The sequence below is a fragment of the Paenibacillus naphthalenovorans genome (assembly GCF_900099895.1).
Taxonomy (GTDB): domain Bacteria; phylum Bacillota; class Bacilli; order Paenibacillales; family NBRC-103111; genus Paenibacillus_G; species Paenibacillus_G naphthalenovorans.
The window spans coordinates 57,672-115,342 of record NZ_FNDY01000002.1; the positions used below are offsets into that span (position 1 = coordinate 57,672).

Annotated in this window: 50 protein-coding genes and 1 other RNA gene (1 of these 51 only partly in view); 2 read left to right on the plus strand and 49 right to left on the minus strand. The window is 52.9% G+C overall.

From position 1 onward, the window contains the following. From typA to BLT35_RS02880, 15 genes are all read right to left on the minus strand, one after another. Positions 1 to 392: the beginning of a translational GTPase TypA gene (gene typA, locus BLT35_RS02810; protein WP_062407613.1), read on the minus strand. 1,450 nt of this gene lie to the left of the window's left edge; only the first 392 of its 1,842 coding nucleotides appear in the window; the start codon lies at positions 390 to 392; the stop codon falls past the left edge of the window. 192 nt (positions 393 to 584) lie between these two features. Further along, complete coding sequence (locus BLT35_RS02815; protein ID WP_074726965.1) at positions 585 to 1,310, minus strand: amino acid ABC transporter ATP-binding protein; 726 nt, start codon at positions 1,308 to 1,310, stop codon at positions 585 to 587. A gap of 10 nt (positions 1,311 to 1,320) precedes the next feature. After that, positions 1,321 to 1,968 (minus strand): amino acid ABC transporter permease, encoded by a 648-nt coding sequence (locus tag BLT35_RS02820; RefSeq protein WP_074726966.1) that lies wholly within the window; start codon positions 1,966 to 1,968, stop codon positions 1,321 to 1,323. Positions 1,969 to 1,985: 17 nt separating this feature from the next. Next, positions 1,986 to 2,636 carry an amino acid ABC transporter permease gene (locus BLT35_RS02825; RefSeq protein WP_074726967.1) on the minus strand — a complete coding sequence of 217 codons (651 nt, stop codon included), beginning with the start codon at positions 2,634 to 2,636 and terminating at the stop codon, positions 1,986 to 1,988. Between the two features lie 59 nt (positions 2,637 to 2,695). Beyond that, the gene (locus tag BLT35_RS02830; protein ID WP_062407605.1) at positions 2,696 to 3,589 is read right to left on the minus strand and encodes a transporter substrate-binding domain-containing protein; all 894 of its coding nucleotides are present in this window, start codon (positions 3,587 to 3,589) and stop codon (positions 2,696 to 2,698) included. A gap of 225 nt (positions 3,590 to 3,814) precedes the next feature. Then, the gene (locus BLT35_RS02835; protein ID WP_074726968.1) at positions 3,815 to 4,324 is read right to left on the minus strand and encodes an electron transfer flavoprotein subunit alpha/FixB family protein; all 510 of its coding nucleotides are present in this window, start codon (positions 4,322 to 4,324) and stop codon (positions 3,815 to 3,817) included. Next, positions 4,321 to 5,535, minus strand: a complete 1,215-nt coding sequence (locus BLT35_RS02840; protein ID WP_062407601.1) for an NAD(P)/FAD-dependent oxidoreductase — start codon at positions 5,533 to 5,535, stop codon at positions 4,321 to 4,323. Before BLT35_RS02840 ends, BLT35_RS02835 begins: the two co-directional genes overlap by 4 nt. An 18-nt stretch (positions 5,536 to 5,553) precedes the next feature. After that, on the minus strand, positions 5,554 to 6,768 hold the full coding sequence (locus tag BLT35_RS02845) for a threonine synthase (protein ID WP_062407599.1): 1,215 nt from the start codon (positions 6,766 to 6,768) through the stop codon (positions 5,554 to 5,556). Positions 6,769 to 7,046: 278 nt separating this feature from the next. Further along, complete coding sequence (locus tag BLT35_RS02850) at positions 7,047 to 7,709, minus strand: TerC family protein (RefSeq protein ID WP_062407597.1); 663 nt, start codon at positions 7,707 to 7,709, stop codon at positions 7,047 to 7,049. Between the two features lie 21 nt (positions 7,710 to 7,730). Further along, positions 7,731 to 8,945, minus strand: coding sequence for a tRNA uracil 4-sulfurtransferase ThiI (gene thiI, locus BLT35_RS02855; protein ID WP_175471915.1), 1,215 nt, complete (start codon positions 8,943 to 8,945; stop codon positions 7,731 to 7,733). 3 nt (positions 8,946 to 8,948) lie between these two features. Next, a complete protein-coding gene (locus BLT35_RS02860; RefSeq protein ID WP_074727051.1) occupies positions 8,949 to 10,118 on the minus strand; it encodes a cysteine desulfurase family protein in 1,170 nt (389 codons plus the stop codon). A gap of 95 nt (positions 10,119 to 10,213) precedes the next feature. Next, a complete protein-coding gene (locus BLT35_RS02865) occupies positions 10,214 to 10,906 on the minus strand; it encodes a lytic transglycosylase domain-containing protein (protein ID WP_074726970.1) in 693 nt (230 codons plus the stop codon). 114 nt (positions 10,907 to 11,020) lie between these two features. Beyond that, positions 11,021 to 11,443, minus strand: a complete 423-nt coding sequence (locus BLT35_RS02870; RefSeq protein WP_074726971.1) for a hypothetical protein — start codon at positions 11,441 to 11,443, stop codon at positions 11,021 to 11,023. Between the two features lie 220 nt (positions 11,444 to 11,663). Continuing rightward, positions 11,664 to 12,803: a glycoside hydrolase family 15 protein gene (locus BLT35_RS02875; protein ID WP_074726972.1), complete on the minus strand. Its 1,140-nt coding sequence runs from the start codon at positions 12,801 to 12,803 to the stop codon at positions 11,664 to 11,666. Positions 12,804 to 12,879: 76 nt separating this feature from the next. Next, positions 12,880 to 13,380, minus strand: coding sequence for a YpuI family protein (locus BLT35_RS02880; protein ID WP_074726973.1), 501 nt, complete (start codon positions 13,378 to 13,380; stop codon positions 12,880 to 12,882). A gap of 217 nt (positions 13,381 to 13,597) precedes the next feature. Here BLT35_RS02880 and BLT35_RS02885 point away from each other — a divergent pair, with 217 nt between their 5' ends. Further along, positions 13,598 to 15,463: a S8 family peptidase gene (locus BLT35_RS02885; RefSeq protein ID WP_062407585.1), complete on the plus strand. Its 1,866-nt coding sequence runs from the start codon at positions 13,598 to 13,600 to the stop codon at positions 15,461 to 15,463. Positions 15,464 to 15,540: 77 nt separating this feature from the next. Here the strand turns inward: BLT35_RS02885 and rnpB are convergent. The 25 genes from rnpB to BLT35_RS03010 all read right to left on the minus strand — a co-directional run bounded on the left by rnpB (position 15,541) and on the right by BLT35_RS03010 (position 36,757). Next, positions 15,541 to 15,951: RNase P RNA component class A (gene rnpB / locus BLT35_RS02890), an RNA gene on the minus strand. A gap of 73 nt (positions 15,952 to 16,024) precedes the next feature. Next, positions 16,025 to 17,140: a Nif3-like dinuclear metal center hexameric protein gene (locus BLT35_RS02895; protein ID WP_062407583.1), complete on the minus strand. Its 1,116-nt coding sequence runs from the start codon at positions 17,138 to 17,140 to the stop codon at positions 16,025 to 16,027. Then, a complete protein-coding gene (locus BLT35_RS02900; RefSeq protein WP_062407581.1) occupies positions 17,116 to 17,880 on the minus strand; it encodes a tRNA (adenine(22)-N(1))-methyltransferase in 765 nt (254 codons plus the stop codon). The genes BLT35_RS02895 and BLT35_RS02900 overlap by 25 nt, the downstream gene beginning before the upstream one ends. After that, on the minus strand, positions 17,881 to 18,723 hold the full coding sequence (locus tag BLT35_RS02905; protein WP_062407578.1) for a hypothetical protein: 843 nt from the start codon (positions 18,721 to 18,723) through the stop codon (positions 17,881 to 17,883). It abuts the gene before it with no gap. A 114-nt stretch (positions 18,724 to 18,837) separates the two neighbouring features. Further along, on the minus strand, positions 18,838 to 19,956 hold the full coding sequence (rpoD, locus tag BLT35_RS02910) for an RNA polymerase sigma factor RpoD (protein WP_062410858.1): 1,119 nt from the start codon (positions 19,954 to 19,956) through the stop codon (positions 18,838 to 18,840). 51 nt (positions 19,957 to 20,007) lie between these two features. Beyond that, entirely contained in the window at positions 20,008 to 21,843 is a 1,836-nt protein-coding gene (dnaG, locus tag BLT35_RS02915; RefSeq protein WP_062407576.1) for a DNA primase, read from the minus strand. Between the two features lie 41 nt (positions 21,844 to 21,884). Further along, entirely contained in the window at positions 21,885 to 22,346 is a 462-nt protein-coding gene (locus BLT35_RS02920) for a YaiI/YqxD family protein (protein WP_062407575.1), read from the minus strand. Positions 22,347 to 22,450: 104 nt separating this feature from the next. Beyond that, on the minus strand, positions 22,451 to 23,263 hold the full coding sequence (locus BLT35_RS02925; protein WP_062407573.1) for a pyruvate, water dikinase regulatory protein: 813 nt from the start codon (positions 23,261 to 23,263) through the stop codon (positions 22,451 to 22,453). Between the two features lie 247 nt (positions 23,264 to 23,510). Continuing rightward, positions 23,511 to 24,257 (minus strand): DNA repair protein RecO, encoded by a 747-nt coding sequence (recO, locus tag BLT35_RS02930; RefSeq protein ID WP_062407571.1) that lies wholly within the window; start codon positions 24,255 to 24,257, stop codon positions 23,511 to 23,513. Between the two features lie 53 nt (positions 24,258 to 24,310). Beyond that, on the minus strand, positions 24,311 to 24,457 hold the full coding sequence (locus BLT35_RS02935) for a YqzL family protein (protein WP_074726974.1): 147 nt from the start codon (positions 24,455 to 24,457) through the stop codon (positions 24,311 to 24,313). Positions 24,458 to 24,601: 144 nt separating this feature from the next. Next, a complete protein-coding gene (gene era, locus BLT35_RS02940) occupies positions 24,602 to 25,519 on the minus strand; it encodes a GTPase Era (RefSeq protein WP_062407569.1) in 918 nt (305 codons plus the stop codon). Beyond that, positions 25,519 to 25,935, minus strand: coding sequence for a cytidine deaminase (locus BLT35_RS02945; RefSeq protein ID WP_062407567.1), 417 nt, complete (start codon positions 25,933 to 25,935; stop codon positions 25,519 to 25,521). Before BLT35_RS02945 ends, era begins: the two co-directional genes overlap by 1 nt. 33 nt (positions 25,936 to 25,968) lie before the next feature. Then, entirely contained in the window at positions 25,969 to 26,670 is a 702-nt protein-coding gene (locus BLT35_RS02950; protein ID WP_074726975.1) for a diacylglycerol kinase family protein, read from the minus strand. Next, positions 26,667 to 27,197, minus strand: a complete 531-nt coding sequence (gene ybeY, locus BLT35_RS02955; protein WP_074726976.1) for an rRNA maturation RNase YbeY — start codon at positions 27,195 to 27,197, stop codon at positions 26,667 to 26,669. The genes BLT35_RS02950 and ybeY overlap by 4 nt, the downstream gene beginning before the upstream one ends. Continuing rightward, positions 27,194 to 29,458 carry an HD family phosphohydrolase gene (locus tag BLT35_RS02960; RefSeq protein ID WP_062407561.1) on the minus strand — a complete coding sequence of 755 codons (2,265 nt, stop codon included), beginning with the start codon at positions 29,456 to 29,458 and terminating at the stop codon, positions 27,194 to 27,196. Before BLT35_RS02960 ends, ybeY begins: the two co-directional genes overlap by 4 nt. A gap of 20 nt (positions 29,459 to 29,478) precedes the next feature. Then, the gene (locus tag BLT35_RS02965; protein ID WP_074726977.1) at positions 29,479 to 30,441 is read right to left on the minus strand and encodes a PhoH family protein; all 963 of its coding nucleotides are present in this window, start codon (positions 30,439 to 30,441) and stop codon (positions 29,479 to 29,481) included. Between the two features lie 65 nt (positions 30,442 to 30,506). Next, positions 30,507 to 31,688, minus strand: coding sequence for a sporulation protein YqfD (gene yqfD / locus BLT35_RS02970; protein WP_074726978.1), 1,182 nt, complete (start codon positions 31,686 to 31,688; stop codon positions 30,507 to 30,509). 21 nt (positions 31,689 to 31,709) lie between these two features. Further along, positions 31,710 to 31,988: a sporulation protein YqfC gene (gene yqfC / locus BLT35_RS02975; RefSeq protein WP_054819392.1), complete on the minus strand. Its 279-nt coding sequence runs from the start codon at positions 31,986 to 31,988 to the stop codon at positions 31,710 to 31,712. A 186-nt stretch (positions 31,989 to 32,174) separates the two neighbouring features. After that, positions 32,175 to 32,630, minus strand: a complete 456-nt coding sequence (locus BLT35_RS02980; protein WP_062407556.1) for a hypothetical protein — start codon at positions 32,628 to 32,630, stop codon at positions 32,175 to 32,177. A gap of 32 nt (positions 32,631 to 32,662) precedes the next feature. Further along, positions 32,663 to 33,655, minus strand: coding sequence for a flotillin-like protein FloA (gene floA, locus BLT35_RS02985; protein WP_062407554.1), 993 nt, complete (start codon positions 33,653 to 33,655; stop codon positions 32,663 to 32,665). A gap of 29 nt (positions 33,656 to 33,684) precedes the next feature. Continuing rightward, positions 33,685 to 35,073 carry an NfeD family protein gene (locus BLT35_RS02990; RefSeq protein ID WP_254777501.1) on the minus strand — a complete coding sequence of 463 codons (1,389 nt, stop codon included), beginning with the start codon at positions 35,071 to 35,073 and terminating at the stop codon, positions 33,685 to 33,687. Positions 35,074 to 35,199: 126 nt separating this feature from the next. After that, positions 35,200 to 35,643, minus strand: a complete 444-nt coding sequence (locus tag BLT35_RS02995; RefSeq protein WP_054820180.1) for a GatB/YqeY domain-containing protein — start codon at positions 35,641 to 35,643, stop codon at positions 35,200 to 35,202. A gap of 12 nt (positions 35,644 to 35,655) precedes the next feature. Then, on the minus strand, positions 35,656 to 35,829 hold the full coding sequence (rpsU, locus tag BLT35_RS03000; RefSeq protein WP_010491812.1) for a 30S ribosomal protein S21: 174 nt from the start codon (positions 35,827 to 35,829) through the stop codon (positions 35,656 to 35,658). Between the two features lie 129 nt (positions 35,830 to 35,958). Beyond that, positions 35,959 to 36,303 carry a histidine triad nucleotide-binding protein gene (locus BLT35_RS03005; RefSeq protein ID WP_062407552.1) on the minus strand — a complete coding sequence of 115 codons (345 nt, stop codon included), beginning with the start codon at positions 36,301 to 36,303 and terminating at the stop codon, positions 35,959 to 35,961. 118 nt (positions 36,304 to 36,421) lie between these two features. Next, positions 36,422 to 36,757, minus strand: a complete 336-nt coding sequence (locus BLT35_RS03010) for an MCP four helix bundle domain-containing protein (RefSeq protein WP_175471916.1) — start codon at positions 36,755 to 36,757, stop codon at positions 36,422 to 36,424. A 253-nt stretch (positions 36,758 to 37,010) separates the two neighbouring features. Between BLT35_RS03010 and BLT35_RS03015 the strand changes: the two genes are divergently transcribed. Continuing rightward, the gene (locus tag BLT35_RS03015) at positions 37,011 to 38,933 is read left to right on the plus strand and encodes an FAD-dependent oxidoreductase (protein ID WP_062407549.1); all 1,923 of its coding nucleotides are present in this window, start codon (positions 37,011 to 37,013) and stop codon (positions 38,931 to 38,933) included. Positions 38,934 to 39,056: 123 nt separating this feature from the next. On the opposite strand, the gene BLT35_RS03020 is transcribed toward BLT35_RS03015, so the two are convergent. The 9 genes from BLT35_RS03020 to BLT35_RS03060 all read right to left on the minus strand — a co-directional run bounded on the left by BLT35_RS03020 (position 39,057) and on the right by BLT35_RS03060 (position 57,596). Further along, positions 39,057 to 41,240, minus strand: coding sequence for a stalk domain-containing protein (locus tag BLT35_RS03020; protein WP_083351160.1), 2,184 nt, complete (start codon positions 41,238 to 41,240; stop codon positions 39,057 to 39,059). Positions 41,241 to 41,344: 104 nt separating this feature from the next. Further along, positions 41,345 to 44,800, minus strand: a complete 3,456-nt coding sequence (locus BLT35_RS03025) for an AAA family ATPase (RefSeq protein ID WP_074726979.1) — start codon at positions 44,798 to 44,800, stop codon at positions 41,345 to 41,347. Between the two features lie 79 nt (positions 44,801 to 44,879). After that, positions 44,880 to 46,052, minus strand: coding sequence for an exonuclease SbcCD subunit D (locus BLT35_RS03030; RefSeq protein WP_062407543.1), 1,173 nt, complete (start codon positions 46,050 to 46,052; stop codon positions 44,880 to 44,882). A gap of 12 nt (positions 46,053 to 46,064) precedes the next feature. Continuing rightward, entirely contained in the window at positions 46,065 to 50,033 is a 3,969-nt protein-coding gene (gene addA / locus BLT35_RS03035) for a helicase-exonuclease AddAB subunit AddA (protein WP_074726980.1), read from the minus strand. Continuing rightward, the gene (gene addB, locus BLT35_RS03040) at positions 50,030 to 53,740 is read right to left on the minus strand and encodes a helicase-exonuclease AddAB subunit AddB (RefSeq protein WP_083351161.1); all 3,711 of its coding nucleotides are present in this window, start codon (positions 53,738 to 53,740) and stop codon (positions 50,030 to 50,032) included. Before addB ends, addA begins: the two co-directional genes overlap by 4 nt. Positions 53,741 to 54,456: 716 nt before the next feature. Then, the gene (locus BLT35_RS03045) at positions 54,457 to 55,029 is read right to left on the minus strand and encodes a nitroreductase family protein (protein ID WP_074727053.1); all 573 of its coding nucleotides are present in this window, start codon (positions 55,027 to 55,029) and stop codon (positions 54,457 to 54,459) included. 63 nt (positions 55,030 to 55,092) lie between these two features. Further along, on the minus strand, positions 55,093 to 56,463 hold the full coding sequence (locus tag BLT35_RS03050; protein WP_054818547.1) for a class I SAM-dependent rRNA methyltransferase: 1,371 nt from the start codon (positions 56,461 to 56,463) through the stop codon (positions 55,093 to 55,095). A gap of 20 nt (positions 56,464 to 56,483) precedes the next feature. Beyond that, positions 56,484 to 57,167, minus strand: coding sequence for a deoxyribose-phosphate aldolase (deoC, locus tag BLT35_RS03055; protein WP_054818546.1), 684 nt, complete (start codon positions 57,165 to 57,167; stop codon positions 56,484 to 56,486). Continuing rightward, positions 57,168 to 57,596 carry an NUDIX hydrolase gene (locus tag BLT35_RS03060; RefSeq protein WP_062407539.1) on the minus strand — a complete coding sequence of 143 codons (429 nt, stop codon included), beginning with the start codon at positions 57,594 to 57,596 and terminating at the stop codon, positions 57,168 to 57,170. Between the last annotated feature and the right edge of the window lie 75 nt (positions 57,597 to 57,671).

A 57,671-nucleotide genomic window follows, 5' to 3' on the forward strand; every position in this document is an offset into this window, starting at 1 on the left:
TTGTTCACGACGACAATCGGGGTCAAATGCTGCTCGAGCGCTTTGCGCAAAACGAATTTCGTTTGCGGCATCGTGCCTTCGAAGGCGTCGACGACAAGCAGAACGCCGTCAACCATTTTCATAATCCGCTCCACCTCACCGCCGAAATCGGCGTGGCCCGGTGTATCGACGATATTAATCAGATAATCCTTATAATGAATAGCCGTATTTTTGGCCAATATGGTGATGCCCCGCTCACGCTCCAAATCATTGGAGTCCATAGCCCGTTCCTGAATGGCTTCGTTCTCACGAAACGTTCCGGATTGTTGAAGCAATTTATCTACGAGCGTCGTTTTGCCATGATCGACGTGAGCAATGATGGCAATATTTCTTATCTTTTCTCTTGAATGCATAAGTCACATAACCCTCTCTTCAGATGTAGCTTGTTTCTGCGGGCATGATAAGCCCCGCTCGGAAGCCCGTTCAAAAAAGAAGCGTCGGACGTAAGCGCCGACGCTACAATTCACACTTCATTATACGGGAAAATACATAAAAACGCAAGAAACTTGCATATGAACCGTATGCCAAAACCGTTGAATCACCGGCTAATGCAGCACCCTGTTCAGAAACTGCTTAACCCGTTCGTCCTTCGGAGCTTCAAAGAAAAGCTCGGGCGGTCCTTCTTCGATAACGGCTCCGCCGCTGAGAAAAACGACCCGATCCGCGGCCGCTTTGGCAAAGCCCATCTCATGTGTGACGATGACCATCGTCATTCCCCCCCGCGCAAGATCAAGCATAACGTCCAGCACCTCCTTGACCAACTCCGGGTCAAGTGCAGAGGTCACTTCGTCGAACAACATCACATCGGGACGCATGGCTAACGACCTTGCAATGGCTATCCGCTGCTGCTGGCCCCCGCTGAGCTGAGCCGGGTAAGCGTTCCGCTTATCGGACAACCCGACGCGCTCCAGCAGCGAAAGGGCGATTTCAACCGCTTCTTTTTTCGTTTTTTTCTGCACCCTGACCGGTGAAAGGATTAAATTATCAAGCACCGTTAAATGAGGGTACAAGTTGTAACTTTGAAAAACCATCCCTACCTTTTGCCGAATCCGCTGCCAGTTGACACGCTTCCCGGTAATGTCGATGCCGTCGATCCATATTTTCCCTTCGCTTACGCTCTCAAGCCCGTTGATGCAGCGCAGCAGCGTGCTTTTCCCGCAGCCGCTCGGACCAATCAGCACAATAACTTCTCCTTTGGCGATCGTCAAATCGATGCCGTTAAGAACCTGATTGTTATCGAATGTCTTATGTATATTTTCAAGTTTAATCATGTCGAAGCGGTCACCTGCTCAATTTTTTTTCCAGATAGAAAGAGGCGATAGAAAACGGGTAACAAAGGATGAAAAATACAGCGATGATAAACAGATAAATTTCCAGGGAAGCCATCGTACGCTCGATCACAATTTGTCCTGCGGTGATTAAATCCCTGACGCCGATCAATGCGGCCAAAGTAGTGGACTTGGCAAGCCGGTTGTATATGCCGATCAGAGGCGGCAGCATTCTGCGGAATGCTTGCGGCAGCAAGATCCAGACAAGAATCTGGAGGTAGGTTAACGCATGCGCCTTTCCCGCCTCCGTCTGTCCTTTCGGAATCGATTGCAGCGCGCCTCTGACCACCTCCGCAATCTCAGACATGCACCACAGCGTCAAGCCGGATACGGCGGCAATTTTACTTGGGATATCGATATGAAGAACATAAGGCGCAGCGAAAAAAACGAAAAATAAAGTGATCGGGACAGGCAGTCCGCGAAATACTTCAATTATACCGAAAACCGGAAGCCGTACCGCCGCTATCTTCGAATTGCGCAGCACGCCCAAAGGTATGCCAAGCGCCGTCCCCAGCACCAATGTATAAACGAATATTTCAACGGTGACCCATACTCCTTTGGAAAGCAACGGCCAATTATCGATAATCACATGCCAATCCAATTCACGGTGCCTCCCGTTTATAACTCATACTTCAATTTATTCTCAAGCCGTCTCAGCGCAAAAGACAGTGACCATACAATCAGCAAATAAAGGACCGCTACCGCGGTAAACATTTCAAAAGGATGAAAATAAATGGCGATTATGTCTTGGGCTACAAAGGTCGCCTCCGAAATTCCTATGGCGGCCAGCAAAGAGGTCGACCTTACCAGGTATAAAAAATAACCGTTCAGCGCGGGCAGGCATATCCTGAGCGCCTGTGGAAAAATGACATGCCTCATGCGCTGGAATCTGGTTAAAGCAAGCGAGGTCGCGGCCTCGAACTGCGTTTTGGGCACCGCCTCAAGCCCGGAACGATACACTTCGATGAAATAGCCTCCGCCGAAAAACGTCATGGCAATGATTCCGCACGTATAAGCGCTGAACTTGTAACCAAGCGACGGAAACACAAAAAAAACAAAATAAATTTGGACGAGCTCCGGAACGTTCCTTGCTATTTCCACATAAGCGGCGGTCACCCAACGAAGCAACTTGATGCGCGATGTACGGGCCAACGCCCCCAGCACCCCGACAACATTGACAAGAACGAGCAGAATCAAAGAGACAGACACCGTGGTTTGCAGCCCACGAAGCAGGCTCGGGAGATGTTCCCAGACGAATTTAAAGTCCATTTTACCTGATCCCCCATGACATCATTGCAGCATACGCTTAAGAGCGGTATCCGATGCTTTTATTTTTTCGGCCTTCTCAGGAAGTCGCTCGGGTTAAACTCCTTGGGCATCTTGGGAGCGATCCACTGCTCACTTAGTTCGTAGAAGTAGTCTTGATCCTCCCACTTTTTCAAATTGGCATTGATCCAATCCACCAGTTCGCTCTCGCCCTTCCTGACCGCGATTGCCCATGGCAGCTCGGCGAACGGCTTGCCGACCACCTTGAATTCCGGGTTGCTGCCGGCAAGCGGATACAGGAGCGTATTATCCTGCGCAAAAGCGTCCGCTCTTCCATCCTTGAGCGCCTGCACCGATTCCGACGTTTTTTGCAGCTTGACCAATTCCGCATCCGGCACTTGCTTGGCAATGCCGAGATCCCCGGTGCTTCCCGGAACAACGATCACTTTTTTTCCTTTCAGGTCGGCGACATCCTGAATGGTACTGTCCGCTTTAACAAGGAGCTGCACGCCGCTTTTAAAATACGGCTCGGAGAAATCCACTTCCTTGGCCCGTTCTTCGGTAATGCTCATCGTGGCAAGGATCAAATCGATTTTGCCGCTTTGCAGATAAGAAATTCGGTTCGTGCCGGTAACGGAAACAAATTCGATCTTGTTGGCATCCCCCAACAAATCTTGAGCCAGTGCTTTGGCCATTTCGATCTCGAATCCCACATTATTGCCTTTTTCATCAATATAACCGAACGGATTATAGTCCGTTTTTACCCCTACAACAAGCTTCCCTTTGTTCTTTATGCGCTGCAGAGGACCATCGCCCTTCGCCTCTTTCAAAGCGTCCTGATCATTGCCGGGCGCTGAAGCTGTTTGTGGGCCATCGGTTTTGGCGCAGCCCGCCGCAAGTACAAACAAGAGAATGACCGACAGCCATACCGCATACATGCTTTTTGATTTAACCATACTTCCAGCCTCCTGATTATCCGATCTATTATTGCTGCCAGCCTGCATTTCCGGATTCTTGTTTTCGCTGCCGGAAAAGAAAAAAGAGACAGCATGATCCGTTAGATGAAACTCGATCTAACGGATCACAATGTCTCCGGCTTTCCGGTCAACATAACCCAATATTCCTATGTATATAGTTGCTTTAGTAGCATACTATTCCTCTTTTTGATCTGTCAACTACTTTTATGCCTGTTGATTCAGCAGATGGATGATCAAGGGTATGATTTTTTCCACATCCCCCAATATACCGTAATCCGCAAGCTGAAAAATGGGGGCATCCGGATCGCTGTTGACCGCAACAAGCAGTTCCGCCTGTACTCCGGCTAGGTGTTGAACCGCACCGGAAACACCGCAAGCGACATATACCTTGGGAAATACTTTTCTGCCTGTCTGTCCGATTTTGTACTCGTACTCGATCCAGCCAGCTTCCACGGCCGCCCGAGTGGCTCCCGCCATTCCGCCAAGCGCTTCCGCCAGCTCAAGCACATGCCGAAAGTTCCCCGACGAACCTATCCCTCTTCCGCCTGTGACAATGATGTCCGAGCGGTCGGCGCTCCCCCGGCCCGCATGCCGCAGGCGTGAGATCAGGCCGGATTCCCGAAGTCCGCGCTCGAGGCCGCCGTTCTCCTCATCAATGAACCGCGCGCGCGTGTCTCCAACCTTGTCCCCCTGAAACAAATCAGAACCTATCATTGCTCCACCTCCGAAGCATGAGGCTGATCATGCTTTAAGCGGCTCAACGCGCTTGTCGTCACCGAGTCGATAAGATCGTTCTCCTCGAACCGGCTGAGCCGGAACATGCGTGCTCGCGGATCGGGGACGGAATGGGCTACCAGGGAGGTTACAATCTGGCCTATGGCAGGAGCCAATTTAAATCCGTGACCGCTTAATCCGCATGCCGAGTAAAAGCCTTTCACCTGATCGCTTTTATCCAGAATCGGAAAACCGTCGGGGGTTACGGCATATATCCCCGACCAGCTGCCCACAACCTCGCCGTTCTGCAATAGGGATAAGGAGTCGGAGCATCTCGACCACAGTTCCGCCGCTTTGCCGCCGTCATCGCCGTCGCGGAACAGCTCCGGGTCCACCTTCTCCCGCACATCGTCCGGATGGTTCGACCCCAGAATCGCAAGGCGCTTTCCATCGGGACGAATATAAACGGAACGGACAGGGTCGGAGAAAATGGGGAAAGGCTTGTCCATTGGCGAAGGCAATGCAATCCCCACTTTATAATGCCGGCTGGTTTCAATGGGCAGATGCATTCCGGCCAAATGGCCGATGGCAGCCGCCCATGGCCCTCCGCAGTTGATAATGGTTCTGGTTTCGATCGTATCACGGTCGGTACGGACCCCGCTGACTCCATCCGCATCCCTTGCAATAGCCAGAACCCTCGCTCCCTGCATGATCGCGGCTCCATGCTCCTTTGCATAACGGATAAAGCCGAGACAAGAAGCATGGGCATCGGCATAACCCGCATCCTCCTCATAGAGCCCCAAGGTAATGTCCGTCCTCAGCAAAGAAGGAAGGTATTCCATGATTTCCTCTTTTGCCAGCATTCTGCTGCGGATGCCAAGCTCCTGCTGGAGCCGGAATCCCAGTCCCAATGTTTCCGCGTTTGCCTCATTGCCTGCCAATAGAAAGCCCGTCTTCGTATAATCGCTGGGCGAACCGGTGATCTCCTCGAACCGGGAGTAATAATTCAGGCCGATCCGGGCCATATCAACCAGCACCTTGTTCGTATAAAACTGTCTTAACACGCCGCTGGATCTGCCCGTGGAGCCGGCGCCGAGATGAGTTCGTTCGACAATAACGATACGCCTGAAGCCTTCCAGAACAAGGTGAAACGCTATGCTTGCGCCGACGATTCCCCCGCCGATAATGACGACATCAGCTCTGATGCTCATGCTTGACCACTTTCCTTCTTATTCGAGGTTTATGCGCTCTCCCGGCTGCAGGATGGGAACATCGATCCGCACGGTTTCCGGATATTTAATGCCACTGCCCGTATTTAAGGCTATAACGGTATCCTCTTCCCTGATCCAACCGTTCTCCCTTAATCTTCTTGCCGCTGCAAAGGCGGCCGCTCCTTCGGGACAGACGAATGCGCCTTCATAGCGCGCAATTCTGCCCTGCTCTTCTAACAAGTCCGCATCTTCCACCGCTATCGCGCATCCTTCGCTTTCATAAATCGCTTCCAGCACCAAAAAGTCTCCGAGCGCCTTGGGGACATTGATTCCAAAAGCAGCCGTTGCGGAATCGGGCCAAAATTCGGATTCACGCTTTCTTTCATTCCATGCCTTGACAATCGGCGCGCAGCCCGCTGCCTGTACGGCGACCAGCCTGGGCAATCGTTCCTCGATCCAGCCGATTTGCGCAAGCTCCCGAAAAGCTTTGAAGATGCCGATGAGTCCGACGCCTCCGCCCGTCGGATAAAGGATGACGTCAGGCACCTTCCAGCCGAGCTGCTCTGCAATTTCCAATCCCATCGTTTTCTTGCCTTCGATGCGGTAAGGCTCCTTTAATGTAGAGGCATCGTAAAAGCCGTACTCCTTAACGGCTTGGCCAATGATTTTACCGGCATCGCTGATCAGACCGTTCACCAGACAAAGATGAGCACCCGAAATCGCACATTCATTGCGGGTGATCTCAGGAGCGCCGACAGGCATCACAATCGAAGCTTTTATACCCGCTCTGGCCGCGTAAAGCGCCCAAGCGGCTCCGGCGTTGCCGTTGGTCGGCATGGCCAGCTCCTTTATTCCGAGCTCTTTCGCCTTGGACACGCCCACAGCAGCCCCCCGGGCCTTAAAGGAGCCTGTCGGAATAATCCCCTCGTCTTTCATAAGCAAATTCGGAATGCCCATCTCCGAACCTATCCTCGGCATCGAAAGAAGCGGCGTCATCCCTTCTCCCAAAGTGACGACATGGCTTTTCTCCCTAACCGGCAGAAGCTCATGATATCGCCACAAATCAGGGATTCTTCCTTGCAGGTGCCCGGGTGTCACTTCTTTTTTCAATGCATGCAAATCGTAATCCGCAAGCAAAGGGGACCCGCACACACACAACTGCCTGATCTGGTCAGCATTATATTGTTCCTTGCATTTCGGGCAGTGCAGTCCGATCAAATAACTGAATGTCATACCCGTACACTCCCTTAGGCCGCATTTTCATGGGAATACTGAAAAAGTAAACAAAAAAACTCTAATTATCCCGTCCGCGTACGAGCTAATTAGAGCCTTCGGTTAACCGATTGGCTGTATTCAAATGAAATCCAGAGCATCATTTCAATATCATATCATGTGAATGCTGTGCTTTACAATTATTAACAACTTAACATTCAAGCATTTTGTTGTCAAGAACAAATTTTCCTACCTGGATGGACGTTTGAAACGGCTTAGCTAAATGTCAATCTCGCCGATTAAGATGATCTCGGAGATATAACGAACCTTTTCAAAAGTCCGGATCCAATGACGATCAGCGTTGTAATGACAGGGAGAACATAATGGGGGATACTGCCTAACAGCCAGTCGGATACCTTATGGTCCGCCATAAACATTTCGCCTGCCGTATAACCAAGGATTCCGGCTCCGGCAAAAACGAGCACAGGATATCTTTTCAGCAGCTTGACCACAAGCGTACTGCCCCAGATAATCACGGGAACACTCATGGCGATTCCCAGAATAACAATGCCGATTTCGCCTTTCGCCTTGGCTGCGATGGCCAGGACGTTATCAAGACTCATAACGAAATCGGCTAAAATGATCGTCCAGATCGCTTTGCCGAGCGTAGAAGCCTCTTTTACGTTAGAGTGTTCCTCCTCATCCATCATCAGCTTGACGGCAATCCACAGCAGCAGCAGCGAGCCTGCGGTTTGGATGTATGGAATCTGAAGAACGTACACCGCCGCAAGGGTCAGAATGATCCGTATCCCTATCGCTCCGAAAGTCCCCCACCATATGGCTTTTTTGCGTTCTTCCAGCGGAAGCTTCTGGCTGGCCAGCGCAATGACTACTGCGTTATCCCCGCTGAGCACGATGTTAATCAGCATAATTTGCAAAAACAGCAATATCCATTCCATCATGACACTATGCCTCCCGTTTTTTCAAAAAAACGAAGCAAACTTGTCTCTTTGATTAACAACGTCCTCTTCATCTACCAACAGGGATCGGGTATTTCGAACGGCTTCTTCCAGCTCGTCCTCAAGCCAGGTCATCTTGCTTTCAATGCTTTCTACCACCCTGAGATTCGGGTTCGTGCTGGGGCTTGGAGGCAAAAACAGCGTACAGCAATCCTCATGCGGGAGAATGGAGATCGGGAACGTACCGATTCCTTCAGCCACCCGAATGATCTCCCGCTTCTCCATGCATACCAAGGGTCGGATCAGCGGCAGGCTTACCGCCCGTCCGATGGTATTCATACTGGACAGCGTTTGACTGGCGACCTGCCCGAGGCTTTCCCCCGTTACAATCGCTCCGGCTCCTCTTTCCTCCGCCAGCTTCTCTGTAATCCGCAGCATGGCGCGCCGCAGTAAAGCAATCAGCAAATTTTGATTGTAGGCCGCATGGATTTTCGTCTGCACCGATGTGAACGAAACCATGTGGAGCTTGACGGGTCCGGCAAATGCAGCCAGCTTCCTTGCCAATTCGATCACTTTTTGCTGAGACTTTTCATTGGTGTAAGGATAGCTGTGAAAATGTACCGCTTCCACTTGAAGTCCTTGTCTTAAAGCAAGATAGCCGGCGACCGGGCTATCGATCCCCCCGGACAGCATCAGCATGGCCTTTCCGTTGGACCCGACAGGAAAGCCTCCGGCGCCCTCGTCTACACGGCAGTAAAGCAGCGCCTCCCGTTCGCGGATCTCTACTCTCAGCTCCGCCTCCGGCCGGTGCACGTCCACTTTTAAGTCGGGGAACGCTCGTAGAACGTAGCCCCCTACCAAACGGTTCATTTCTTGTGAATCATGAGGGAAGCTCTTGTTTACTCTCCTTACACTTACTTTATATGTTCGGGGCAGCGGTTTTAATGACTGTATTACACCCAAAGCCGTTTCTTGTATGCGTTCCAATTCAAGGGGAGAGGAATAAACCGGGCTGAATGAAGTAAGGCCCAATACTTTGCGTAAATAAGGCATCAATTCCTCATAGTCCGTACCGTTCAACTGAAGGATGATTCTCCCGAATTCCTTCCGGTAAGAGACCGCCTCGAAGGAACGAAGCGTTCGTTTCACTTGTTCGAATATTGTATTTTCAAACCGGTGCCGGTTGCGCCCCTTTAACGTCAGTTCCCCAAGCCGGAGAATCGCTTGCTGTGGTTTCATCAATTATTTTCTCCGTCCTTTCTGTGAAGACACGGCCGGTTTCAGTTCGGCAACCACTTCCTGAAGCGCGGAGCAAAAACGACGCACGTCCTCCTGTGTTTGCTGAAGCGAGTAGCTGAGCCGTATACCGCTTACCGCCGCGGCATCGCTTGCTCCCATAGCCGTCAGCACCCGGCTCGGCTTCTCCGCTGCGGAAGAGCATGCCGAACGGGCCGAGACACAAATGCCTCTTTGTTCTAAAGCATGCACGAGTACTTCCGACTTCATGCCGGGAAACGAAAAATGAACGATGTGCGGAGCCATATCCTCCGGGTTCCGGGAACCGCTCAGCACAAGCTCCGGCAAACGATCAATGCCTTGAACGAGCATTTCCCGCAGGCCGGCCGTATGTTTTGCGAAAGCTTGCTGCTCCTCCACGGCCATACGTACGGCTTTGGCCATGCCTACGATCGCAGGGACATTCTCCGTTCCCGAGCGCAACCCCTTCTCCTGGCCGCCTCCAAGCAGCAGCGGCTCCAGTTCCACTCCCCGACGGCAGTACAAAAAGCCGATCCCTTTCGGTCCGCGGAGCTTGTGTGCCGAACATGTCAGCAAATCGGCTCCGAGCTGCTTGGGAATAACCGGAAGCTTGCCGACGGATTGCACCGCATCGACGTGAAACAGTGTTTTGGGACGATGTTGAAGCATCTGGCCGATTTGCTCAATGGGCTGAATCCGTCCCATTTCATTATTGACATGCATTACACTCACAAGAATCGTATCATCCGTGAGTGCTTGTTCCAGCTCTTCCATGCGAATTTGCCCTGTATCGTCTACCGGCAGGTAGGTGACGCGATACCCATCCTTCTCCAGCTTCCGAAAGGTTTCATAAACCGATGGATGCTCAACCATGGTAGTAATCAAATGATTTCCCCTGTGCCGGTATCTTTCTGCCGCGCCGCGAATGGCCAAATTGTTGCTCTCCGTCCCCCCCGATGTGAAAAGAATTTCACCGGGATCGCACTGCAGCTTAGCGGCAATGGTTTGGCGGGCCCGGGCCACAAGCTGCTCTGCATCGGTTCCCATCGCATACAGCGAGGACGGATTGCCATAGAACGATCTCATCACTTCCGTCATCGTGTCAATTACTTCTTCGTACATCGGCGTTGTCGCCGCGTAATCCATGTAAAGCAAAAAAAGCTCCTCCTTCAGTTCTAAGAAAAGACCAATTTCCGCTCCCCTTTCGGCATAACGATGCGAAAGAAAAACTGAAATTGGTCTTATAGCCGTCACACTATAGCCTCATATTTCTGCTTTAAATCCATCACTTTGCGTACGTATTGCTGCGTTTCGGCCGGCAGCAAATGAAGCTTGGCCGCCAGGTCATCATCATCCTTGATGTCAAGCCGGTTCACCCGCCCCGGACCTGCGTTATAAGCCGCTAGCGCAGTACCGGCATTCCCGTTGTATTTTACTAGAAGGGTGGATAAATAACGTGTGCCGCCTTCTATATTTTGTACCGGATCGAACGGATTCGTTACACCCAGACTTTGCCCCGTTGCATCCATCAGCTGCATTAATCCTTTGGCTCCCGCCCGGGATACCGCATCAGGGTTAAAAGACGATTCCGCATCGATGACGGCCTTGATCAGGCTCGATTCCACACCGTAACGCCGGCTTGCTTCCTGAATATACGGTTCAAATTCGGTTGGCCTGCTGGCAGAAAGGCGATGTTGAAGCCACGGGTTCCCGGATATAAAGCCCGGCATCGACATCAACGCCGGCTTCAACGAAGCCGCAGGCGGTATATCCTGCTGTTCTTTCATCGCAAGAAGTCCGTTCAACAGCTCGGAGAAATCGTCGCTTTCCTCTGCGGCAGAAGAACCGCTTGCAGGGGACAGCAGATTGGATTTGCTCAGCATGTGAAGCCGCAGCAATTCTTTTAACGTTCTGGGATCAATCGATCCGGGATTCAAACTCATATGGGCTTAAACTCCTTGATTTTACAATCTCACCATCTCAATAAGGCTATTGTACACCTTTTTAAGCTTGTCATCCAGTCATATTTTCAGTCATGTTGTCGAAATTTCAACGGCTTAAGTTAACAAAGGCACCAAAACGAAATAACCAGCCAAAGCAATCAATCCGATCGCAACCGACCATGCCCCCAAAGTTCTTTGCCCGAGCATGAATGCGAAAAAACCAATCAGCGCCGCCGTCGAGCCCAGCAGCACCGGGAGCACCATAAGCGACAGCACCGCCAAAATCAGTGCAGTGTAGCCCAACCAGCGATATGAAGCGGACGCCGCCGGATCAGGCTGTTCCACTCTGGATGCGGCAGCTGTCCTGGTCCGTTCCCGACGAAACTGCAGAAGATGAAGAGGCGAGGATTCTGCAGCAAATTCTTCATTCCCCTTCATACCGGACTCTCTGTTCAGCTGCTGCTGCTTTAATCGCTGAAGCGGTATGTCCTGATGGAAGGCTGATCCTGAACGTTTACCTCCGGGCTTGTGTTTCACGCATGATCGCTCCCTTCATATAAAAAGATCATTTCGATTTTTTCGGCTCGAAGGCATGGCAACGGGTATGGCGATACGTTTGTCTGCATCCCGGCGGTTCTCGGAATCCGCGGCAATTCCTTACCCTTATCCATTGCCACGGTTTATCCGCCTCGATTATGACTTAGCTTGCCTCTTTTGATCGGAGATATTCCTGCTGCAGCAACCAGCGATCACCGGCTTATCCAATGGTTGTGGTGTTAAGATACAATATCAGAAACATCGCATGCGACCATAACAGCGGCACGGCCGGCGGTCCCCAGCGCGCAACCCACTCGTCATATTTATGCCTGTCCTCCAGCGTATCCGGCACCTGCTCAGGAAGCCTGCCCTGCTCATCCGCCTTGGAGGCAATCCAGTGAAGCGCCTGTTCCGCTTCACGGCGATCGCCCATGGACAATTTTACCCATCCGTACCATGCCGTAAGCAGCAGCCATTCACCTCCGCCGTAATACTCATCGGCCTTATACCGCCGAATCCCGCTCTGATCTGTTCGCAGATCCGCTTCAATTTTCGCCAGCGTATGCTTCATCACCGGATGTTCCGGCTCAAACAAACCAAAGGGCCGGCAGAGCCACATTAAGCTGGCATCCACTCCGTCATTTCCAATCGTGGTTGCGGAGGATTCAAGAGTTGGGGTAACGAATTTTACAAAATGGCCTTGCTCCGGATGCACCGCATGGTCGAGTAAAAATGTCTCAATCTGACCGCAAACATCCTCAAGGTCGCGCTTGCCCTCCAGTTCAGCGACGCCTTTTAGCCCGCCATAAATACAGGCCAGCGTTGAAGGATGAATGTGGTCCGCATTCTCCTCCCAACAGTCGAAATTCGGAAGCCTCCAAAAGGCTTTTAAATAAGCCGCCGTCACATCGACACTGGAGCGGAAACGGTCCGGAAGCCGCTTATGGCCATTAGCCTTCAAATGCTCCGTCAGCCCCCATAACCAGGTTCCGTAACCATCCAGCTGAAAATGCCCCCATTCGGACGTGACGTCATCCCTGCCATCCAAATGATATCTTGTATGTAAAAATTCGTTAAGTCCGATCGGCTCGCCGCGGTTGTGCTTCTCCAGCAAATACTGAATATGTCCCTGCTTTCGTTCGACGATGCGGCTGACCCATTCGTAAAATTGCCCCGCGCTTGCATGCTCCCCTGCACAATCCATCGCATAGGCGATGAATGTTCCGTCACGAAGCCAGCTGTAATTGTAATGGGCGAACAACGGGCAGGCGACGTACCCTCCGCTCGGGTGCTGGTTCAACCGAATCAACCGGATACTCTCTTCGGCAAGCTGCTTCAATGGAATGATCCGAGACACCATTCAGTCCTCCTTAAACAAAAAGAGATGCCTTTGGGAAAGCATCTCTTCTTTATCATTATATTCCAAGCGGACTTTATTATACTTTCTCGCCCTGCATCCGCTTTTGCGTGATATAGTCAGTTTCGTAGTAAGCCAGTTCATCGCGGAGCGTTTCGAAAATTTTCGAAAGCTCAATCGTCAAATCCCTTACTTCGCGGGTCGGCTTTTTGCGGAAACGGATGGCATCCTGTCCGGTATAAGCATATCTGCCGTCCTCGGAGTAGCATTCATTTTTGGGATAAAAGAAATTGTTTACGCAGCTATGATACACTTCATACAAAACCTTTTCGGCATACTCCACGTTGAAATTGGGACGGCGGAGAGCCACGCCAAGCTTCTCGTAAGACACTTCGGAAAAAACAAGCAGATGTCTAATATCAGATAAATACCCTTTGTAAAATTCTTCCATTGCTTCATCTTTGTCTGTATTTAGCTGCTGCAGAGAGCGTTCATTCAAAAATGTTTCCATTTTTGCAATTGCTTCGCTCAGCTTCGCTCTTGTTGTTTCACAAAGATTTTTAACGTTAAACACTGCCATAGCTTAAATAGACCTCCTCAACTTAAAAAACAACATTGGGTACTTAAAATGACCTTGATCCCATCCTACCATAAATCCCGCATAAAAGTAACATGAAAAAAGTCTAAAAATATAACTTCGCCCATTTCAGAGATTCGTCCCGTTTGGATAACATTGCTGTAATGGCAAACCGGCGATCAAGGGAAAGCTAACGGCAAACATTTAGGAGGCAGCAACTATGTGGAAATACGTGATGTCCGTTCTGCTTGTGATTGCCGGCGTGGCGCTGCTCTTCCCCCGGGGAGAACAGGCGCCCGCACCTGAAACGGTAACCCCCGCAGCCGAGCTGCAAATGAAACAAATGACGCTAAATCAGGACCTTGCCAGAACTGACGAACTCTGCCGCAGTGAATGCAGCATGGTGCTTCACCGTACTGTGCAGGAACTGAGAACCAAGGAAAGCGGTCAAGCGATGGAAACCTTAAAAAAAGTACAAGCCGAGCATCCTCACATGGAACTGCTCGCTTGGACCAAAACACAGCAGCCGTTAGAGCAAAGTGCGGCAGCCGGCGGTTTGCCGGGCACGGTTCGTCCGACGATCGAGCCCTTCCTTAAAAAAGCCAAGCGGCAAGTCGATTCAGGTCAAGCTTATCAGTCAAAAGCGATCCATGCCGACGGAAGCACCTATTTTGTCATCGGCGTTCCTTCCGAAGACGGCTCAGCCGGTCTTGTGGGTGCAGTTCGCCAACAGATTTTACAGCAAGTGGCCGATCACCAGCTCAAAAACTTGCGGATCGTCGCTTATCCGGGCGAAGGACGCTACAAGATTAAATCAGTGGATGCCAATTCACTCCAGGACGTCCGGGTCGATCATCCTGAAGACAACGAAGGCACCAGCCACTACCATGTCAATCAGGTCGTTGTAAAATTCAAGAAGGAACCGGCGGAAAGCGAGCTTACCCGAATCCGCAAAGATATCGGCGGCAGTCCATTCCGCAAGCTGGGCTCTACTTACGTGTTTGAATCAGGAAATATGGAAGCCAAACAAATGATGGACTATTTCAAGCAATGGAACATCGAATATGCCGAGCCGCATTTTCTTTATTTAACCAACCAAACGGAAATCAATAATCCGGAAACAGAGGCGACGGTGTTCACGCCAAACGATTCGCTTTACCAGCGCTATCAATGGAATTTGCCGCAAATTGAGACCGAAGCCGGCTGGAACATTACCAGAGGCTCTCAGGACGTTGTTGTAGCCGTTGTAGATACCGGTGTCGATATTAATCACCCGGATCTTAGCAAGCAGCTGGTCAGCGGCTATAACGTAGTCAATCCGGAATCCCAGCCCATGGATGATGTCGGCCACGGGACCCATGTAGCCGGAGTCGTCGGAGCGCTGGTCAACAACAACCTGGGGGTCGCCGGAATGAGCTGGTATAACCGGATTATGCCGATCAAGGTGCTGGATAAATCCGGGGCAGGAAGCACCTATGCCGTTGCCCAGGGCATCATATGGGCGACCGATCACGGTGCGAAGGTCATTAACATGAGTCTGGGCAATTATGCCGATTCCCAGTTTCTCCACGATGCCATCAAATATGCATTCGACCGCGACGTCGTACTGATTGCAGCGAGCGGAAACGACAATACGGAGCAGCCCGGCTACCCTGCCGCATACCCGGAAGTGTTCGCGGTTGCCGCAGTGGATGCCCGGAAGTCGAAAGCATCGTTCTCCAATTACGGGGATTATATCGATGCGGCCGCACCAGGCGTCAGCATTGCAAGCACTTATCCGCAAAGCCAATATGCGGCGCTCTCCGGCACTTCCATGGCCAGCCCGCATGTTACCGCCCTGGCTGCATTGATTCGTTCCGTTAACCCCAATCTGAAGAACACCGAGGTTATGCAGCTGATAAGGGACACGGCAACGGACCTCGGGACCTCCGGCAAAGACAAATATTTCGGCCATGGCCTGATCGACGTCGTGGCCGCGCTGCAGGCCGCTAAGCCGACAACCGCCGGCCAGGAAGCGGTGAATGCCCCGAACGAAACGGGCTTGATCGGTTGGCCGGAATGGTTGAGGCGGCTGTTCTATCAATAAACGAAAAAAAACAAAGAACCGCCTCTTGAAGCGGTTCTTTGCACATATCCAGAAAGCCTTCTATTGCATAATGGCTGAAAGAAAGTTTGCCATAAGCCGGGTTCTGTACTTCCAGTGGTCGTAACGGGAGCCACCCTGCCACCGTTGAAGCGACAATCATCTATCTAGGCCAGACATTGCTGCCTGGCTCAAGCGACCAACCCGAACGCGTCTCGGGCAAAGACTGTCCCTGACGGGACATGCGTTCCTCTAGGTCTTGCTCCAAATGGGGTTTACCAGGAGCGATGTCACCATAGCTCCTCGTGGTCTCTTACACCACGGTTCCACCCTTGCCTGTGCTTGCGGGTCGCCCCGCTGCCATCGGCGGTCCATTTCTGTGGCACTAGCCTTCAGCTCGCGCTGACTGGACGTTATCCAGCATTCTGCCCTGCGGAGCCCGGACTTTCCTCTCGTGGCATCAAGCCACCAGCGATTGTCTGTCAAACTTTCTTTTGCAATAGATGCCATGAGATAGTATACAAGGAATCTCACCAAAAAACAACTGCCGTATTTTAGAATGATCTACACAAAACGGAACGGTTCTGTATGAATTCGCGAAGCGACGACCGCTGTCGCCCATTTTCTTTCGGCAAGCTTTCGCTGCAGGTATTCGGCAACGCCCTGCTTCATAATTTTCTCTACGTTATGACCGGGATCAATAAGGGCTATGCCGGCGGCCAAAGCATCGTGAGCCGTATGGTAATCGATATCGCCGGTAATCAGAACATCTGCGCCGGCAAACATCGCGTGCTTGACATAACGGCTTCCCGATCCTCCGAGTACGGCGGCTTTGCGGATAACGCGGTCCGGATCTCCGACCACACGCAGCATAGGAACATCAAAGGCCTGCTTCACCTGCTCGCACAGCTCTGCTAGCGTAACCGGCTTGGGCAGCTTGCCTGCCCGCCCCAGACCGAACGTGCGCGTCTTCAGATCGAGAGCATACAAATCGTAGGCCACTTCCTCGTAAGGATGCGTCTTCAGCATGGCTTGGACGACTTTGCGCTCCACGCTTTGCGGCACGATCGTTTCCACACGCACCTCTTTGACTTCCTCGAGCTTTCCGGTCTTACCAATGAACGGGTCTGTACCCTCGCCCGGTTTAAAGGTGCCCGTTCCCTCGATGTTGAAGCTGCAGTGACTGTATTTGCCTATCCCGCCGGCACCCGCGTCGAACATCGCCTGCCTGACCTTCTCCGCATGATCTGCCGGTACAAACACAACCAGCTTCTTCAGCTTATCCGTATGCACTTCATCCAGAGGCTCCGTAACGGTCATCCCGATCGCTTCCGCCATCATATCGTTAATTCCGCCATCCGCCACATCCAGATTCGTATGCGCAATATAAACGGCGATATCATGCTTGATCAGCTTCTCATACAGCCGCCCCGCAGGGGTATCGGTTTGAATATGCGGCAGAGGACGGTAAATAATCGCGTGATGGGCGATGATCAAGTCAGCTCCTTCCCGAATCGCCTCGTCCGCCACCTCTTCGGTGACATCCAACGCAACAAGCACTTTGCGTATATCCTTTTGCAGCGTACCGATTTGCAAACCGATCCTGTCACCCTCTACGGCATATGATTTCGGAGCCAGCTCCTCCATTAGGCCGATCACGGTTTGTCCTTTGGCGTACACAGCTCAAGCACCTCCTTGATTCGTTGCATTTCCCTTTTGATCTCTGCTTCCTTGCTGCGCGATGCTTCCAATTCGGAATGCGACAGCCGCTCGCAAATACGGTTGAGCTTCTCCAACTCGTTAAGCCACTTGTCGATCCAGACCTGCGATGCCTCCCGGAGCAAGAAAGGCCCCATCTGCAGCATGAGCTTCCGATCCGCGATCAGTCCGCCCGGCAGCGTTCGGGATGCGTACAATTCATTGTTGCCATACGGAGCCAGATCTGTGGGGACGGCTGTTAAAATTTCATAGGTTTTGCCGTCCTCCCGCATGATTTTCTCCCCTGTAAGCACCCATTCATGGTCCAACAGCCACTGCCTGACGTTGGCTTCCCCTACATTGGGCTGCAGCACCAGCCGGCGAACACCGGCAAGCTTGCTTATCCCCGCTTCCAGTATGGAGGCGATAAGGGTGCCGCCCATACCTGCGATCGTAATGACGTCCACTTCCCCCGGCGAGATCACCTGCAGTCCGTCACCGAGCCTTACATCGATGATCCCGTCGAGTCCCGCCGACCGGACCTGTTTCAAGGCCGCTTCGAACGGCCCTGCATTCACTTCTCCGGCCACACCGCGGAGGATGGTTCCCTGCTGCGCCAGAAAGGACGGCAGCAGCGCGTGATCGGACCCGATATCCGCCAGGCGGCTGCCGGCCGGAACCTCCTGCGCAATCATTTCCAGTCGTTTTGACAATCGAATCATCTATACAACCCACTCAGTCCATTTTTTTCTCCAAGCAAACAGCAGCCCGGCCTGCGCCAGCAGCTTGCTTAACAACAGCCATTGCACGGTTTGGGAGCCGTATTTTTCAGCATAAAGCATAGCATATAATTCGGGCATATACCAAACAATTAAACTTAGCAGGAAAAAAACCAGCCCGGCCTGACTGTTCTTCTCATGAATTATCCAAGACATCCAGCAGAAGAGAATGGCCAGCGGCATCCAGCTCAGCTGCAGCGTGATCCACGATAGCGTCTCCAGTTGATAGTGCAGCAGCCAGCCATAGCAGAACACCAAACTGACCCAGCCGCATAGCTGGAACAGCGCCAATCTGGCCAAAAGACCGGTCAGGATCCAAACCACGCTGCACAGCGCAACGTAGGCAACGACCGGCACCGAAGCCTGAACACCATGCAGCCTCAGTAAATAAACACCGATAAACAGCAGGAACAATGAAGCCATTCCAATCCATAATTGGGCAGCCATAGGTTCCTTCTCAAGCTTGGAGGAGCCCCATCCATAACAGCCCGCTAAAAAAATAATGGAAATTCCTATTTGCATTGGTAATTCAAAAGCGTTAAAATTAAGAGCAGTAAAAGATAAAGCAATGATCAGCAGCAAACCCAGCATCCAGATTTTCCAATTGCTGTTTCGAATTTTACTTGGGGTGACACCGAATAAGCCGCCCTGTTCCTTCTTATCTTGATCCTGCTGGTGCATATCATAAATATTCAATAAAAAATCACAGTAATGCTCAGGCAGCAGCTTGCTGCGCCGCCAGTGCTCGATCTCACGAACAATCATCTCTTTCTTTTTATCATCCATAGGCCATGTCTCCCCTAAGCCTGCATTTTTTTCATAATTGATTATCGGCCGCAGAATGACAAAAAATTAGACCTAACCGCGCATCCATGCGCAGAAAGGTCCAGGCATACCCTTTTATTCAAGAAAATCTTTCAACCGTTTGCTTCGACTGGGATGACGAAGTTTGCGCAGCGCTTTAGCTTCAATCTGACGAATCCGTTCCCGGGTAACACCGAATACTTTACCGACTTCCTCCAATGTACGAGTACGGCCATCGTCCAAACCGAAGCGCAAGCGAAGCACATTCTCTTCACGCTCTGTCAGAGTGTCGAGCACATCCTCGAGCTGTTCCTTAAGCAGTTCGTAAGCCGCAGCGTCCGCAGGCGCAAGCGCTTCTTGATCTTCAATAAAGTCACCCAAATGGGAGTCGTCTTCTTCGCCAATCGGGGTTTCAAGGGATACCGGCTCCTGAGCGATTTTCATGATCTCCCGTACTTTATCGGTACTTAAGTCCATTTCCTTGGCGATTTCTTCCGGCGTAGGTTCACGACCAAGCTCCTGCAGAAGCTGACGGGATACCCGGATCAGCTTATTGATCGTTTCAACCATATGTACCGGAATCCGGATAGTTCTGGCCTGATCGGCAATGGCGCGAGTAATCGCCTGACGAATCCACCAGGTTGCGTAGGTGCTGAATTTGTAGCCTTTGGTATGATCGAATTTCTCTACCGCTTTAATCAAGCCCATGTTGCCCTCTTGAATCAGGTCAAGGAACAGCATCCCGCGACCGACATAGCGCTTTGCGATGCTGACCACAAGCCGGAGGTTCGCTTCCGCCAAGCGGCGCTTGGCTTCTTCGTCGCCAAGCTCGATGCGTTTCGCTAAATCAACCTCATCCTCAGCAGAGAGCAGCGGAACCCTGCCGATTTCCTTCAAGTACATCCGAACCGGATCGTTGATCTTGATCCCTGGAGGCAGCGACAAATCGTCATCAAAATGAAATTCGTCGTGATCATGCTCCATCGCACCCATGTCATGGTCGTCATCCGCTTCGTTGCCGACATCAATACCCATCTCTTGAAGCTGCTCGAAAAACTCGTCAATTTGCTCCGGATCCTGGTCAAAAGGAGCAAGTTTTTCCATAATTTCTTTGTACGTGATTGCGGAACGCTTCTTTCCATGTTCAATCAGCTGTTCCTTTACTTGTTCCAACGTCAGTTCTGTCTCTATTTCCGTACGTTGATCGTTCGCCATCATACAACTCCCTCCTCCCTAGAATTTCAACCATTCACCGCTTGGTCGGCTTCAGGATGATTTCAACTGCTTTTCTAGGGAAATAATCTCACTGCCCAGCTGCAGTGCTCTAGGGATATCCCCTGAACGTTCTGCTTGCTTCACTTCTTCTTTCTTTAGCTCCAATGACTGCAATAGAGGGTACTTCTTAATTTCCCGGATGTAATCGTCAATAACGGCATCGTTGATCCCGTTGCGGTTGTCTATTAAGGTCAGGGAACTGGCCAGGCTCTCCAATTTGTCATCCTGCAGCATACCTATGAATGTGCCGGCATTCGGCTCATACCCTTGGGCATAGTAGGAATACAAGTATGCGGCCAACGCCGCATGAGCCTCCACATTAAAACCGTCTCCCAACCGGCGCTCAACATAACCGGCTATATCCCGGTCCAGCATCATGACGGCAAGAAGCTGCCGCTCTGCGAATTGATACGCAGGAACCATAGAAGGGATTTCTTTCCGAGGCTTCCCGTTATTCATAACATTATTCCACGGATTGCCGTTATTATCCCCAGATCTTACGTTTTTTTCCGTTTGCAGACGGATTTCGTTCAAATTCTGCTGCAATGCTTCCAATGAATACCGGAATTCGGACGAAAGCTCTCTGAGATAATGTTCCCTCTCAATGGGTGATGACAGTCCTGCAATCAGTTTGAGCGCCTGCTTGATGTACCGGAGCTTTTCTCCATCTTCCTGCAGCCTGTAATTGTTGCGAAAGTAAAGAAGTTTATATTTGATCGACGGTACGGCGGTTTCGATAACTTCCCGTACGAATCGTTCAGAACCATATTTAGCAATATACTCATCCGGATCGAGAGCATCGGGCAGCATGGCGATCCTGACTTGGCAGCCCGCGTTCTCGAGTAAAGGAATGCTTTTGTAGGCGGCGGTTTGCCCCGCCTGATCTCCGTCATAAACGACCGTCACCCGTTCGGCGAGCCGACGAATCGATTCTGCTTGCTCTGAAGTAAGAGCCGTACCCATCGTAGCTACACCATTTTTTATGCCTGCTTCCCATGCTCGAATCACATCCATATACCCTTCGAACAGCACAATCTCCTGAGTTTTGCGAATTTGGGGTCTGGCCAGGTGAAGATTGTAAAGCGTCCGGCTTTTGTGGAAAAGCATAGATTCAGGACTGTTTAAATATTTGGGCTGCACATTGCCCATGGCTCTCCCGCCAAATGCGATAACCTGTCCCTTCCAATCATAAATCGGAAACATGATGCGGTCGCGAAACTTATCCACATAACCGTTTCCGTCATGTTTGGCCGAAAGCAGTCCGCCTTGCTCCATAAGCGGAAGAAAGTACTGTTTCTTGTCCAAAAGGTTGGTCAACGTATCCCACCTTGCAGGCGCGTATCCAAGCCCGAACGTTTCGATCAGCTTGTCATTCATTCCCCGATCCCGTAAATACGCTTTAGCCGCTTTCCCCTGTTCGGTGTTATGAAGGATATACTGATACAGCTTGGCTGCCATCTCATAGCCTTCCAGCAGCTTGGCGCGCTCCGCCTGCTCCTTTGTTTCTTCCTGTGCGTTTTGCAGACCAAAACCGACATCAAGATTGGCTTCGTTCGCCAGCTTGCGAACCGCCTGACCAAAGGACAGACCTTCCACCTCGGAAATAAAACGAATGGCGTTACCCCCCGCTCCGCAACCGAAGCAGTGATAGATTTGCCTTTCCGGCGTAACGGTGAAGGACGGTGTTTTCTCAGAGTGAAAAGGACAGAGACCCTTGAGGTAATGACCCTGCTTTGTCAAGTGAACGTGCCGGCCGACAATTTCCACAATATCGTGGGCTTTGAGGACCGCGTCGATGACATGCTCGGGAATGCGTCCGTTACTCATCCTAATCACCTTCATTCAAATTAACACGTAATTACTATTCGCTACATTCCGGCATTCTCCTGCATGCGAGATAAAACTTTTGTCAAAGTTTGTAGAAATGCTTGGCGATCTTCGTCCGTAAAAGCTTTTGGACCCTTGGTATGCTTTCCCCCCCGCCGCAGCTTTGCCTGTTCATGCCGACGCTCAAGTAAAAACCCTATAGTCCGGTCACTGTACATTTGTCCGCGGTTGGACATCGCTATCGCTCTTCTGCCCAAACCCAGCATCGCAACTCCGAAATCCTGCGTAATCAATACATCTCCCGCCGAGATGCGGTTGGCGATATATAAATCAACGGATTGATCGGAGCGATCCACCTGAACAATCTCCACGCCTTCCGCCGGCTGAAGCAGGTGGTCAAACGAAGCGACCATCAGCACGCCGACCCCGAATTTAGCAGCGGTCTGTACGATTTCCGCTTTCACCGGGCATGCATCGGCATCCACTACAATTTTATACGTCATTATGCACCCACCGGAATGTAACCAGGAATTATGACTGAAGTACTATCGTTAATATTATATACGATGAATTTGCAAAAAATCCTGCTTGAACCCCAAAATGAGGTTTACTTGGAACGATACATATCTATAATGACACTGGCAATCTCTTCCACAGCTTTGTTTGAAACATCGACAACGGTGCAACCAATACGCTTCATGATCTTATCGGCATAATCAAGCTCCGCGCGAATTCGTTCCGTATTGGCGTAAGTGGCGCTGTCGGGAAGACCCAATGTTTTGAGTCTCTCGGTACGAATCACATTCAACTTATCCGGATCGATGCGCAATCCGACAATTTTGCGGTTCGAGACCCTAAACAGCTGTTCCGGCGGCTGGATTTCCGGCACTAGCGGGACATTGGCCACCTTAAACATTTTGTGGGCCAAGTACATCGATAACGGTGTCTTCGACGTTCTCGAAACGCCCACCAGCACGATATCCGCTTGAAGAATACCGCTAAAATCACGGCCGTCATCATACTTAACGGCAAATTCAATCGCTTCGATCTTTTTAAAATAATCTTCGTCGAGCTTATGAATCATGCCCGGCGTATGACTCGCCTGTCGCTTTAAGGATTGCTCGAGCCTACGGATAATCGGCCCGAGTAGGTCGATATAAGGGATCCCATAACGATCCGCCTGATCGACCAAGTAATCTCTCAACTCCGGAATGACCAGCGTGAACAAAATGATTCCGTTGCGTTCAACCACCGTATGAATCAGCCGATCTACATCCGACGTATCCCGCAGAAACGGAACCCGCCTGATTTCCACCTGCTGCGGATGAAATTGCACTGCCGCCGCGCGGACAACAGCTTCACCCGTCTCTCCTGCCGAGTCCGAAGCGACAAATATTACCGATCTTTCGGTTACCCCCATGAGTCCCCGCCTTTCCGTTCTGTTTCTTTGGATTCATAATAGCGTTTTTTATCTATATATTATTTGCGCTACTATGAACCATTTGCCAAAAAATGTTGTATTAGCTTTCCTCTCACAAAAAAATCCCGCTGTCAAAGCCTGCATATAGGCTCCGTCACGAGAGGTATCAACACGGGTGTATCATATTATAATACCATCGGGTCAAAAAAATGTCAATTCTATGCAAATCTTTTAAAAATCTTAAACACTATATCCCGTATTTATCCATCTGATCCAAAAAGTCGCGCGATTTCAGCCTTATACCCACATGTGTATCGAAGTAATTCCGTATAATCCGCTTCAATAATTGCTTGGTTTGCGGTTTGACATCAATTTGGCCAAGACGCCTAGCATCCAGCTGCATAAACAGCCGAAGCAGCTTGTATACCCCGGATGTCAAACGAATGGCCTCGGGGTCGCGCAGCCGACACCGTTCGCACAGCACTCCGCCCATGCCGATGCTTATCGCGACAGGTTCTGACTTTTCCCTGCACACTACACAGTGTTCAAGCTCCGGGGTATATCCGGCATGCATCAGCATTTTGATTTCATAAAGATGATTAACGATCTGCAAATCCTTGTCTTCCTGAATCGCTTGCAGGCTCGCCTTCAGCTGACCGAATAAAAAAGGCTGCCCTTCCTGATCTCCCATCATTCTGTCCGTGAGCTCCGCAAGGTAGGAAGCGTGGGCGGCCTTGTGCAAATCTTCCCTTATTTTATGAAAGGCTTCAATAATCTCCGCATGATTCAAAGTACCCAACTGGCCGGATTTAAAAAACAAGTAATCTCCGTAGGTAAAAAGCTGGGCGGACGAACCATACCTGCTTTTTACCTTTTTGGCTCCGCGGGCAACAACGCTCATCTTGCCCAGTTCACGCGTAAACAAGGTGATGATTTTGTTACCTTCCCCATAATCCATGCTGCGGATTACAATTCCCTGCACTCTGTACTGCACCGACAGCCTCTCCCCGCGTATTCAAACCGGTAACCGGAAACGGACCGCTCAATTTACTGCATCGTCTCCGGAGCTTCCGCCGCAGACTCCTGCTCCGGCAGTTCCGGCTCCTCTCCGGGCTGAATCTGATATTCCTTATAAAGCAGGTAAGCATCCACATCTCCAGTGATCGAAAAATACTTCCACGAAAAATCTCTCATGGTACATCCTCCCCTTGGCAGCGTGATTACAATACCTGTTGCTGGGATTAGGATGGATCGATTCGGACAGAAGTATGCTGAACAAAAACTGGAATGTATGATTTGCATTAAACGCTGCAGAATTCTTTGAAAATAAGCAAGAGCCTATTCGTGGCGGAAACCGAGATCCCGCAGTACCCGCTCCTGGTTGCGCCAGTCTTTCTTTACCTTTACCCAAAGCTCAAGGAAGGTTTTGGATCCCAGCAGCGCTTCGATGTCAGCGCGGGCTTTTTGGCCCACCTCTTTGAGCAGCGCACCTTTTTTTCCGATAATAATTCCCTTTTGTGAATCCCGTTCGACATAAATCACGGCGGAAATATGCACAACGCCATTTTCTTCCAACTTCATATCTTCTATCGACACAGCGATCGAATGCGGAACCTCCTCCCGCGTCAAGTGTAATATTTTTTCCCGGATCAGCTCCGCGCAAACAAACTGTTCCGGGTGGTCCGTGACTTGATCCGCGGGATAATACTGTGGTCCTTCCGGCAAATACTTGATTACCTGATCGAGCAGCGTGCTCACATTATTTCCATGCATGGCTGAGATCGGTACAATCTCGGCAAAGGGATACAAGTCCTTATATGTGGTAATGACCGGCAGCAGAGCTTCAGGGTGGACTTGATCGATCTTATTCATGACCAGCAGCACCGGCGTCTTTACTTTCTTCAACTGCTCGATAATGTACCGATCCCCTCCGCCGAGACCTTCTGCGACATCGACCAAAAACAAAATGGCATCGACTTCGCTAAGGGCGCTTTCCGCTGCTTTCACCATGTAGTCCCCCAACTTCGACTGCGATTTATGAATACCCGGCGTATCCAAAAAGACGATCTGGGCTTCATCAGTCGTATACACCCCATGAATCTTGTTCCGGGTGGTTTGCGGTTTATCGGACATAATGGCGATTTTCTGGCCGATGACCTGATTCATGAGCGTGGATTTGCCGACATTCGGCCTGCCGATGATGGCGACAAAACCGGATTTAAACTTGGGTTGCTTTTCTTTATCGGAATAAGACATCAGTCAGTGGTTCCTCCGTCCAAATCATATGATGTAAATGCGCCCGGGAGCAGCGCGCCAACCGTCGTTACATTGATATCCCCGCGCAAATTGGCAAGGTACACCGGCATATCCGGACGGCACAGCTCTACGAGCACTTGACGGCATACGCCGCAAGGAGCGATCGGCTGTTCCGTATCGCCGATGACAGCCATCGCCAGGAAAGTGCCGGGGAGCTCCCCGTCCGCAATGGCACGAAACAAAGCCGTACGCTCGGCACAGTTCGTCGGTCCGTAGGCGGCGTTCTCAATGTTGCATCCGAGATGCACCCTCCCTTTGGCGTCCAGCAGCGCACTGCCCACTTTAAACTGCGAATAAGGAGCGTAAGCTTTCTCCCGTGCTTCTTTAGCTTGAGCGATCAATTCGGTTTTATCCATGCGAAGCACTCCTTTACGGGCAGAGATCGCCCATTATATAGAAAACAGGTAAAAAGACAATATTGTAATAAAGCTTCCGAGCAGCGCACCGAGAATCAGCGAACCGAAGCTTCGCTTCCGTTTGTCGTACAGGGCCAGCAAAAGCACGCCGGCGAGTAAAAATCCGAGCAGCACCGCCAGTGTGTCCTGCACTCTGACGGCAATCAAGCTGGCGATGGCAAATGCAACCGATGTCAGGAGGCTCGGTTTGACCCAAACTCCTTTATCCGAGAAGCGGGTCTGCGCTACGATCGCCGTAAGGACAACCAGAGCAAGCAAGATCCACACGCTGGCTGCGGTCAAAGCATGCCCTTCCGCCGCGCGGGCCGTCCGCAATAACCGGTCCAATGGCTCGTAGAACACAATCATGCCTGTAACAGCGGCAAAAGCTGCAGTCACCAATACGGAGGCTGCAGCTACATCTTTTGCGATTTTGGCTAACGGATGAAGCTCCGGCATAGCCAAATCGACCGTTTTTTCCACGGCGGTATTGATCAGCTCCGTCATGAACATGAGCGTCACGGCCAACAGAATGAACAATATGTCTGTTTTGGAAAGCTTAAAAAACAACGCCAGTACTAACGCAGCGAGTCCCGCGAAAAAATGAAATTTCATATTCCGTTGGGTGGCCAGAGCATATTTGATTCCTTCATAAGCGTAACGGAAGCTGCGATGCCATTTGACCGGCTGCTTCACCGCGTTAGACCCGCCTGCTGCAAAATCTGCTCTTGCTTGCCGAACATGACCCGCTCTTCTTCCTCGACCTGATGGTCGTATCCGATCAAATGAAGGAATCCATGCACGAACAGGAAGCCGATCTCCCGATCGATGGAATGACCATAGTCGGCAGCTTGTTCCACAGCCCGGGGCACCGAGATGATGATATCGCCGAGAGGCTCTTCAAAGCCCTCGTCTTCGTCGCCCCTGTTCTTTGCCGGATCGTCCTCAAATGCGTCATCCTCATCTCCGTAGATGATTTCCATTTCCTCGTCGCCCATTTCCTGCATGGAGAATGACAGGACATCGGTCGGTTTATCCAAGCCGCGGTATTGCTTATTCAGCTCCTGTATGGCAGCGTCGTCCGTAAACGTCAGCGCCACTTCGCCGTCCGTCACCTGTTCCAGGGTGCCTGCCAACCGGAGCAGTTCCTCCAGCTTTTCAATCAGGGCATGCGTAATCTCATACTGCTCTTGTTCATTGTTCCATGAAAGCGTAAGGCTCATGGCTTCACCTCATCTGTCTTGTCCGTATTCTTTCTTGCCGAATCCGCCTTTTGAGACGGCATTTCGGTCGGGTATTCGATTCTTGAATGAAAGATGCCCAGCAAAGCTTCGTTCAGCGTCTTGGCAATCTGGTCCAGCTCTTTAATCGTCAAATCGCATTCATTGTATTGTCCATCATCCAGGCGGCTTTTAATAATTTTACGAACCATCGTATCAATCTGCTCCACGGTCGGGTTACGCAAAGACCGGACGGCGGCTTCCACACAATCGGCAATGCCAACAATCGCTGTTTCCTTCGTCTGCGCATTGGGACCGGGATACCGGTACTCGCTTTCCTCCGGCGGCTTTTCACCCTTCTCTTCCGCCTGCTTCTTCGCCTTGTGATAAAAATATTGCAGCAGCGTCGTACCGTGATGCTGTTCCGCAATATCGCGAATCGGCTTAGGGATGTTATATTCCTTCAGCATTTCGACGCCGTCCCGGGCATGCGCTACGATAATTGATTTACTGAGCGCAGGATCGATTTTGTCGTGCGGATTTTCAATGTTCGTCTGATTCTCGATAAAGTAACTCGGACGCTTGGTCTTGCCGATATCGTGATAATAGGCTCCCACCCGGCAGAGCAAACCATCCGCTCCGATCGCCTCCGCCGCAGCTTCGGACAGATTGCCGACCATAACACTGTGGTGATAGGTTCCCGGCGTCTCGGTAAGCAGCTTCCGCAGCAGCGGGTGATTCGGGTTCGACAGCTCCACGAGCTTCAACGGCGACAGAATGCCGAACGCCATTTCAAAGAACGGAAGCAGGCCGATGACGAGAACCGCCGTTAACAAGCCCCCGCCAACCACAAAAGAAGCAGCAAAAAGCGCGTCTTTTTGCGTGATATCATCATCCAGCATCAGCAGCGACGCAACAAGCACAAGACCGAATAACGAGACCATGAAGCCCGCCCTCAGGATTGAGGAACGCCGGCTGGCTCTTTGGATGGAGAAAATCGCGGCAAAGGAGCAGGTCAGCGTCAGCAAGCCATATTTGAAATCGAACGGAAACAGCTGATCCGAGTTAAAGACGACGCTGGCGATGACACTGAACAGGACCGACGAGATAAAGGCTAGCTGAGCGTTAAGCAAAATTGTGATCAATATGGCTCCCATCGCGGTCGGCGCCAAATAACCGATAAAAGGGAAGTCCAGGCTTTGCGCCATAGAGAACACTTTCATAAATCCCAGCGTCAGAATGATAATCAAGATCAGCATCAGCAGCTGAACGTTGTTATGCTTTACCGGAAGGGTGCTTTGGCGGACATACATGAAAAGGACGAGGCAGCATAAAATAACAAATAATAGAAGCCCTATATTCGGCCATGAGCTGGTATCATCCTTAAGCAATTCAAGCTCGGCAAGACGGTTGTATACTTCCTCCGTAATTTTTTCACCCTTGGATACCAGTACCTCATTTTTGTTTATATATATTTCCTTTACGTTATCGCGCGCGTGGGCCCTGGCCTCTTCTGTCCCCTTCTGGTCGTAAAATTTATTGGGCGTCAGTGCAGCCCGGACAAGCTCCTGCACCAGTTCGCGCGTCAGGCTCTTCGTTAAGGTCGAAGCGTTCACCAGCTCAGGAACCTTTACGCGGGCCGCCTGCGCATCCAAAATCTGATCGTTCATCAGCTTGCTTACGATCTCTTTGGCTACAGGCTCCATCGCAGTCAGATCCTCTGCGGACAACCTTGGAATTTTATAAAACGCTTCCTCCGGTATCCGATACTGCTGCTCACGGAAGCTCTTGTTCATCTCCGTAAACAACTGGTCGCTGTATTGACCGCTGTTCATATAGTTCATTAATTGGCGATCAAGATGGTCCTGGATCAAGGTTGGAATGACCGTCTTATAAATGCTGACCTTATCCGTCTGGGACACATCCGTATCACTGTTGATCTGCTGCAGCTTTTCAAAAATCGCTCCTACGACAAGTTCGTTTCTGAGCGGCACAATGGTGTAGACCGGCTGCACGCGCTGTGCGGCTTCTTCTCTTGCTTGTTCGGTGGCTGCGTTGTTCTTGATTGCTCTGGTTGCGAGAATATCTTTCTCCGCAATGGAATTTAATGTAATATCATAGGTTTGAGGCACGACTTGATGGAACATCGTTAAATAAAACACAAGCGCAAGCAAGACAAACAGAAGAAAGCGCACTACGGCGCTGTGTCTCCAACCGGTAAGCCGATATTGAAGTTTGCCTGGAATGGAAACGAGGTTTTTCATGACGAAAGGTCAGCCCTTTCTCAGCCTTCTTTATCCTCATTATAGGCTACGATGATTTTTTGCACCAATGAGTGTCTCACTACGTCCTGTTCATCAAATGAGATAAAGCCGATTTCTTCGATCGACCGCAGAATACGCTGCGCTTCCACAAGCCCGGATGATTTACCCCGAGGCAAATCGATCTGGGTGACGTCACCGGTGATCACCATCTTGGAGCCGAAGCCCAGGCGGGTCAAAAACATCTTCATCTGTTCCGGGGTCGTATTTTGCGCTTCGTCCAATATGATAAACGAATCGTCCAGCGTTCTTCCGCGCATATAAGCGAGCGGTGCGATCTCGATCAATCCGCGCTCCATTGTTTTCGCGACCTGCTCAGGACCCAAGACATCATTAAGAGCATCATACAATGGCCGTAAATAAGGGTCAACCTTTTCCTGAAGATCTCCCGGCAAAAAGCCCAGGCTTTCTCCTGCTTCCACCGCAGGACGGGTGAGGACGATCCGCTTGATTTTACCTTCCTTCAGCGCCGCGACGGCAAGAACGACGGCAATATACGTTTTCCCCGTTCCAGCCGGACCGATACCGAAGACGATATCCTTCTTCCTGATTTCATCCACGTATTGTTTTTGGCCAATGGTTTTTACCCGGATCGGTTTCCCTTTATGCGTAACGGCGATTTCGCCCTTGAACAAATCCAGCAGCTGGTCTGCTTTCATCTCTTTGGCGAGGTCCATCGCATAATTCACATCACGTTCAGTCAACGTGTATTGGTTGCGTATCAGCGTAAGCAGTACGGTGAACAAATGCTCCAAACGAGCCGTTACCTCGACTGAACCCTGCACTACAATTTCTTCTTCACGCGTAAAGATCCGAGCCGGCATTTCCTTTTCAATCAGTTGTAAGAATTTGTCCTGCGGCCCGAACAAGGCGAGTCCTTCGGCCGTATTTTTTAGTGCCACTTTCACGGTTGCTTGGTCTGTCAACAGGTTTTATCTCTCCTCCGGGTTTTCGGAATATTGTACTTCCGAAAACGTCTGCGTCTATAGAGTTATGGCACGATCGGCTGTTCAACAGCAATCGATTCTTCTACTTCAAAAAGTATTTCCATATAAACTTTACCACTCTCCGTCTTTTCATGCAAAATTTTTTCGGATAGAATTCGAGATTCTTTGCCTGCGGCGGCCAAAATTTGCCCTCTGGCCTGCTCGAGTCCGATAGCCGATGCTTCCTTCGGATCAACCTGCCGTTGTTCCAGCCTCACTTCCATGATTTTTTCGCGTAGCCAACCGATCGGAAGCGTATAATTTCGCCAAGTCAGCATTTTTTGTTCGGGCAGCGTTTCATGCTGTTCGAACGGAATTTTGCCGTAACCGCTCATCTGCACACCGCGGCTGCCGATAACGAGAAAGGAACGGGTTTTGCTTTCTCCCGTGTACGTTTTGTACTGCCAGACAAGCGGTACCTCGACAGCAGGCTTGTACCATACCAGCCCCTTTACCTTGCCCTGGGCGACAACCGTTTGCTGATGCGCCTCATCCCCCAGAATACCGGAGATCAGAATATCTCCTTTGCGCACATAAGCATTGGGCTTCACGACGGGTTTGCCTTTTTCCGCAAATATTTCGGTGACCATCGCATTTTTGGACGCGACCAGATGACGCGGGCTAAGCAGCTGCGGCGTCTCAGGAATCGTAGCCTCAACAATTTTAATGATCACATGGGTGCCTCGGACCTCCACCCCGACCCAAGCGATGCCAGGCAGTTGGCTCAGCAGCGATCTGGACAGCGCCTCCGGCTCTTTCAGCCTGAATTTCCACTGCAGCTTATGGATTCCTTCCCGCTCTGCCGCCTGCAAAATCCTTTCGGTTTCAATCGTTTCATTGCCTTCTACCCGAATCTGCCATACGACGGAAGAAAGCAGATAGATGCCGATAAAGAAGCCGAGCAGCCCTAAAGCAAAAAACTTGCGCTTCTCCAGCTTGTCCAGCCAAAAAGGCAGCCCATGCCTTTCCTTGATTCGGATCCGGGAGCCTGTCTCTTTCAACAGCGGCCTAAGCCTGAAGAAGTCGGGAATCGTTACGAACATCTTGGCCTGCTGCTCCGCCGAATAATGAATGTCCCAGACGGACATTTGCATGACCGCCATGCGATTGATCAGTTCTTCCAACTGCCGGCCTCTTACTTCGATCAAAACATAACCGCGCAGTCGATGGATAAACGATGATTTCACGGTCGACTTCCCCTTTCCAGGCTATGGAATGTATTTGATATCTCGAATGACGCCTTCAATAAACACTTCCTCCGACAAGATCGCCCGGATAACAAGCTGTGATCCGTATACCTCAATCCGGCCTTTCGTCAAAGCCAGCGTAAGCAAGTCGCTTGAGAAATGCAGAACACCCCGGTGATTCTCAATGTACAGCTGTACGTTTCCGATCATCGTCATGCGGGGCAAGTCCATCACCACGTCCTGAGGCAGGTCGAGCAGTTTGGCGGTCCATTGATTGAATCTGCGTGTCAATCTGCGCATACGTTACCTCCTCCGTAAGCTGCCCTTCGGGCATCCAAAAGCCAGAACACGGCTAATTACACCATATGCCCGGGATTTGAAAATATGCCCGTTGAACTGGCTTATCGCTCCCGGATATCGTCCACCGCCAACAAAAAAGCACCGTACCGCTGATCAACAGATCAGTGATACGGTGCTTCTTGAGCTTCACCGCCGATAAGGACGTTTGGCTCGCGACGGACCCAAAATCTCGGCCCACAGCACGCCGCGCGCCAAATCTTCAGACGTAGCACGGAATGAGGCCTTCACGGGACTTTGCACCGGTACGGAAGACCCCGGGAACCCGGATGCCGGCGTTCGCTGCGCAGGTCTGGGCCGCGGAGCTTGAGCTCTGGCAGGCTCCTGACGGGGTTCCGGAGCAGCAGCCGCTCTGGCCTCCGGAGCCGGAACAGCCTTGGGCTCCTGCCGCCCTTGAACGTGTTTAGCCCGGCCGGGCCCGTCCCCGCCGAACGGAGGCATACCCTGGGGAACCGGCCTCGCAGGCCGGCCCGGCTGATCCTTTGGTTCATCCCCGCCCCGTTTGGTTTTCATAAACGTGCTTAGTCCAATATAAATAATCACCAGAATGAACCAGTTGTCGAGAATGAATTCGATTAAACCCACGATTATATCCCGCCTTTCCGAACGGAAGACGCTTAAGCATCCCCGCTGTTCTTATCCGGGTTGTTCATTTTTCCAAGACCGGCGCGCATTTGGGTATCGGCTTCGATGTTTTTCAGGTTCATATAATCCATCACGCCGATCTTGCCTTCGCGAAGCGCATCGGCCATCGCCTGAGGAACCTGAGATTCGGCTTCAACCACTTTAGCCTTCATCTCGACGACGCGCGCGTTCATTTCCTGCTCCAAAGCAACGGCCATCGCTCGGCGCTCTTCCGCTTTGGCTTGCGCGATCTGCTTGTCGGCTTCCGCCTGCTCCGTTTGCAGCTGGGCGCCAATGTTTTTGCCCACGTCCACATCGGCAATATCGATGGATAAAATCTCAAAAGCCGTACCGGCATCCAACCCTTTGCCCAATACCGTACGCGAAATCAAATCCGGGTTTTCAAGCACGTCCTTATGCGAATTGCTGGAACCGACTGTAGTAACGATCCCCTCGCCTACGCGGGCGATGATCGTCTCTTCCCCGGCTCCCCCGACAAGCCGGTCGATGTTGGCCCTAACCGTTACTCTTGCAATAACCTTCACTTCAATACCGTCTTTGGCTACGGCAGAAACCGTAGGCGTTTCAATCACACGCGGGTTGACGCTCATTTGTACCGCCTGCAGGACATCCCGGCCCGCCAGATCAATCGCAGCCGCCCGTGCAAACTCCAAATGAATGTTGGCGCGGTGCGCCGCAATAAGCGCATTCACGACGCGATCTACGTTACCGCCCGCCAAGAAGTGGCTCTCCAGCTGATTAATCGTTAAATCCAAACCGGCTTTGGTCGCTTTAATCATCGGGTTGACGATCCGGCTCGGAATAACGCGGCGAAGGCGCATGGCCACAAGCGTAATAATGCCGATCCGCACGCCGGAAGCGAGTGCCGAAATCCACAGCATCACCGGGACAAAGGTGAAAAACACCGACAGCACGATGATCGCAACCGCCGCAAGCAATAAGAACGTAATCAGGGTAGTATCCATACAAGCACCATCCTATCTCCAATTTTCAATCATTCTTTCATCTCTTTAACAACGATTCGCGAACCGTCGACCTGAATGACCTTGACTGTCCGTCCGGCCGGAATAAAATCGCCCGACGTGACCACGTCCACACGCTCCTCGCCGAAAACCGCCGTTCCGGCAGGCCGCAGCGGCGTAAGCGCATGACCGGTTTGGCCAAGCAATTCCTTGCGGGACGAAGCGGAAACGTATCCTTCCTCCGCAGTCAGCTTCTCACTCAGGATGAACCGGTTCCAAACGCCCCGGTGCCTGAATATCCGGATCACAATGACCACAATCACAACCGCCAATACAAAAGCGATCCCAAGGCTCCACGCGGCCATTTGCTTATTATAGGCAGACAAAACCACTCCGCTGAACAAACAGAGCGCTCCAAGGATACCCAGAATGCCAAAGCTTGAAACGAAAATTTCCAGAAAAAGCAAAATGATGCCAGCCACAAACAGAGCGATATCCTCAGCCCCTGCGAAACCCGCGATGTAATGGCCGAAAAAGTACAATCCGAAGCCGAGCACTCCCAATATACCAGGAAGGCCAAACCCCGGTACGAAAATCTCGACCGCAACCCCAGCAATGCCGATCAGCAGCAGCAGAGTGGCCACCCACGGCTCGGTCACAAAGCGGGCTATTCTTTCAGCCACAGTAAGCTCCATCGTAATCAGCGGATGATTCTCTCCGCCGATAAACTTGACGACCTCATCCAGACTTGCTGCAATGGTTTCCGCATATCCGACCTTTAACGCTTCCTGTGAAGTCAAAGTAACGATTTCGCCCTTCGGCACGGTCCTGCCGATTTCGGGCATTATCACGCCGACATTCTTATCTACCATCGCTTCGGCAATTTGCGAATTGCGCCCGCGCATTTCGGCCGCGCCTTTCATGAGTCCGGACCAGGTAGAGATGGCTTTCGTATCCTCAATCTCGTTACCGGTAATATCGACAATCGCCGCCGCTCCGATCGAGCTGCCCGGTTCCATAGCAATCTGCTCCGCGTTTAACGCGATATAACTGCCGGCCGAGATCGCCTTGCCTCGTATATAAGCGATGGTCGGAACAGGGCTGTTCTTGATCAGCTGGCCGATTTCCTGTGCCGAGTCAATGCGTCCTCCGAACGTGTTGATGTCGAGCACGATATGAAGCGCGTTCATCTCTTCCGCTTCACGGAACGCACGTTCCAGGAAATTGTACAGCCCGTTTTCCACCGTGTGGTGTACCGGAATGACGACAACCGGTGCCGCAAGAGGCTTCGTCTCCGCATGAGCGGTCTTGAAATCCGGCAGGCCCATAAACAGCACCGGCATCATCAGCGTCAACGCCAGCATCAAGGTGACCATTCTTTGCCAAAACTGACTTTTTGATTCACCGGCTCCAACCCGCATGGCTTTACCTCCTTTTCTCTGTTATTGATCAGTCTATCCGGTAATACGCGCCAGGGACGTATTTGATTCATAAAATATCCTAAAATGAAGAAAAACACTCCTGTTACGGAGTGTTCCTCGTTGTTGTTAAGACAATAGCTGTTGGACAAGCTGATTGACAAGCTTGCCGTCAGCCCGCCCTTTTACCTTCGGCATTAATGCGCCCATGACTTTACCCATATCCGCTTTTGAAGAAGCTCCCACTTCCTGGATGGTCTGCTGTACAATGGCTTTTACTTCTTCATCGGATAACTGCTGCGGCATGTACTCCATCAGTACGGCAATCTCTGCCTTCAGGTTTTCCGCCAAATCATCACGACCGGCCTTTTCAAATTCTTGGAGGGAATCTTTGCGCTGTTTGATCTCACGATTCAGGACGTCAAGTACTTCTTGGTCATCTAAGGTTTTACGCTGATCTATCTCGATATTCTTGATAGCTGCACGAACCATACGGATTACGGAGAGTTTAAACTTATCTTGACTCTTCATCGCAAGCTTCATGTCATCGTTTAATCTCTCGCTTAAGCTCATTGATTAAGCCTCCTAGAACTTTCTCTTACGAGCAGCCTCTGACTTCTTCTTGCGCTTTACGCTTGGCTTCTCATAATGCTTGCGTTTTTTAACCTCCGCCAAAACGCCGTCTTTAGCGATAGAACGCTTAAAGCGACGAAGTGCAGCATCTATAGTTTCGTTCTTGCGAACTCGAGTTTCTGACACCAGTTTTCCCTCCCTCCGAACAGACCGTCCAAGACAACTAAAGACATTCGTCAAACTTCATTATAGGCGAAAACAAAACTGGGTGTCAACCTGATCAAAGCAATGGATAAGCAAAGCTTCGGAACCGTATTACCTTGCATTCAGCGCGCCGAGTTTCTCCCCTCCGAGCAGGTGATAGTGGATATGAAAAACGACTTGCCCGCTATCCGGCCCGCAGTTGTTGATCAGCCGATACCCCGTTTCAGCAACCCCCTGCTCCCTGGCGATTTGCTGAGCGGCGGAATGAATTTCCCCAAGCAAATACCAGTCTTCCGACTCCACATCATTCATCGAAGAAATATGTTTCTTGGGAATGATCAGGATATGTACGGGGGCGGCAGGCTGAATATCGTGAAAAGCCACAACATGTTCATTCTCGAACACTTTTTTCGATGGAATGGCGCCCTCGACGATTTTGCAAAAAATGCAGTCCATGGATGTCCACCTCTTTTCGTCCCATGAGTAATTTTACCATTATATCATAACGAATCGGACTTCAAAAATCCAATAGAAAACAACGCTTGTAAACATGTCTTTTTCCATTATTTTAAACTTAATGCTCCATCCATTCCACAACCAGGTCCACCGCTTGCTTAAACCGTTCACGACCGTGATTGGCCAGCGCCTGCTTAGCCTTCTCAAACTCCCCTTCAAGCATCCACTGCGCGATCTGGTCTTTGATGATTGAAAATTGCCTCCAGGCTGCCTTCAGCGCCTCGAAACAGGCTATATCCCGCTCCGTGGGCAGCCCGTTCTCCAGTATCGCAAAGCATTCCGCAAGCTTGCTTTCCTCCACCAGCTTCCGCTCGTGCCAGCAGTATCCTCCGCCCGCTTGCCAGAACTCCATCGCGAGAATGCCAACATCCCTTCGCCCACATTTTAATGTCATATATAATAACATAAAAGGAACATCATTTTAAGTAAAAATACAAAAACACACGTCAAATTACAACGTTTAATCTGTACCATATTTCTTTTTTTGGTTCTTCTTAAAGTAATGTTATTATATTTAACAAATACTGAAGATTGTCTGCAAAGCAACGTTTTGTGCTAAAATATAGACTGGAAGTCTAATTTAATGATAGACCGTGAGTCTAAATTCATTTATAATGGTTTCCAGCACGTTTCGAGGTGGGGATTTCATGAACAAATTCATGCGTGCCGCAACCCGGAAAAAACGCGAATATATGATGGAAGTCGCCTTGAAGCTGTTTATCGAGCACGGTTATGAGAAAGTTTCGGTAGACGATATTATCAGGTCGACAAATACTTCCAAAGGAACGTTTTATCATTATTTTGAAAGCAAGGACGAAATTCTTCTGGAAATTCCGAGGAAGCAGATATCCATCATTCAAGCGTGGGCAAACCGCCCGCCTGCAACGGAGAACGCCTTGGAAAGCCAAATCAACGGACTTCTTATCAGCTTGGCTGAGAATCTGCAGCATTCATCCAAACTCATGCGGAGCTGGATTGCTTTATCGATGCAAAACCATACGCTCAAAGCCGCGTTCGAGGAACAAAACCGCTTGCTGTATGAATGTCTACTGCTCCGGCTGCAGGATTCGCACAAAGCGAGAACGCTGGTGGCGGCCTATCTCGGAACATTAATGCTGTGGTGTTTACAGGATGAAGATGATTTGAAGGAACTTATGCGCCAGCAATTAGCACCGGTTTGGGCCGGAATCCGCGCAAATCAGAAGGCGGATACGTTGTTGGTCGAACCGGATCGGGGAGGGGAACATGTTATGAAGGTGGCTGTCATTGGAGGCGGTCTGGCGGGCTTGACCGCAGCCGCATATTTATCGGAGAGCCCCGGTATCGAGGGGGTCTTATTCGAGCGGAGTCCGCAGCTCGGAGGCAGAGCGTTTACTTATGAAAAGGCGGGCTTTACGTTAAACTACGGGGCACATGCCGTTTATGGCATCGATCGTCATACCTTGTCCGTGATGGAAAAGGAGTTGGGACTTTCCTTCAGCTCCAAGCAGGTCGATAAACGCAGAGTCATGTATGCCAAGAACGGACAGCTGACGCCTGCTCCGCTCGATTTTGTCAATTTGATGAGAACCGAACTGTTGAACCCCATCCAGAAGGTTCGCTTTGTCGGGGAGATTACAGCGATTATCGCTAACATTCACCATGTGCGGAACTACGAGACCCTCGGGGATTATTTGGCTCAATCCGATGCTGACGAGGATGTCAAGGAATTGTGGGAGCATCTCGTATGCTCGAACTTTTTCATTACTCCGGAGGAAGCCAGAAAAGTACCCGGAGCGGTCATTAGCGAGTATTACCATAACCTGTTTCTGTCCGGAAAACCGGTGAATTATGTTTTAGGCAGCTGGGCCGTTATCACAAACCAGCTCAAGCAAAAAATAGAGCTGGGCGGCCGCTGGGAAATCGCCCTTCAGGAAGGCGTGGAAGGCATTCGTTATGCGGATCGCAAATTTTGGCTGCAAACGAAAAAAAGGGAGCTGCCTTTCGATCGCGTCGTTTTCGCCATGCCTGTACAGCAAGTGTGCAAGCTGCTCAAGGCTACGCCATGGGAACCGTTCCTGTCTCCGTACGAGGATAATACCGCGACAGAGGTTATGGTATACGACGTGGGCTTGAAACAGGTTGTGGCCAGGCCGTTCAGTTATATCAGCGATATGGACAATAAGCTGTTTATCAGCGATGTGTCGGCAACCGATCATACGTTGGTTCCCGACGGAGGCCAACTGCTTCAAGGGATCGCTTACCTGAACGACAAATTTGTCGACGAAGCCGAACGCAAAGCTTACCTGGACAATAAGACCAAACAAATGGAAGCCTTGTTCGACAAATATTATCCCGGCTGGCGCGAGGCGACGGAAGTCAAACGCGTATCGAAAAAAGCGATGGTTGCCAGCGTAAAGAATATTTCGGGGAATCGTCTGCTGCCCCATCGCATCGAGAACGTTCCGTTTTATTTCTGCGGCGATGGCTGTGAAGGCAAGGGGGAACTGGCGGAGCGCGCATTCTCAAGTGCTATGCTGGCTGCCAAAGCGATATTGGAAGATCCCGAACTGAAGAAGATCGGTGCATAGGGATGAATAAGAGGGGCCGTCCCATAAGTCAACCTGATGGAGTAACTGGATGACTGAGGGACGGCCCTTGTGTTATATGAAAAAACGACGATATGGCAGGAGCAAGGAGCTGGGAACCCTTGCCTACGCCGCATCGTTAAACAGCTTGAACGCTTTGGCGACTTGCAGCTTGAACCATCCGAAAACAGCCACCGCCACCGACCCCAAATTCTTTTTGTCTTCTGTCGTCGTATTCGCGGCAAGGGTTTCCTGTTCCTGCCGATCCTCGGCTGTGCCGACCTTTGCGGCCGGTGCTTGACCGTCACTTCGGATCTCCACCGTTCGCGTTGTGCCGTCCCAGCTGACAGCACCGCCGAAGGCCTCGCCTACAAAACGTGCCGGAACCATGGTATGCCCGTTTACCAATTGGGCCGGCATTTCGAGAGCCACGGTTTCCCCGTTCCGGTTCGCGAAGGTGCTGCCGATTTGGATGGACACCACCGCATTCCCCTTACGTGCGGTTGCCGTGCGTGTGGATGAATCCCACTCCACCTTGGCCCCCATCGACTCCAATATCGCCCGCAGAGGCGTCAACGTATAGCCTTCCCGGATGACCGGCCGCTGCTCAAACTTCACATCCTTGCCGTCTACAACCACGGACACGCAGGAAGACAAAGGGAAAGATTTTGAACCGCTCCTTTGGCCGTCCTTATTGTAAACAACAATTTCAAAGACGGAGCCCTCCGGTACGGCCCCCGCATTAAGCTCAATGCCGAAAGGCGGTCCGCTTTGGCTATCCAGCAGCCTGCCGTTTAAATAATATTCAAGCTTGCCGATATAGACATCCGGAATTTTAACGAAGGGCGTAATTTTCGCTCTTTTGACAATAGGCGTCCGGGCGGTTAACGGCACATGGCCGGCATGATCCGAAGGCCTGGTCCCCTGCTCGACTTTGGTCAAATAATACGGAGGAGCGATCATACGGCTGTAAAGCTTCATCATCGCTTCATTATCCCGGAGCAAATAGTTGTTTTTGGATTCCTTCATCTCCAGATTGACATTAAAGTAAGTGATCGCCTTCAGCCGCGGATACTTATACGGCATAATTTCGTACAACCGCTGCAAATTCAGCAGTCCGTAATCGGTGAACGACTCCTGGGGAAGATTCGCGTAATGGGAGACGGCCGTTTCACTGATCATCAGCGGCTTCCGGCCGGCATAAGTCCGGTACAAATAATCCAGCCGCTCCACAGGGCTTGTCGCCTGCATATTTCCCTGCTTGGGATCTCCGTTCTCATACGGCTCGCTGTAAAGGCTGACGCCTACCCAATCGACATAAGCATCTCCCGGATAATAAGGAGCTATCGAGTACATCGGCACTTGCCCAGGACTCCATACCATGGCCACATTCGGCGCTTCCTGTTCCATGATGTCATGAACCATGCGGAAGCTTTGAATATATTTCTGCGGATCGCCGTGCCACACGACCCAATTGCCGTTCATCTCGCTGGCGTAACGCAGAAAGATCGGAATGCCCGCAGCCTTTGCCTCACGGGCCCATTGACGGACCGTCTCTTCCTTAACGGCATCAAGCCCGTCCATCGGCTCCCAGGCGATCTGCAGTGCGACCCCCGCCTGCTTCGCCCTGGTCACATACTGTTTTGGAAACGGTTTTCCCACCTGGGTATAGACCAGGTAGAGCGCGTGTTTTTTCCCGTAAAATGTCTCTGAGCGATCGTAGTAATTATGCATCTGCGGGTCGCGTTCCGTATACATTCCGATATAAATCCCGTATTCCGGCTCGAATTTCGCCAGCTGTCCGTCCGGCGGGGCGGCCAGCCGCTTCAACTCTTCCGTATCCGAGGTGCTGATATAAGCCTCCACGGTGGTACGTATTTGCTCCGCGCGCTGCAAATCGATGGCTCCCCAGTCTTTTCCGTCTTTGAGCCAGTACTCGTTTTCCAGCTCGTAGTAGTGAATCGCCTTCTCATAATCCTTCATCCGGTCAAAATATTGATTGAGTCTGCCGCAAAACAGCGCCGCATTCTGCCAATCTCCAATCGACGCATAGTGACGAACCAAAAACTCCCAATGCGGTACGGCATCCTCCGGCTTCCCTTTGGCCACGGCAGCGTCGGCCGCTTTCCATCGATCCCATATCGCATCGGCGTAAATCGGTTCGGCGTGAGAGAATAACAGTCCGGCACAAAGCGCTGCAGCCAGCAGACGCTTAACCTTTTTACAGCATACGGAAGCCGTAAACGAACGGGGATCTAAGAATCCCTTACGGCCAAGCCACCGATCCGGCTTCCGATGAGATGTCTGCATGATTGTCCCCCCTAGATGATGCATGTCCTTCTATCTATTCAACAGGTATGCCGGAAGAGGCCTGCTTATGTCTAAAGACGATCCGTTTACCGAATCCCGGAGCCTTACATGATCTCCATCGAGATCCGGCTGCCTTGGCCGCCGGGCTCCGCGGGATGCACCACAAGCCGTCTGGGAAGCCGGGCCCGCAGCTCAGGCACGTGGCTGATGACGCCTACCGTCAGCTTGTCCGTATGCAGTTTTTCGAGAGCCGTAATGACCGTATCCAACAGCTCCTGATCCAGCGTACCGAAACCTTCGTCAAGGAAGAAAAACTCAAGCGGATGCTCGCCTTTGAGCTGAATTTGCATGGAAAGAGCCAGCGCAAGCGATAACGAGGTCAAGAACGTCTCGCCGCCCGAGAGCGTAGTCACCGGTCTGCGCACCCCTCCATTCGCATCGTCCCGCATGACGAAGCCTCCGCCGGAGTCCACCTCAATCGCGTACCTTTGCCGGGTTAGCTGTCCTAATCGCTCGGAAGCCGCACGGCTGACATGCATCAGCTGCTCCTCCGCCAGAAATTCAACGAACGCGTTGCCCCGAAGCACGCTCTGAAGCTTGCCAAGCCGTTCCAGCTCGCTGCGGCAGGCTGTCTGCTTCGACTCCAGTTCGCGCCAGCGCCGGTGTTTGGCCTGCAGATCCTCCCAATCCCTCTCCGCCTTGGCCATCGTTTGCAGAGCCGCTTCATCCTGAGCCTTGCATTCGCCAAGCTCCCGCTCCATCGCCTCCCACATGTCATCCGTGACCTCACGGCCCGCCAGCTCATGATCGAGCTCAGCCAAGCGGGCTGACAGCTGATGCTCCAGCTTGCCGTGAGCTTCGACTTCGGCACTCCACTGCTGCTGCTGTTCAGGCGAGATCAACGCATCCGACACTTCCTGAACCGTAGAGAAACCTTCCGCTTCCGACTGCTGGGCCCATTCCCTTTCCGCTTCTTCCAAAGCCAGCCGCGCCGATTCCGCCGCCTGACGAACGGCGGATTCCGTCTTGGCCGACTCTTGATACCCGGACTGCATTTCTTCCAGCAGCTTCGCTGTCCTTTGCGCTTCCGTTCGCAGCTCATTCAGCCTGGTCTGCGCCTCGGAGGCCAGACCGCCGGCATCCTCATCGCCGACCCAGGCATAGAGCCGTTCGGCCTGCGCGTCAACGTGCTGCTGCAGCGCTTGCTGTTCCGCAGTTATCCGGACCGCTTGCTTCTCGGCTTCACCCACTTCCTGCAGCAGCTGCTCCATGCGCGTTTGCTTGGCCGACAAAAATTCCACGCTTTTGTCCAACCGGCTTTTGAGCTCATCCGCCAACTGCTCCTGCTGCTTCAAGCGCTCTGCCAATGCCGCAACGTCCTCCGGCCTGTAGTCCGGAAACCTGTTTGTCCAGCCGGAGCTGAGCGTTTGAAGCAAATCACGCGTTTCCGCCGCTTTTTGGGCTTCTGCTTCATAGACGCCGCGTGCCGTTTGTTCTCTGGCGTCCAGATCATGACGCTGCTTGACCAGCTGCCGCTTCTCCTGCAGCAGCGTTTGGAGCGCATGCTGAAGCTGCTGCGCTTCCCGGCGGGCAAGCTCAAGTTCATTCGCAGACGTATCCAGCAAAAGTTGAAGCTCATCGGCAAAAACGCCCGTCCCTCCTGCGAATTCAGCAGAAAGCGACGCAGCCGCCTCATGATGCGCGGACAGCTTTTCCGACAGGGGCTGCCGTACTTCAACATCGACGGCCTGATTCCACTGCTGCTCCATCGCCTGCAGAGCATGCAGCAGCTGGCGCAGATCAAGCTGCCTTCTCCGGACATCGTCCTGCAACCGCTCCAGCTGTGCCACGGCCGTGTGATGCATATCTTCCCCGCTCTGTACGGCTGTCAGCTCCCCGCGCTCCACAGCCGGCTTCGGATGAACCGACGAGCCGCAAACCGGACAAGCCTCGCCGTCATGCAAATGTGCCGCCAGCGCATTGGCCATGGCCGTTCGCTCGGCCTGCTTTTGCATGCTCTTGAGCCTGGAGATTTCGTCGGGGATTTGGCCCAGAAGCGCCGATAGCCTTTGTTCGGTTTGAAAACATGCCGTATGTAACGAAGCTAACCGTTCCAACCAGACTGTTCCCCGACTCTCCCATTCTTTCTCCGTAAGCTCCAGCGCCGCCAGCGATTGCTTCAGCCGTTCCAGCTCTGCCTGCCGCCGGGCCAGCTCCGCCTGCTGCTCACCGTACTGCTTCCCGAGCCGATCGAGCTCGCGCTTTTCCTGCAGCGCCTCCTGGAGCCGATCCCGATACGCCCTGGGCACCTCGGCAAGCTTCAGCTCGTCCTTGAGCTGCGCCTGCCGCTGCAGCGCCTTCTCGCGCAGCTCGGCCTCGCGCGCCTGCTCCGCGTGCAGCCCCGCGAGCTGCGCCCTGCTGCGCTCGGCCTCGGCGGCCAGTGCGGCGAGCCGCTCGCGGCTTTGCGCGAGCTCGGCCGCGAGCGCCGCCGCCTGGCGCAGCTGCTCGAGGCGCGCGGCCAGCGGCGCCTCCTGCGCAGCCAGCGCGTCGCGCGCCGCGGCCTGCGCCGCCTGCGCCTGCGCCAGCGCGCCCTGTGCGGCGGCGAGCGCCTCGGCGGCCGCGGCGGCGGCTGCACGCTGCTGCGCGAGCTGCGCCTCGGCGGCGGCGAGCCGGCGCACGAGCGGGCGCAGCCGCTCGGCCTGCGCGCCCCGCGCGAGGCGCCCGGCGAGGGCCGCCACGTGCGGCGCCTGCGCCGCTAGCGCGGCCCGACGCGCAGCCACCGCCGCGCGTTCGCGCTGCAGCTCGCGGACGGCGCGCAGCTCGGTCGCGCGTCGCTCGCAGGCGATCAGCCGCTCGCGCAGCACGCGGGCCGCTTCGCGCGCCTCGGCCAGCCGAGCCTCCGCTTGCGCCAGCGCCGCCTCTGAAGCGTCGCCCAGGCCCTGCTGCTCCGCCTGAAGCTCCTTGAGCGCGGCATCCGTCTCCTTATAGCGCGCGGAGGTCTTGGCGCTAAGCTTGTCGCCGTAAGGCTCCAGATGAAACAATCGCTGCAGCATCGCCCGCCGGTCCTTGCCGGCAAGTGTCAGAAATTCCGCAAACTTCCCCTGCGGCAGCACGACGGCACGGGTAAAATCAGCCATCGATAACCCTAAAATGTCTTGAATGTGCTGGTTGACTTCCCCCGCTTTGTCGGCCAATACGACGGATTCGCCGTCGCGGTAATGGATCAGCCGGCACAGGCTGCCCAGGATAGACTGCTCTCCGCTGCGCTTAAACTGGCGGTCCACCCGGTACCGCTTGGCCCCGGAACCAGAACCCAGCTCGAAGGTAAATGAGACGGACAGCGTCTGCTCCGCCTGATTCATGATCGCCTGCGTGCCGCCGGGCGCGCGCTCCACCTTGCCGAACAGCGCCAGCGTAATCGCATCGAGCAGGGTGGATTTGCCGCTGCCCGTCGGGCCGAAAATACCGAACACGCCGGCGCCCGTCAGCGCGGCAAAATCGATCTCCTGCGCTTCCCGATAGCTCTGAAGTCCGGCGATTTGCAAATGAATCGGCCGCATGCCGAAGCCTCCTTTTCGCTCAAACCCATGTTTTTTCAGGTCATCGCGTTATAGTCCAACATGTAATATGTCTTTCGCTTTATACCGCCGCGTCGTCCTCCTCAGCCAGCAGCTCCAGGAACAGCCGGACCAGTTCCGGCTCGGGCTGTGCGCCTCCGGTCTGCCGCTCGTAAAAGCGCCGGAACAGCTCGTCCATCGGGAGCCGGGATGCGGAAACGGGCTCCATGGCTTCCGGCTGCAGCTCCGGATAGACCGGCCGGATATGAAGGAAACCGTCCCTCGCCTGCCGAAGCTTGTGGATTTGTTCGAGCGACATCGTCTCCTGAAGATGAATTTCCAGATCGATCCAGGCCGTCGGATCTTTTCCTTCATCCAACCACCGGTGAACCTCCGCAAGCCCTCCCTTGGCCTTCCACTCCACTAAAGGCCTTCCGCTGGAAAGGAAAATCTCTTCCACCTGCGGAACCGAACCCGGCTTGATATCCAGAATGGTTACCGATTTGGCTTGTCCCGCCTCCGAGAAGCTGTAAGCCAGCGGCGAGCCGCTGTACCGAATCATCGTCCCGGAGCGGATGTACTGCGGACGGTGGAGATGTCCGAGCGCCACGTACTGCGCGCCGGCCGTCAAAGCTTCCGTATCGACCGTGTAGGCGCCGCCTACTTGAATCGGCCGTTCGGATTCGGTTTCTTTGCCTCCCAGAACGTACAAATGGCTCATCAGCAGATTGACCGTGTCTTTCCGGTAATGCCTCGCCTGCTCCTGCACGATATGCTTCACGCGTGCCGAATAAGCCGATCGCAGCAGCCCTTCCTCCGCCTCATCGGACAGCAGCTCGCGAAGACGGGATTCGGACGGATAAGGCAGCGCGAAGACGATCGCCGTTTCTCCCGTTCGCTTGATCGCCGACTTGTATACTCGCGCCTCCGGCAGGCCGACCAACGTCACGCCCAGCTTTAGCGCCAGCGGAGCGGCTGCCGCCAGCCGGTCCGGATGATCATGGTTTCCGGCAATGACATAGACCGGCCGGCTTCCCTGATCGGAGAGTCGGGCCAATGCGTCGTAAAACAGCTGCTCAGCGGCGGCAGGCGGATTGACCGAATCATAAATATCCCCCGCCACCAGCACCAGATCAATCTGCTGATCTCTCACGATGGCCGCCAGCTCATCGATAAAAGCCTCCTGCTCCGGCAGCCGGCTTCTTCCCTCCAATGTCCTGCCGAAATGCCAATCCGCCGTATGCAATACCCGCATGCCCATCCTCCTTTATAGCTGTACCACATGAGCTCCATCAAATAAAAAGATGTATTTGCCGATGACCGGCCTTTTCCAGATTGTCTCCACCGCTCTTGCATACAAATCGAGCTGCATCCGGTAGCTCTCCGCCACCCGTTGAGGAGAAGCGCCCTTCAGGCGATCCGTCTTGTAATCGAGCAGGACCAGACCCTCCTCCTCATCAATCAAGCAGTCGATCACCCCTTGCAGCATGACCGTTTCCTGCGATAAGCCTCCCGGTTCAGCGCCATACACATCCGTCGCAGGCAGTCCGAAGCTGAAGGGCACCTCCCGGTGTACCCGCTTGGCTTGAAGCAGCCGCTGCCCCAACTCGCTTCGGAAGAAAGACACAATAACCGCGGGGTCCACCAGCGATTGCTGCTGTTCGGTCAGCAGCTCCCGCGACACCATCCAGGCCAGCGTTTCGCGCACGTCCGCCTCCGAAGGATGACGATCCAGCGGCATATGCTGCATGACGGAGTGAAACACCGAGCCCCGCTCCGCCGCATTCAGCTCTCTTTGCTCCATGAAACGAGGTCTGCGGACAATCATCCGGCGGAAGACCGTTTGTCCTTTGTCCCGGCCTTTCTTGTCAACGTTGTCCTGACCGTTTTCCGCAGCGTGCCAAGGCGCCGCCGCGGGTTCCTCCGATAGCAGCTCAAGCAGTTTATGATGCTCGGACAGCCGCTTGAGCTCCGTTACGGACGTTTTGGACAAGACCAGCGTAGCGTCTTTATAGGAATAATCCCACGACAACCGCCGCCACACTTCATGCTCCCACCGCTCCGTTTCGTCCACAGGCTCCATGCGGACCACCGACTGCCACCGCGAATCGGCGTGATCCGATCCGGCGGCCGCCTGCGCCATACCGGCAAACAGCTCCGGCATGATCAGATGCACCCGCCACTCGGAAGACTCGTCCTTTAGAAACAAGGGAACCGTATCTTCTACGCCTGCCCCTTCCCGGAGCAGCTTTCCGTCGGGATGGCGAATCATGGCGGGACCGATCCAATCCAGATAACATTTGGCTTTGGCCAGCGCGTCATCCGGAAGCGCCAACCGGTCATGCAGAACAAACCGGCTCCATGCCTTGAGCTGTTTTTCCAGCCCTTTGACCGAGGCTACCAGCACCAGCTTCTCCCTCGCACGGGTAAGGGCCACATACAGCACGCGCATTTCTTCGGCAAGCATTTCCATCTGGATTTTGCGTTTGATGGCAAGCCACGGCAGCGTGGGATAGCTGACGCGCGTCTTCGGATCGGTCAACTTCGGTCCGAATCCGAGCTCCTTGTGCAGCAGGAAGCTGTCCGTCAAATCCCGCCGGTTGAACGGCTTGGCCATACCGGCTGCGAATACGACCGGAAATTCCAGCCCCTTGCTTTTGTGAATGGTCATGATCCTTACGACATCCTCTTGCTCGCCCAAAGCCCTGGCGGTGCCCAAATCGCCTCCGCTGTTTTGCATTCGTTCAACGAAACGCAAAAAACGGAACAGGCCCCGAAAGGAGGTCGCCTCGTACTGGCGGGACCGATCGTAGAGCGCGCGCAGATTCGCTTGGCGCTGCTGCCCGCCGGGCAGCCCGCCTACGAAATCGAAATAGCCGGTTTTTCTGTAAATGTCCCAGATCAGGTCGGCAAGCGAGCCCTGCTGAGCCATCCTTCTCCAATCGTTCAACTGTTCAAGGAAGGATCTTGCTTTGCGTTGAGTCTCCGGTTTTGGAATATACGCGCCATCGCCATCGCCGGACGGTTCCGAACCATCCGGATCGGAAAGCTCTCCGGCTTCCTCCGTCTCCGTTTCATCCTTTCTCGCATAAGCTCTCACCGCATCGAAAAAAGCTCCGTGACGGCTGCATATCCGGATATGCGCCAGCTCCTCGCTGTCCATTCCCACAATAGGCGAACGGAGCACGGAGGCCAGAGGAATATCCTGATACGGATTATCGATAAGCTTGAGCAGAGACAATACCACTTGAATCTCCGTTGCCGTAAAATAGCCGGTATTCAGCTCCGCATAGGCCGGAATGCCCTGCTGCCGCAGTTCCTCGATCAGCACCGGCGCCCACTGCTGAGTGGCGCGCAGCAGAATGACGAAATCCCGGAAAGCGGCCGGCCGCAGCCCTTTGAGGGATTTATCGAACACCCGAAACGGCTCTCCGCCATCCATCCCCATCATGAGGCGAATCTGCTGCGCGATATACCGGGCTTCCAGCTGCGCCGTTTCCAGCTCCTGCCTATTTTCGGCCGGATCCTCCGAAGCGCCGTCCGCCTCCGGGTCTTGATCGGAATCCGTCACGCTTTCGTCTTCAGTTTTCTTGCCGGACACGCTCTCGTCATGGGCCGACCTGTCGATGAGAACCAGCTTGGACGCCAAGTCAAAGTTTCCATTCCCGGTTTCCGGATACCCTGCGCCGTATACGAGCTCCGCCTTTTGATCATAAGCGATTTCACCTACGTTCTCGTTCATCAGCTGGCGGAATATGTAGTTTGTACCGTCCACCACTTGGCGGCGGCTGCGGAAGTTGCGCGCCAAATCAATCCGTCTTCCCGGATCCGCTCCGTCCGGGGTAAAGCTTTTATATTTTTCCTGAAACAGGCTCGGCTCCGCCAAACGAAACCGGTATATGCTTTGTTTCACGTCCCCGACCATAAACCGGTTGCCGGGAGATTCCCGCGAAATCAGCTCGACGATCGCCTCCTGCACGCGGTTCGTATCCTGATATTCGTCAAGCAGCACTTCGACGAACTGTTCCCGGTATTCCAAAGCGGCTTGAGAAGGCACCGGCGCTCCGGGCGCGGATCGGTCCGAGCTCAGGATGCGCAGACAATAATGCTCGAGATCGGCGAAATCGACAAGACCTTTGTCCAGCTTGACCTTCCGATACCGCTCCCCAAACTCGATCACCAAATCCGCCAGAGTCCTCATGAGCGGGGCCATCATTCTCAGTTCCTCCTCGTACTGCTCCGGAGTTCGTACGAACAGTTCCTCCTTCAGGTCTCCCAGCCTTTCCTTGGCTTCATTGCGCAGCGCTTTGACCTGCTCCTGCAGCTCTTTATCGTACTGCTCGCCTTTACACGCCTTCAGCTTTCCGAAGCCCGCCCCCTGAAACGCCTGATAAAGTCTGTGCCAGGACGGATCGGCCGCCGCCTCAAGCAAAGATTGAATTACCGTTAAATCTTCATTCAAATTGGCCAAATACGGTTCGGGACCGAAGGGGGCCTCGGCCGCACGGACAGCCTCCCTCAGCAGGGCGTCAATCCCCTGAAGCTCCAGGCGGATATAAGCCTGCAAGCTCGACTGCCAAGGATTCTCTCCTGCCATCGAACACCGTTCAAATCTTCCTACACTTTCCTCAAGCCAATGCTCCGGCCAGGGATGGCTGCGGGCATCATCGTATATTCGCTGCACCAGCTGAAACAGCGCGTCGTCGCTTTTATCCGAACTGAACGCATCCGCCAGCCGCCAGAAAGGATCGTCTTCGGCGGAGTCTCCATACCGTTCTTCCAACAGCTCCTCCAGCACATCCTGACGCAACAGCGCGCTTTCCGTTTCGTTGGCGATACGAAACCCGGGGTCTAATCCGATAACCTGATAATGCTTTTGAATGACTTCCATGCAAAAGGAATGCAGCGTCGTGATGGAAGCCCTTGGAATGAGCGCCAGCTGGCGCCGAAGGTGATCGGATTCCGGATTGGCCGCGAGCGCTTTTTCCAACGCCTCGCTGATACGGTGACGCATCTCCTCGGCAGCCGCTTTGGTAAAGGTGGCCACAAGCAGCCGGTCTACATCCGTCGGATTTCTCTCATCGGAAATGCGCCGGATAATCCGCTCCACCAGGACGGCCGTTTTGCCTGAACCGGCGGCAGCCGCTACCAGGATGGATTGACCGCGAACGGAAATGGCATTCCACTGCTCATCCGTCCATGTGCTGCCCGCAGGCTTCGGGATCGTTACAGTCATTTGGTCTCGCCTCCCTCGTTATCTTTGCTGCCGGAGGGCGGAATGAACCCGTCTTCTACAGCGGGCTGATCCGTTTCGTCTTCTGCCGAAGCGGCGACTTCCAACGAAGCAAGGGCTGCGGTTCGGGATGCGGATGGCCGGAAGCGCGACTTTGATTCCGTTTGTTTTTCCATCAGCTCCCATACGAGATCCTTGCCGATCGGAGGCAGTACCCTGTAATCGTTGCCTTCCAGCTGCGTGTCGAACTGGCATACCGGCCGGAAGGAGCAATGACTGCAAGCGGTGGACTGCCCCATCCGATACGGCTCGATATCAATGCGCCCGTCCGTCATCGAAGTGCCGATGTCGCGAATCGTCCGTCTTACATACCGCCTGACCGTATTCCACTGCTCCTCCGATGCCACAGAGGATGATTTATAGAAGCTGCCATCCGTTTTGAGCGCCGCCGGCAGCAGCTCGGAATGGCCGCTTGCCCCAATCAGACTGCTGTCCATCAGCTTGATCACTTCAGGATCGGCCCGAAGCAGTCCTTTCATTTTGAAGCGTTTTTTCAGCTCTTTATCGATCTGTTCCGCAGTCAGTCCATTTTTGGCATTCAACAGCGGATTGTGTACATGAAAATAGAGGACGCCTGCAGGCTCCGCTTCTGTGCCCAGCCATATCGGAGCATGCGTCAAAATGACATCCAGATAAGTCAACATTTGCAGGGACAGCCCGTAATATACTTCGGCCATGTTCAGCATTTTGGCACTTGATTTATAGTCAATCACCCTCAGCAGCGTTCCCCGTTCCGTATCCGCCCGGTCAATCCGGTCAATCCGGCCGCGCAGCTCCATAAGAACTCCGTTGTCCAGCTCGTAGAGCAGCGGAGGAATCGCCTGTCCGCTTCCAAAACCGATTTCGAGCCCGATCGGGCGAAATTGTCCGCGTTTGGCATGCTCGCCCAGCATCAAAGCGGCCCGGCCGATCACCTGCTTCAGCTTGCGGGCAATATACAAATACCTTTTGGAGCTGAGCAGGATTTCGCCCTGCAGCTTGGGCGCCAGCGCATCGACAACGAGCGCGGCCCGCTCTTCGCTCTCCCGGGCCGTCAGCGCCCCCCAATCGATGCCCTCCTTCTCCACCTGCTCGGCAAACTTGCTCAAAGCCGCATGAAATAGTTGGCCTACGTCAGGGGCTTCCAGGCGGAAGATCCGGCGTTCCTTCAACCGCAGCCCATGGGATGCGAATTGCGAAAACGGACAAGCGACGAATCGTTCCATCCGCGACACGCTGGTTTCAATATGCTCTCCGTACAGCCGCCTGCTGGTCGAATCGCTTAACGCCACAGCCTTGTTCGTATAGAGCAGCGATTGAACCATTCGGGAAAGCCTGCCGCCGAATTCAGGCTGCCGGGCAAACCAATTGTACACGGACCACCATACCCCGCTCATCGGAGCTCCCTGCATCCATTGCTTTAATTGTACAACCAGCAAGGACAGCGCCTTATCGGGATGCGCTATGTATTCCAACTGCTCGGTGGACGCCGCATCCGGAGCCGGATCATTCAACAGCAGCCGTTCCCTGACTTGCGGAAACAACCGCTTGATTTGCCGGATCACGTCGGAAGGAAGCAGCGATTTTCCTTCTTCATCGGCCAAAGCATAACTGAGCCATAATCCGTCGGACGGCGTGCAGAATGCGCAATAGATCAGGAACGATTCATCCAGCAGCCGTCTGCGGCTGCCTTCGGCAGTCTGAAGGCCGGCTGCGCCGAGCCGTTCCCGCTCCACTTCCGTCAGCACGCCGCTTTCGGTTATTTTGGCCGGCATAACGCCTTCGTTCACACCGAGTACAAACATGTGCTTCACCCGGCCGGAGCGGGTTCTGTCCATCGATCCGATCAATACCTGATCAAGCGTCGGGGGAACAAGCCCGAGCTTGATGCTTTCCAATCCCGTTTGGATCAATTCGGCAAACAACTCCAGAGATACGGACTGCTCCCCCATCAGCTCGATCAACTGATCGAACATATCCATAACCCGCTCCCATACCTGCGCATGCTCCCGCGCTTTCTCCGGCTCGCCCAAATGAAGCGAGCTCTGGCTCCATGCTTCCAGGCGATCCGGCACCCGGAGTCCGATGAGGAGCTCGTATACCGCTTGAACGCGGTCTTGTACCGCGGTTTTCTCCCGCAGCTTCTTTTGCAGTTCACCAAGCGGCCCTGCTACCGCCCGCCGGCAAGCATTGATTTTCGTTAAAAAAGCCTCGTCCGCGTCACCGGCCTCCGCATCATCCTGCTCCAGGCTCGTTCTATAGGAATAAGTCCAATCCTTCGGATCCGTCCATTTGGAGCCTTGAATACCAAAGGCCAGCACATAGTTTTCCAACTGGTCCATGGCAAGACGGTCGATCCGTATGCGGTCTCCCTGCAGTTCCTTATCTTCCGCAAAGGGCAGGAGCAGTCCGGTTTTGACGCATCGAAACACGGCATCGTATTTCCAATGGGTGAGCACCGTCTCCAGCGCCGAGCGAATCAGTTCCACCAGCGGATGATGCAGCACCGAACGCTTCTGATCGAAGAAATGCGGGATACCGTAATCGCGGAACGTTCCGGCCAGTAAATCACCATAGGCTTCAACACTGCGGACGGAAACGGATATATCGCGCCAACGCAAGCCTTCGTCCCGCACAAGCTTTACAATATCCCGGGCCACCCCCTCTACCTCCGCCCTGCGGCTGACCGCTGCGGAGATACGGACGGACGAACCCGTTCCTTTGCGGACCTCCGCGGGTTCGGGAAACGGCCTCTTGACTCCGTCCCCCCAATGCGCTTCGAGATAAGCAAGCATCGGATTATGCCGAAAGCGGGCGGGAGGGGAATCAGGCAGCACAATATGATCCGTTACATGGATAGCCTGCTGCCGCAGCCGCTCCTGCAGCTCCAGCATCGTGCGTGCCGTCGGGTGGAACAAATCAAGCTCATGCAGACCTTCCCCATTCACATATGGCCGGGGAAGGCACAACGTAAGCGTCACATTCCCCGCATGCCGGGCAAGCTGCTCCAGCACCGCGAATTCCTGCGGCGTAAACCCGTGAAATCCGTCCACCCAGCATTCGGCGCCATGAACGTAATCCGATTCGCCAAGCTGCCTGGCAAGCAGAGTCAAATAATCTTCTCCGTCCAGGTAAAGCTTCGACAGTTCAGTCTGGAATTCGGCATAAATCAACTGCAGATCGTGCAGCTTGTCCTCCAATGAACCGCTTGGGCCGCTCTGGGATCCGAAACGCTCCGAATAAAATCCGCTAAGCCCTTCGGATGTGATACAGTATCGTTTAAATTCGCTGAACAGCTGATTCAAACGGTCCAAGAAACCCATTTGATCCGCAGACGCTTGAAATCGGCGCAGACGCTCTTTATTCCTATGTATAATCCGGTGAAGCAACAGCTTCTTCCCGGTTTCATCGATCGGAAGACGGGCCGTCCCCCCAACCTCCTGCATAACCCGCCAGGCCAGACGGCGAAAGCTGAGAACCTGCGCCCGCAGCGTTCCCCCCAGTTCAGGCGCGGATACAAGCGCATACTCCGCCTGAAACGTCGCCTGCTCCGGCACAAGCCAAATCAGCGGACGCCCCTCCGGCTTCTCCATGAGCTTTTGTTTGATTTCGTTCAGACAAAACGTCGTTTTTCCGCTCCCGGCACGGCCAAGCACAAAACGAAACGCCATGATCGCTTCCTCCGTTGCGTAGGATTTACCTCAACTCTATTATTCTACCAAAATCCTCATGTGTTGGGAAAAGGGAGGTTTTGGTCATTATAACATATTTTCAAAAACAGGAACAAACGTTCTTGATGTGAGCATTTTTTGAACCTGCGGTCATCCAATCCTCCTGGTTTATTTTCGATTGGCAATGAAATCCTGCGTAAAACCCCGAAATCGTAAGAGCATGGTCTATGATTTACGTTTTCATTGGTTTTCATTGGCAATGATTGCCGCTTTCATGAAAAGATATCGACTTTGTCAAAAGGCGTCGGCCGGAGCGATAATAAAGCTACGGCAAAGCCAAAAACTACCGTTTGTAAGACCGGCATAACACAGCATACCACGGTGAAAAAGCCCGCAAATAAAAAGAGGAGGTCATTTTCAATGATTACATTTTTAAATTCGTTTATCGATTATTTCTTGGAAGTAAGAGAAGAGTCTTATCAATTGTTGGCAAAATACGGATATAACGACATCGAATAAGAGCATGTTCCGTCCTTCGTTCGATGCAGTATAAAGAGGTGTAAAATGATGGATTCCGGTTGTGCAGGTTGAAGCCCTGTTCGTTCCCCCAATGGAATGAACAGGGTTTTTTGTGTTAAAATGAACCCCCTTACGCCAAAAAGACGGTATCCGTATCGGATATCGCCCTTCTGTTATCCATTTGCATCTGCTGAACGTCAATCCGTCATCCAAACCGTTTTATCCGCTGCCGGTTTCCGTTTGCCTTCCGGATGCGGCATATCCGGAATCCCCATATACAGCAGCCCGACCATTTCTTCCTTCTCGGTCAGCTGAAAAGCCTGCTTCATCCGCGGGTGATACATCGGTTCGCCGGAGCGCCAAATCGCTCCAAGGCCCAATGCATGCGCCGTCAACAGCATATTTTGCACAGCGGCGTGCGCTGCGGCAAACTCTTCGATCCGGATCGCTCCCTTTCGATCCGACGGCGAAACCGCCACAGCGATCACAACCGGTGCGCGAAACGCTTTGGCCGCTTGCTTCGCCCGCATCGCTTCAAGCTCCTCCCCCGTAAGCTGTGGAGCTGCTTCCGAAGCAATATCGGCATAGGCATCCGCCAGCGCTTGCCGACCTTTGCCCGTCATGACGAAGAAACGCCACGGTTCGGTACCGTGATGGCTTGGTGCCCAGTTTCCCGCCTCCAGCACCTCTTCAATGTGTTCGCGGGTGATCGGCTCCTGCTTCACCCGTCCGATACTGCGCCGTCCCCGAATCGCTTCATTCAAACGCATGTTCCCCAATTTAACGACACCTCTCCTCTTAAACGGTATCTCAGCGCTGCAAAGCTTTTTCGGTTATCGCCTGCCGCGCACTTCAAATATAGCAAATTTTAAATAATTTCCTTCTTCCACTCCCAAAATTCGGGGATGATCCTTTCCGGCGCTGCGGAATTCGATCAAGCGGAGCGTTTTGCCCGCATCCACTGCCGCAGCGTGAACCGTCTCCAGAAACAGCTCCGGCCTCATATGGTAAGAACAGCTAGCCGTCACCAAATAACCGCCCTCATTGACCAATTTCATTCCGTGCAGATTGATGTCCTTGTAGCCTCTGACCGCTCCTTCCACAGCGCTTCGCGATTTGGCGAAAGCCGGGGGATCCAAAATGACGACGTCCCACGTTCTTCCTTTATTCGCCAAAGGGACGGAGGTATCCACCTTCCGCCGGTCCGCCTGAGCCCGTTCCCGGCGGAGATCCAGACCGCGGGATTGCTCGCGCAAATAATCGAACGCATCGGCCACCACAAACTCTACCCGGTCTTCGAACCCGTTCAGTTCGACATTTCGCTTGGCCGTCTCCACCGCATGCTCTGATATATCCAGGCAGGTCACCTTCTTCGCCCCGTACGCGCATGCATGCAGCGTGAAGCTGCCCGTATGCGAGAAACACTCCAGCACCGTAGCGCCGTCCCAGTAAGGAAAGGTCACCTCAGCTCCGCTTTTGTTCACGGGAACCCGCTTCACCGTTCCGTCATCGAGCACCTTCTCCCTCAGCTCAATACCGCTTCGTTTGCCCCAGTTTTTCATCAGCGGAGCCAGGGCCGCCCGGTTTTCCCGCTGATCGAAGAAATATCCCGTCTTCTGGCCTTGCTCGATATCGACCTCCAGCAGCAACCCATTCTCCCGTATGGTCACATATCGCGGGCATTCGCCATAAAGGAGCCCTTTGCGCTGCGTGAGACCTTCCAGCTCCCGCACCGGCACATCGCTGCGCTCATAGATGCCTGCCGGACGCATCACTTCGATTAAAGCGTCGAGTAAGGCCTCTTTGGCCTCTTCCATCCCCAGCGTAAGGATCTGGACAACCAGCACGTCCTCGAATTTATCAACGATCAATCCCGGCAGCAGGTCGGCTTCTCCATAGACCAGGCGAAAGCTTCTAGCATCCGGAAGAAACCGCTCGCGATGGTCCTTACACTGCTGCAGGCGGCGAATAAAGAAATCCCGGTTCATTTCCTCCAACGGTTCATAAGAAACAACCCGGACCGCAATCTGCGACGCCGGATTGTAGTAGCCGGCCGCGAGGAACTGGCCGGTATGCGTATGTATCCGAGCAAGTCGGCCCGGGACGATTTCTCCTTCTACCCGTTCGATTTCCGAGCGGAATACCCAAGGATGCCCCTCCTCGAGCCGCTGTTTCCTTTTTTTCTGCAAATAAATCATTGCCATAGCCTTAAGCCTCCAAAGGATTAATACAACGACGAGCCCGCAAGCCCCGACATCAATGCGACTCCTGAGCTTGTCCCAAGCCGGGTCGCTCCGGCTTCAATCATCTTGACCGCCGTCTCCAGGTCACGGATGCCCCCGGATGCTTTTACACCGATGGAGGAAGAGACACTGCGGCGCAGAAGTGCCACATCCTCCACCGTAGCTCCCCCTTTACCGAATCCCGTTGACGTTTTGACATAATGGGCTCCCGCTTCTTCGGACAGACGACAGGCAGCCGTTTTTTGCCCATCGGTCAGGACGCCCGTCTCGAGAATGACTTTAACGATCGCTTGTCCCTTTACAGCCTGCACGACGGCACGTATATCGTCGCGGACGGCGTCGTAATCGCCCTGAATCAGCTTCCCGATTTGCAGTACCATATCGATTTCATCGGCTCCCTGATCCACGGCTGCAGCCGCTTCAAACGCTTTTACCGAGCTGTCGCCGGCACCTAAAGGAAACCCGCATACTACGCTGATTTTTACGCCCGAATCCTGCAGTAGCTCCCGGCATAACGGAACCCAGGCGCCATTCACACATACACTGTAAAATCCGTACTGCCTGGCCTCTTCGCAGAGCTTTTGAATCGCCTCACGGTCCGCATCGGCCCTCAGCAGCGTATGATCAATGTATGAAGGCAGTTCCTTTACCTGAAATCCGTTCATTCAGCTCACCTCGTATCCAAGCGCTTCCAGCGCTTTTTTGAGAACCGAATCGTTATTTCCGTATCCCGATTGGATCTGCTGCTGCCAAGCCTCAAGCGGATCGAGCCACTCCACTCCGAGAATTTCCTCTACTTGAGCCTTCAGCGTTCCGCCCGTCGCCTCTACCAAATAATAATGTACCTCCTTGTCCACAACGCCTACGCCGGACAATGTAAATTGATAAGTGATCTTCTCCAGCGGCTGCACAATCTTGCCGACGATCCCCGTTTCCTCCGCAATCTCGCGCAGCGCGGTTTGTTCGATCGTCTCTCCGGGCTCCATTTTCCCTTTAGGCAGCGTAATTTTACCATAGCGGTCTTGAATCATTTGCACCTGCAGGCGATCCCCGACCTTGCGGTACACGACGCCTCCAGCCGAAATTTCCTTCATTGGACCTCACCCTTTCTGAATATAAAGAAATCGAAAGGATTTCATCGGAACATGCTGCCCAACGAAATCCTCTCC

Coding starts and splice junctions, on each gene's coding strand:
- BLT35_RS02925 (WP_062407573.1), bottom strand. CDS start 23,263: ATGGGGGTAACCGAAAGATCGGTAATATTTGTCGCTTCGGACTCGGCA.
- BLT35_RS02920 (WP_062407575.1), bottom strand. CDS start 22,346: ATGACGTATAAAATTGTAGTGGATGCCGATGCATGCCCGGTGAAAGCG.
- BLT35_RS03020 (WP_083351160.1), bottom strand. CDS start 41,240: ATGCAGACATCTCATCGGAAGCCGGATCGGTGGCTTGGCCGTAAGGGA.
- BLT35_RS02845 (WP_062407599.1), bottom strand. CDS start 6,768: ATGACATTCAGTTATTTGATCGGACTGCACTGCCCGAAATGCAAGGAA.
- rpoD (WP_062410858.1), bottom strand. CDS start 19,956: ATGGCGAACGATCAACGTACGGAAATAGAGACAGAACTGACGTTGGAA.
- BLT35_RS02825 (WP_074726967.1), bottom strand. CDS start 2,636: ATGGACTTTAAATTCGTCTGGGAACATCTCCCGAGCCTGCTTCGTGGG.
- addB (WP_083351161.1), bottom strand. CDS start 53,740: ATGGCGTTTCGTTTTGTGCTTGGCCGTGCCGGGAGCGGAAAAACGACG.
- thiI (WP_175471915.1), bottom strand. CDS start 8,945: ATGAAACCACAGCAAGCGATTCTCCGGCTTGGGGAACTGACGTTAAAG.
- BLT35_RS02990 (WP_254777501.1), bottom strand. CDS start 35,073: ATGCGGGTTGGAGCCGGTGAATCAAAAAGTCAGTTTTGGCAAAGAATG.
- BLT35_RS03050 (WP_054818547.1), bottom strand. CDS start 56,463: ATGGCAATGATTTATTTGCAGAAAAAAAGGAAACAGCGGCTCGAGGAG.
- ybeY (WP_074726976.1), bottom strand. CDS start 27,197: ATGAGCCTTACGCTTTCATGGAACAATGAACAAGAGCAGTATGAGATT.
- BLT35_RS03045 (WP_074727053.1), bottom strand. CDS start 55,029: ATGCGTTTGAATGAAGCGATTCGGGGACGGCGCAGTATCGGACGGGTG.
- BLT35_RS02840 (WP_062407601.1), bottom strand. CDS start 5,535: ATGAGCATCAGAGCTGATGTCGTCATTATCGGCGGGGGAATCGTCGGC.
- BLT35_RS03015 (WP_062407549.1), top strand. CDS start 37,011: ATGAACAAATTCATGCGTGCCGCAACCCGGAAAAAACGCGAATATATG.
- BLT35_RS03030 (WP_062407543.1), bottom strand. CDS start 46,052: ATGCGGGTATTGCATACGGCGGATTGGCATTTCGGCAGGACATTGGAG.
- yqfC (WP_054819392.1), bottom strand. CDS start 31,988: ATGCGCAGATTGACACGCAGATTCAATCAATGGACCGCCAAACTGCTC.
- addA (WP_074726980.1), bottom strand. CDS start 50,033: ATGACTGTAACGATCCCGAAGCCTGCGGGCAGCACATGGACGGATGAG.
- BLT35_RS02880 (WP_074726973.1), bottom strand. CDS start 13,380: ATGGCAGTGTTTAACGTTAAAAATCTTTGTGAAACAACAAGAGCGAAG.
- BLT35_RS02835 (WP_074726968.1), bottom strand. CDS start 4,324: ATGATAGGTTCTGATTTGTTTCAGGGGGACAAGGTTGGAGACACGCGC.
- BLT35_RS02850 (WP_062407597.1), bottom strand. CDS start 7,709: ATGATGGAATGGATATTGCTGTTTTTGCAAATTATGCTGATTAACATC.
- BLT35_RS02885 (WP_062407585.1), top strand. CDS start 13,598: ATGTGGAAATACGTGATGTCCGTTCTGCTTGTGATTGCCGGCGTGGCG.
- BLT35_RS03025 (WP_074726979.1), bottom strand. CDS start 44,800: ATGCGGCCGATTCATTTGCAAATCGCCGGACTTCAGAGCTATCGGGAA.
- BLT35_RS02830 (WP_062407605.1), bottom strand. CDS start 3,589: ATGGTTAAATCAAAAAGCATGTATGCGGTATGGCTGTCGGTCATTCTC.
- deoC (WP_054818546.1), bottom strand. CDS start 57,167: ATGAACGGATTTCAGGTAAAGGAACTGCCTTCATACATTGATCATACG.
- BLT35_RS02815 (WP_074726965.1), bottom strand. CDS start 1,310: ATGATTAAACTTGAAAATATACATAAGACATTCGATAACAATCAGGTT.
- BLT35_RS02935 (WP_074726974.1), bottom strand. CDS start 24,457: ATGAGAGATTTTTCGTGGAAGTATTTTTCGATCACTGGAGATGTGGAT.
- BLT35_RS03060 (WP_062407539.1), bottom strand. CDS start 57,596: ATGAAGGAAATTTCGGCTGGAGGCGTCGTGTACCGCAAGGTCGGGGAT.
- BLT35_RS02945 (WP_062407567.1), bottom strand. CDS start 25,935: ATGGATAAAACCGAATTGATCGCTCAAGCTAAAGAAGCACGGGAGAAA.
- BLT35_RS03010 (WP_175471916.1), bottom strand. CDS start 36,757: ATGACATTAAAATGTGGGCGAAGGGATGTTGGCATTCTCGCGATGGAG.
- BLT35_RS02995 (WP_054820180.1), bottom strand. CDS start 35,643: ATGAGCTTAAGCGAGAGATTAAACGATGACATGAAGCTTGCGATGAAG.
- floA (WP_062407554.1), bottom strand. CDS start 33,655: ATGGATACTACCCTGATTACGTTCTTATTGCTTGCGGCGGTTGCGATC.
- BLT35_RS02960 (WP_062407561.1), bottom strand. CDS start 29,458: ATGAAAAACCTCGTTTCCATTCCAGGCAAACTTCAATATCGGCTTACC.
- BLT35_RS02865 (WP_074726970.1), bottom strand. CDS start 10,906: ATGAGTTTGAATCCCGGATCGATTGATCCCAGAACGTTAAAAGAATTG.
- dnaG (WP_062407576.1), bottom strand. CDS start 21,843: ATGAGTAACGGACGCATTCCCGAGCATGTCATCGACGCGGTCCTCAAA.
- BLT35_RS02875 (WP_074726972.1), bottom strand. CDS start 12,803: ATGGTGTCTCGGATCATTCCATTGAAGCAGCTTGCCGAAGAGAGTATC.
- BLT35_RS02900 (WP_062407581.1), bottom strand. CDS start 17,880: ATGATTCGATTGTCAAAACGACTGGAAATGATTGCGCAGGAGGTTCCG.
- BLT35_RS02905 (WP_062407578.1), bottom strand. CDS start 18,723: ATGGATGATAAAAAGAAAGAGATGATTGTTCGTGAGATCGAGCACTGG.
- era (WP_062407569.1), bottom strand. CDS start 25,519: ATGTCTTATTCCGATAAAGAAAAGCAACCCAAGTTTAAATCCGGTTTT.
- BLT35_RS03005 (WP_062407552.1), bottom strand. CDS start 36,303: ATGGACTGCATTTTTTGCAAAATCGTCGAGGGCGCCATTCCATCGAAA.